General features: G+C 65.7%; 48 protein-coding genes (1 of these 48 only partly in view). 29 read left to right on the top strand and 19 right to left on the bottom strand.

Annotated features, from left to right (window positions below):
- The 12 genes from G6034_RS05705 to G6034_RS05650 form a co-directional block, all read left to right on the top strand.
- Positions 1–120 carry the 3' end of a Gfo/Idh/MocA family protein gene (locus tag G6034_RS05705; RefSeq protein ID WP_176634135.1) on the top strand. Its footprint begins 984 nt before the window's first position, so only the last 120 of its 1,104 coding nucleotides appear in the window; its start codon lies beyond the left edge, outside the window; its stop codon occupies positions 118–120.
- Entirely contained in the window at positions 117–1,127 is a 1,011-nt protein-coding gene (locus tag G6034_RS05700; protein WP_176634134.1) for an NAD-dependent epimerase/dehydratase family protein, read from the top strand. The genes G6034_RS05705 and G6034_RS05700 overlap by 4 nt, the downstream gene beginning before the upstream one ends.
- Entirely contained in the window at positions 1,124–2,293 is a 1,170-nt protein-coding gene (locus G6034_RS05695) for a DegT/DnrJ/EryC1/StrS family aminotransferase (RefSeq protein WP_176634133.1), read from the top strand. Before G6034_RS05700 ends, G6034_RS05695 begins: the two co-directional genes overlap by 4 nt.
- Positions 2,290–2,967: a NeuD/PglB/VioB family sugar acetyltransferase gene (locus G6034_RS05690; RefSeq protein WP_176634132.1), complete on the top strand. Its 678-nt coding sequence runs from the start codon at positions 2,290–2,292 to the stop codon at positions 2,965–2,967. Before G6034_RS05695 ends, G6034_RS05690 begins: the two co-directional genes overlap by 4 nt.
- 1 nt (position 2,968) lies before the next feature.
- Positions 2,969–4,081 carry a DegT/DnrJ/EryC1/StrS family aminotransferase gene (locus G6034_RS05685; protein WP_176634131.1) on the top strand — a complete coding sequence of 371 codons (1,113 nt, stop codon included), beginning with the start codon at positions 2,969–2,971 and terminating at the stop codon, positions 4,079–4,081.
- A 63-nt stretch (positions 4,082–4,144) separates the two neighbouring features.
- Positions 4,145–5,551, top strand: a complete 1,407-nt coding sequence (locus G6034_RS05680; protein WP_176634130.1) for an oligosaccharide flippase family protein — start codon at positions 4,145–4,147, stop codon at positions 5,549–5,551.
- Entirely contained in the window at positions 5,548–6,804 is a 1,257-nt protein-coding gene (locus G6034_RS05675; RefSeq protein WP_176634129.1) for a glycosyltransferase, read from the top strand. The genes G6034_RS05680 and G6034_RS05675 overlap by 4 nt, the downstream gene beginning before the upstream one ends.
- Positions 6,801–7,931, top strand: a complete 1,131-nt coding sequence (locus G6034_RS05670; protein ID WP_176634128.1) for a glycosyltransferase — start codon at positions 6,801–6,803, stop codon at positions 7,929–7,931. The genes G6034_RS05675 and G6034_RS05670 overlap by 4 nt, the downstream gene beginning before the upstream one ends.
- 47 nt (positions 7,932–7,978) lie before the next feature.
- Positions 7,979–9,241 (top strand): hypothetical protein, encoded by a 1,263-nt coding sequence (locus tag G6034_RS05665; RefSeq protein ID WP_176634127.1) that lies wholly within the window; start codon positions 7,979–7,981, stop codon positions 9,239–9,241.
- A gap of 23 nt (positions 9,242–9,264) precedes the next feature.
- A complete protein-coding gene (locus G6034_RS05660; protein ID WP_246295324.1) occupies positions 9,265–10,104 on the top strand; it encodes a glycosyltransferase in 840 nt (279 codons plus the stop codon).
- A gap of 35 nt (positions 10,105–10,139) precedes the next feature.
- Positions 10,140–10,889, top strand: coding sequence for a YveK family protein (locus G6034_RS05655; protein WP_176634125.1), 750 nt, complete (start codon positions 10,140–10,142; stop codon positions 10,887–10,889).
- A 152-nt stretch (positions 10,890–11,041) separates the two neighbouring features.
- The gene (locus G6034_RS05650) at positions 11,042–12,949 is read left to right on the top strand and encodes an O-antigen ligase family protein (protein ID WP_218063617.1); all 1,908 of its coding nucleotides are present in this window, start codon (positions 11,042–11,044) and stop codon (positions 12,947–12,949) included.
- Between the two features lie 80 nt (positions 12,950–13,029).
- Here G6034_RS05650 and G6034_RS05645 read toward each other — a convergent pair whose 3' ends face one another.
- The 5 genes from G6034_RS05645 to rfbB form a co-directional block, all read right to left on the bottom strand.
- Positions 13,030–14,967 carry a DUF4082 domain-containing protein gene (locus G6034_RS05645; protein WP_176634123.1) on the bottom strand — a complete coding sequence of 646 codons (1,938 nt, stop codon included), beginning with the start codon at positions 14,965–14,967 and terminating at the stop codon, positions 13,030–13,032.
- Positions 14,968–15,174: 207 nt separating this feature from the next.
- Positions 15,175–17,784, bottom strand: a complete 2,610-nt coding sequence (locus tag G6034_RS05640; protein WP_176634122.1) for a WecB/TagA/CpsF family glycosyltransferase — start codon at positions 17,782–17,784, stop codon at positions 15,175–15,177.
- A gap of 103 nt (positions 17,785–17,887) precedes the next feature.
- Positions 17,888–19,093, bottom strand: coding sequence for an L-2-hydroxyglutarate oxidase (gene lhgO, locus G6034_RS05635; RefSeq protein WP_176634121.1), 1,206 nt, complete (start codon positions 19,091–19,093; stop codon positions 17,888–17,890).
- Positions 19,090–20,499, bottom strand: coding sequence for a sugar nucleotide-binding protein (locus G6034_RS05630; protein WP_176634214.1), 1,410 nt, complete (start codon positions 20,497–20,499; stop codon positions 19,090–19,092). The genes lhgO and G6034_RS05630 overlap by 4 nt, the downstream gene beginning before the upstream one ends.
- 86 nt (positions 20,500–20,585) lie before the next feature.
- Entirely contained in the window at positions 20,586–21,641 is a 1,056-nt protein-coding gene (gene rfbB, locus G6034_RS05625; protein ID WP_176634120.1) for a dTDP-glucose 4,6-dehydratase, read from the bottom strand.
- A 69-nt stretch (positions 21,642–21,710) separates the two neighbouring features.
- Between rfbB and rfbA the strand changes: the two genes are divergently transcribed.
- The 3 genes from rfbA (at position 21,711) to sufU (ending at position 24,555) form a co-directional block, all read left to right on the top strand.
- A complete protein-coding gene (gene rfbA, locus G6034_RS05620) occupies positions 21,711–22,571 on the top strand; it encodes a glucose-1-phosphate thymidylyltransferase RfbA (RefSeq protein ID WP_176634119.1) in 861 nt (286 codons plus the stop codon).
- 192 nt (positions 22,572–22,763) lie between these two features.
- Positions 22,764–24,077: a SufS family cysteine desulfurase gene (locus G6034_RS05615; protein WP_246295323.1), complete on the top strand. Its 1,314-nt coding sequence runs from the start codon at positions 22,764–22,766 to the stop codon at positions 24,075–24,077.
- A gap of 4 nt (positions 24,078–24,081) precedes the next feature.
- The gene (gene sufU / locus G6034_RS05610) at positions 24,082–24,555 is read left to right on the top strand and encodes a Fe-S cluster assembly sulfur transfer protein SufU (RefSeq protein WP_176634118.1); all 474 of its coding nucleotides are present in this window, start codon (positions 24,082–24,084) and stop codon (positions 24,553–24,555) included.
- Positions 24,556–24,631: 76 nt separating this feature from the next.
- Here sufU and G6034_RS05605 read toward each other — a convergent pair whose 3' ends face one another.
- The gene (locus G6034_RS05605; protein ID WP_176634117.1) at positions 24,632–25,000 is read right to left on the bottom strand and encodes an Hpt domain-containing protein; all 369 of its coding nucleotides are present in this window, start codon (positions 24,998–25,000) and stop codon (positions 24,632–24,634) included.
- Between the two features lie 275 nt (positions 25,001–25,275).
- Between G6034_RS05605 and G6034_RS05600 the strand changes: the two genes are divergently transcribed.
- The 5 genes from G6034_RS05600 (at position 25,276) to G6034_RS05580 (ending at position 28,852) form a co-directional block, all read left to right on the top strand.
- A complete protein-coding gene (locus tag G6034_RS05600; RefSeq protein WP_218063615.1) occupies positions 25,276–25,824 on the top strand; it encodes an alternate-type signal peptide domain-containing protein in 549 nt (182 codons plus the stop codon).
- 102 nt (positions 25,825–25,926) lie between these two features.
- Positions 25,927–26,520, top strand: coding sequence for a hypothetical protein (locus tag G6034_RS05595; protein WP_176634115.1), 594 nt, complete (start codon positions 25,927–25,929; stop codon positions 26,518–26,520).
- A gap of 12 nt (positions 26,521–26,532) precedes the next feature.
- Positions 26,533–27,132 (top strand): signal peptidase I, encoded by a 600-nt coding sequence (locus G6034_RS05590; RefSeq protein WP_246295322.1) that lies wholly within the window; start codon positions 26,533–26,535, stop codon positions 27,130–27,132.
- Positions 27,129–27,953, top strand: coding sequence for a hypothetical protein (locus G6034_RS05585; protein WP_176634114.1), 825 nt, complete (start codon positions 27,129–27,131; stop codon positions 27,951–27,953). The genes G6034_RS05590 and G6034_RS05585 overlap by 4 nt, the downstream gene beginning before the upstream one ends.
- On the top strand, positions 27,950–28,852 hold the full coding sequence (locus G6034_RS05580; protein WP_176634113.1) for a hypothetical protein: 903 nt from the start codon (positions 27,950–27,952) through the stop codon (positions 28,850–28,852). Before G6034_RS05585 ends, G6034_RS05580 begins: the two co-directional genes overlap by 4 nt.
- On the opposite strand, the gene G6034_RS05575 is transcribed toward G6034_RS05580, so the two are convergent.
- Entirely contained in the window at positions 28,825–30,543 is a 1,719-nt protein-coding gene (locus tag G6034_RS05575; RefSeq protein ID WP_176634112.1) for a sensor histidine kinase, read from the bottom strand. The genes G6034_RS05580 and G6034_RS05575 overlap by 28 nt on opposite strands.
- Before the next feature lie 200 nt (positions 30,544–30,743).
- Between G6034_RS05575 and G6034_RS05570 the strand changes: the two genes are divergently transcribed.
- Positions 30,744–31,601 carry a response regulator transcription factor gene (locus tag G6034_RS05570; protein ID WP_176634111.1) on the top strand — a complete coding sequence of 286 codons (858 nt, stop codon included), beginning with the start codon at positions 30,744–30,746 and terminating at the stop codon, positions 31,599–31,601.
- 85 nt (positions 31,602–31,686) lie between these two features.
- Here G6034_RS05570 and G6034_RS05565 read toward each other — a convergent pair whose 3' ends face one another.
- Entirely contained in the window at positions 31,687–32,094 is a 408-nt protein-coding gene (locus tag G6034_RS05565) for a VanZ family protein (protein ID WP_246295330.1), read from the bottom strand.
- A gap of 456 nt (positions 32,095–32,550) precedes the next feature.
- Here G6034_RS05565 and G6034_RS05560 point away from each other — a divergent pair, with 456 nt between their 5' ends.
- Complete coding sequence (locus G6034_RS05560) at positions 32,551–37,245, top strand: DUF4082 domain-containing protein (RefSeq protein ID WP_176634109.1); 4,695 nt, start codon at positions 32,551–32,553, stop codon at positions 37,243–37,245.
- Between the two features lie 884 nt (positions 37,246–38,129).
- Here G6034_RS05560 and G6034_RS05550 read toward each other — a convergent pair.
- The 5 genes from G6034_RS05550 to G6034_RS05530 form a co-directional block, all read right to left on the bottom strand.
- Positions 38,130–38,819, bottom strand: a complete 690-nt coding sequence (locus tag G6034_RS05550; RefSeq protein ID WP_246295321.1) for a TolB-like translocation protein — start codon at positions 38,817–38,819, stop codon at positions 38,130–38,132.
- A gap of 320 nt (positions 38,820–39,139) precedes the next feature.
- A complete protein-coding gene (locus G6034_RS05545; protein WP_176634106.1) occupies positions 39,140–40,435 on the bottom strand; it encodes an MFS transporter in 1,296 nt (431 codons plus the stop codon).
- Between the two features lie 6 nt (positions 40,436–40,441).
- Positions 40,442–40,831, bottom strand: coding sequence for a hypothetical protein (locus G6034_RS05540; protein WP_176634105.1), 390 nt, complete (start codon positions 40,829–40,831; stop codon positions 40,442–40,444).
- A gap of 521 nt (positions 40,832–41,352) precedes the next feature.
- Positions 41,353–42,663, bottom strand: a complete 1,311-nt coding sequence (nhaA, locus tag G6034_RS05535) for a Na+/H+ antiporter NhaA (protein WP_176634104.1) — start codon at positions 42,661–42,663, stop codon at positions 41,353–41,355.
- 223 nt (positions 42,664–42,886) lie between these two features.
- Complete coding sequence (locus G6034_RS05530; protein ID WP_176634103.1) at positions 42,887–43,387, bottom strand: DUF2505 domain-containing protein; 501 nt, start codon at positions 43,385–43,387, stop codon at positions 42,887–42,889.
- A 172-nt stretch (positions 43,388–43,559) separates the two neighbouring features.
- Between G6034_RS05530 and mfd the strand changes: the two genes are divergently transcribed.
- Complete coding sequence (mfd, locus tag G6034_RS05525) at positions 43,560–47,219, top strand: transcription-repair coupling factor (RefSeq protein ID WP_176634102.1); 3,660 nt, start codon at positions 43,560–43,562, stop codon at positions 47,217–47,219.
- 104 nt (positions 47,220–47,323) lie between these two features.
- Positions 47,324–47,872 (top strand): acyl-CoA thioesterase, encoded by a 549-nt coding sequence (locus G6034_RS05520; RefSeq protein WP_176634101.1) that lies wholly within the window; start codon positions 47,324–47,326, stop codon positions 47,870–47,872.
- A gap of 111 nt (positions 47,873–47,983) precedes the next feature.
- Here G6034_RS05520 and G6034_RS05515 read toward each other — a convergent pair whose 3' ends face one another.
- The 3 genes from G6034_RS05515 to G6034_RS05505 form a co-directional block, all read right to left on the bottom strand.
- Positions 47,984–48,211 (bottom strand): hypothetical protein, encoded by a 228-nt coding sequence (locus G6034_RS05515; protein ID WP_176634100.1) that lies wholly within the window; start codon positions 48,209–48,211, stop codon positions 47,984–47,986.
- 84 nt (positions 48,212–48,295) lie between these two features.
- On the bottom strand, positions 48,296–49,003 hold the full coding sequence (gene deoC / locus G6034_RS05510) for a deoxyribose-phosphate aldolase (protein WP_176634099.1): 708 nt from the start codon (positions 49,001–49,003) through the stop codon (positions 48,296–48,298).
- Between the two features lie 41 nt (positions 49,004–49,044).
- Positions 49,045–50,157 carry a YeiH family protein gene (locus G6034_RS05505; protein ID WP_176634098.1) on the bottom strand — a complete coding sequence of 371 codons (1,113 nt, stop codon included), beginning with the start codon at positions 50,155–50,157 and terminating at the stop codon, positions 49,045–49,047.
- A gap of 76 nt (positions 50,158–50,233) precedes the next feature.
- Between G6034_RS05505 and G6034_RS05500 the strand changes: the two genes are divergently transcribed.
- Positions 50,234–51,160 (top strand): LysR family transcriptional regulator, encoded by a 927-nt coding sequence (locus G6034_RS05500; protein ID WP_218063610.1) that lies wholly within the window; start codon positions 50,234–50,236, stop codon positions 51,158–51,160.
- Here the strand turns inward: G6034_RS05500 and G6034_RS05495 are convergent.
- From G6034_RS05495 to nirB, 3 genes are read right to left on the bottom strand one after another with little or no spacing between them, the layout of a single operon-like run.
- The gene (locus G6034_RS05495) at positions 51,142–52,326 is read right to left on the bottom strand and encodes a uroporphyrinogen-III synthase (protein ID WP_176634096.1); all 1,185 of its coding nucleotides are present in this window, start codon (positions 52,324–52,326) and stop codon (positions 51,142–51,144) included. The genes G6034_RS05500 and G6034_RS05495 overlap by 19 nt on opposite strands.
- Positions 52,327–52,334: 8 nt before the next feature.
- Positions 52,335–53,135, bottom strand: coding sequence for a uroporphyrinogen-III C-methyltransferase (cobA, locus tag G6034_RS05490; RefSeq protein ID WP_176634095.1), 801 nt, complete (start codon positions 53,133–53,135; stop codon positions 52,335–52,337).
- On the bottom strand, positions 53,132–55,867 hold the full coding sequence (gene nirB, locus G6034_RS05485; protein ID WP_176634094.1) for a nitrite reductase large subunit NirB: 2,736 nt from the start codon (positions 55,865–55,867) through the stop codon (positions 53,132–53,134). The genes cobA and nirB overlap by 4 nt, the downstream gene beginning before the upstream one ends.
- A gap of 266 nt (positions 55,868–56,133) precedes the next feature.
- Between nirB and nirD the strand changes: the two genes are divergently transcribed.
- The 4 genes from nirD to G6034_RS20420 all read left to right on the top strand — a co-directional run bounded on the left by nirD (position 56,134) and on the right by G6034_RS20420 (position 57,460).
- Positions 56,134–56,508 carry a nitrite reductase small subunit NirD gene (gene nirD / locus G6034_RS05480; RefSeq protein WP_246295320.1) on the top strand — a complete coding sequence of 125 codons (375 nt, stop codon included), beginning with the start codon at positions 56,134–56,136 and terminating at the stop codon, positions 56,506–56,508.
- A gap of 57 nt (positions 56,509–56,565) precedes the next feature.
- Entirely contained in the window at positions 56,566–56,781 is a 216-nt protein-coding gene (locus tag G6034_RS05475; RefSeq protein ID WP_176634093.1) for a hypervirulence associated TUDOR domain-containing protein, read from the top strand.
- Between the two features lie 189 nt (positions 56,782–56,970).
- Positions 56,971–57,300, top strand: coding sequence for a helix-turn-helix domain-containing protein (locus tag G6034_RS20425; protein ID WP_176634092.1), 330 nt, complete (start codon positions 56,971–56,973; stop codon positions 57,298–57,300).
- The gene (locus G6034_RS20420; protein ID WP_425485466.1) at positions 57,182–57,460 is read left to right on the top strand and encodes a HipA domain-containing protein; all 279 of its coding nucleotides are present in this window, start codon (positions 57,182–57,184) and stop codon (positions 57,458–57,460) included. The genes G6034_RS20425 and G6034_RS20420 overlap by 119 nt, the downstream gene beginning before the upstream one ends.
- Positions 57,461–57,671: the final 211 nt, after the last annotated feature.

Raw genomic sequence — 57,671 nt, 5'->3', positions numbered from 1 at the left:
AGCGGGGCAGCCGGCCTGCGCGTGCTCAACGTCCTGGAGGCGGCCAGCCGCAGCCTGGCAGACAACGGCGAACAAAGTTTTGTTGCACACGGCAACGTTCAACTGGAGGGAATACGATGAGCGAGCTGCAGGGGGCCTCCGTGCTGGTGACGGGCGGGGCGGGAACCATCGGTTCCACCATTGTTGACCAGCTGCTGGACGCCGGGGTTGCGCACGTGGATGTCCTGGACAACCTGGTGCGGGGGCGCAGGGCCAACCTGGAGGGCGCGCTGGCCTCCGGCAGGGTCGACCTGGTGGAGGCGGACCTGCGCGACCGCGACGCCGTCCACGACCTGACGCGGGGCAAGGACATCGTCTTCCACCAGGCGGCGATCCGCATCACCCAGTGCGCGGAGGAGCCCCGCCTGGCCCTGGAAGTGCTGGTGGACGGGACCTTCACCGTCCTTGAGGCCGCAGCCGAACACGGGGTGGGGAAGGTGATCGCCGCCTCCAGTGCCTCCGTCTACGGGATGGCGGAGGAATTCCCCACCACGGAGCGCCACCACCACCACAACAACGACACCTTCTACGGTGCGGCCAAGTCCTTCAACGAAGGCATGGCGAGAAGCTTTAGGGCCATGAGCGGCCTGGACTACGTCCTGCTCCGCTACTTCAACGTGTACGGCCCCCGGATGGACGTGCACGGCCTGTACACGGAGGTTCTGGTCCGCTGGATGGAGCGCATTGCGGACGGCCTGCCGCCGCTGATTTACGGGGACGGGCTGCAAACCATGGACTTTGTGTACACGGAGGACATCGCACGCGCGAACATCCTGGCTGCCGGAAGCGACGTCAACGAGGGTGTCTACAATATCGCCAGCGGCACGGAGACCAGCCTCCTCGGCTTGGCGGAGGCGCTCCTGCGGGCCATGGATTCTCCCTTGGGCGTCCAGCACGGACCGGAACGCGCTGTGAATGGCGTCGTGCGGCGGCTGGCCGATGTCACGGCGGCACGGCGGGACCTGGGCTTTGCCGCCACGACAGGTCTGGAAGGTGGGTTGCGGGCGCTGGTGGATTGGTGGCGGCCGTTGCGCGAGGAAATTGCTGCCGGACGGAACGGCGAGGCCGTGGCCTCGGGTGCGCGATGAACATCGAAGCGGAGGCAGCATCGCGCATCAGCGTCATGAAACCCTGGCTGGGCACGGAAGAGGCCGAGGCCGTCGCCGAAGTCATCGCTTCCGGCTGGGTGGCACAGGGTCCGAGGGTTGCACGCTTTGAAGACGCCTTTGCCATGGCCCAACACGCGAGCCACGCGGTGGCCACATCCAATTGCACCACGGCACTCCATCTCGCGTTGGTGGTGGCAGGCATCCGGGCCGGGGACGACGTCGTCGTCCCCTCCTTCTCCTTCATCGCCACGGCCAACGCGCCCACTTATGTGGGTGCCCGGCCCATCTTCGCCGACGTTGAGCTGGAAACAGGCAACGTCAGTGCAGCAACCATTGCGGCGGCCCTGACTGAGAACACACGCGCCGTCATTGTGGTGGACCAGGGCGGCATGCCCGTGGACCTGGACCCCATCCGCTCCCTGTGCGACTCGCGGGGGATCGTGGTGATCGAGGATGCCGCATGTGGAGCCGGCTCCACCTACAAGGGGCGGCCGGTCGGCGCTGGCGCGGAGGTGGCGGCATGGTCGTTCCACCCGCGCAAGATCCTGACCACGGGCGAGGGCGGCATGCTCACCACATGCCACGCCAACTGGGCCGAACGGGCGTCGAAACTGCGCGAACACGCCATGAGCGCGTCCGCCGCAGACCGGCACTCCTCGCTGCTGGCCCCCCAGGAGGAATACCTGGAAATCGGCTACAACTTCCGCATGACGGACATGCAGGCGGCCGTGGGCCTGGTGCAACTGGGCCGGCTGGCCGAGGCGGTGCGGCGGCGGCGCGCCATCGTGGCACGCTACGCGGCGGGCCTCGGGGACATTCCCGGGCTGAGGCTTTCGCATGATCCCGACCATGGCACCAGCAACTTCCAGTCGTTCTGGCTGGAGGTGCTCCCGGAATTTGGCGCGAGCCGCGAGGACGTCCTGGCGCACCTGGCCGATGTGGGCATCTCCGCCCGGCGGGGCATCATGGCCTCCCACCGCCAGCCTGCCTACACCGGGCTGGATACCGGCGGCGCCGACCTGTCGGTGACCGAGAGGCTCACCGACAACACGCTCATACTTCCCGTTTTCCACCAGTTGCACGAGGACGATCTGGGCCGTGTCATCCGTGCTGTCCGTTCCGCGGAAGGGGGCAGGGTTCCGTGACCGACTTGATCCTTGTGGCGGCCAGCGGCCTGGCCCGCGAAGTCCTCGCCTCCGTCTACGCCGGTGAGAGCTACACCGTGATCGGGTTTCTCGACGACGATCCGGCGCTGGTGGGCGCCACCGTGGACGGCCTGCGCGTGCTGGGCAGGATTGACGACGCCGGGGCGTTCCCCAAGGCGAAGTTCGTGGTGTGCGCCGGCAAGGGCGTTGCCCGTCAGGCAATAGTGAACCGGCTGGCCGAATTGGGCGTTGGCGCTGAGCGCTACGCCCGGGTCATCGACCGGACCGTGGTGGTCTCGGACAACTCGACGGTGGGCCTTGGGAGCATCCTGCTGGCCCAGGTGGTGCTGACCGCCGGCGTCGAGATCGGTGCGCACGTGGTCGCCATGCCGAAGGCGACGTTCACCCACGACAACCAGGTGGCGGATTTTGCGACGGTGACGGCGGGGGTCTCCCTGGGCGGCGGCGTCCGCGTGGGCCGTGGCGCCTACATCGGCATGAATGCCAGTGTCCGGGAACGCTGCACCGTTGGTGCCGGGGCCACCATAGGCATGGGGGCCGCCGTCGTCCAGGACGTGCCCGACGGCGAAACCTGGGTGGGCATTCCGGCCCGCCCCATGATTCCGCCGGGACCGGCAAAGCGCGTGACGATCGACAGGAAAGAGGGGGACTGACATGGAATGGATTCCGCTGGTTGACCTGCAGGCCCAGCAGGCAGAGATTTATGACGACATCAGCGTGGAGATCAAGGACGTCCTGACGTCCGCCTCCTTTATTGGCGGTCCGGCCGTGCGGCACTTTGAGGTTGCGTACGCCGGCTTCACGGGGACGCGACACTGCGTCGGCGTGGGCAACGGCACCGACGCCCTGGAACTCGCCCTGCGCGCCGGCGGCGTGCGGCCCGGGGGAGAGGTGATCCTGCCGGCCAACACGTTCGTGGCCACGGCGGAGGCCGTCGCACGGATTGGCGCCGTCCCCGTGCTGGTGGATGTCGATCCGGTGCATCTGCTGATCGACCCGGACAGGGTGGCCGAGGCCGTGACAGCCAGGACCCAGGCCATCCTGCCGGTCCACCTGTTTGGCCAGCTGGCGCCGATGGCGCAGATCCTGGAAATTGGCTCCTCCTGCGGGGCCGTGGTCATTGAGGACGCAGCCCAGTCGCAGGGCGCACACCGAAACGGCAAGGTGTCCGGGTCGTTCGGCCTCGCCGCGGCAACCAGCTTCTATCCCGGGAAGAACCTGGGCGCTGCAGGGGATGCCGGGGCCGTCACGACCGACGATCCCGACATTGCCGAGCAGGTGCGCATGCTGGGCGGGCACGGCAGCAGCTCCAAGTACGTGCACGACGTGGTGGGCATGAATTCGCGGCTGGACGCCATCCAGGCGGTGGTGCTCAGCGCCAAGCTCAAGCGGCTGCCCCGCTGGAACGGATTGCGCCGCGAGGCGGCGGCCCGCTACGGGAACCTGCTGGCCGGGGTGCCGGGAATCACGCTTCCCATGCCCATGCCGGAGGGAGAAAGCGTGTGGCACCTGTACGTGGTCCAGGTCGACGGCCGGGACAGGGTGCTGGAGGCCATGCATAAGTCCGGAATCGGCGCCGGCATCCACTATCCGACGCCGGTCCACCTGACCAAGGCGTTCTCCTACCTGGGACGCGGCATGGGAGACTTCCCCGTGGCGGAGACCGCCGCCGGGCGCATCCTCACGCTGCCCATCTTCCCGCACGTCACCGCGGAGCAGCAGGAGCGGGTTGTTGCTTCACTGCGGCATGCTGTGGCAGGAGCCTGAAACTTCGTGGCTACGCCTCTTCGTTCCAAGACCCCCGCAGCACCCACGGCGTCGCGGGCATTCATGCTGAGCTTGCTCAACACAGTTGTCTCGCGTTTTGGGACCATTGGAATTGGAATACTGTTGGCGAGAATGCTGGGGCCGGCCCAATTCGGCACCTATGCCATCGCCTTTGTTGCATTGATTGCGATCTTGAGTTTCAACGAACTTGGCGTCAGCCTGGCCATCGTCAGGTGGCCAGCGGATCCGAAGGAAATTGCAGGAACTGTCACCACCATTTCGGTCGTGAGCAGCTTGGCGATTTTTGCCGGAGCCTATGCGATGGCACCACTATTTTGCGCCGCAATGGGTGACCCTGGGGCGACAAGTGTAGTCCGTGTAATCGCCTCCTGTGTTGTTATCAACGGCGCCGTGGCAACACCTGCTGCCTTGATGCAGCGGGACTTTCTTCAGGGGCGGCGCATGTTCATCGACCAGGTGAATGTTTGGCTCGGTGCGATTGTGTCTGTCGTATTGGTCGCCGCCGGAATGGGGGCGATGAGCCTGGCCATGGGACGAGTCTTCGCCAGCCTGGTCGCGGCTGCACTGTTCGTCAAATACTCGCCGTTGCCGGTCAGGTTTGGATTCAACACGCAGAAGCTGAGGCCCCTGCTTGGCTTCGGACTTCCTTTGGCGGGCTCCAGCATCATCGTCTTTGCCGTGGGCTACGCCGACCAGATGGTGGCAGGAAAAATGCTGGGGGCAGTGGTCTTGGGGTTGTATGTTCTTGCCTTTAACCTTGCAGGATGGCCCACGAGCATCTTTTCGCAGCCGCTTCGCGGCGTGGCGCCACCGGTTTTCGCCAAACTCCAGCATGATCCTCCCGCCATGCGGGCGGCAATGCTGTCGATTGTCGCTGTAGTTGCGGCGGCTGTCCTTCCCATCGTTGCCGTGATAGCCGGAGCTGCCGTACCCCTGGTGACATTTGTATACGGCATGGCCTGGGCACCAGCCGCTGTGGCATTGACATGGCTGGCTGCTTTTGCTGCTTTCCGGATCTTCTTTGAACTCGTCTACGACTATCTAGTGGTGCTGGGCATTTCCGGAGCAATCTTCAAAGTCCAGATCATGTGGCTGGTGGTCCTTGTCCCCGCGCTGATTGCTGGCGCTTCGTGGGGTGGGCTGGCCGGTCTGGCCGCTGCGCCCGTGGCCGTCGCGGCCCTTGTTGTTCTCCCCATTTACTTGCGCATGCTCATCAAGCGGGGATTCACCATTGGCGACTTCGCGTCCAGGGTTTGGCTTCCCCTCCTTATCTCGGTGCCTGTGGCATGGCTCAGCTTCATTTTTGCGCAGGGCATGGATTCAGCGCTGTTGGCCGTTGGGGCTGCAACAGCCCTCGGAAGTCTGGCGTTGGCCGCACTGGTCTACACCCGGCGGGGCGATGTCCTTGCCATCCGCAGCTGGGGACGGACCAAGGAGACAGTGAAATGAAGATCGTGACATATCCGCATGACATGGGAATCGGCGGCAGCCAGCTCAATGCAGTGGAATTGGCGGCAGCATTGCAGCGGCGCGGCCATGAGGTGTTGGTATTCGGTCAGCAGGGCCCCCTCGTGGAGAAGGTTTCCGAACTTGGCTTGGAATTCCTTGAATCGCCGGCTGTCCATCGACGGCCGACTCCAGGCGTTGTGAACGCATTGCGCCGATTGGTGAAAACACGGGGCATCGATGTTGTGCACGGCTACGAGTGGCCTCCGTCCCTGGAGGCCGTACTTGCCTGCAGGCCACCGTCCCGTGCGGTTGCGGTCTCCACTGTGCTGTCCATGTCAGTGGCACCATTTATTCCCACCAACGTGCCGCTGCTGGTGGGCACGGAGCAAATATTGGCCAACGAGAAGGCCTTTGGCCGCACACGGGTTGGCTTGCTGGAACCACCAGTAGACACCATCCTCAACGGTCCTGGCCTTGACCTCGGCTTGGCCGCGTTCCGTCAACGCTGGGGGTTGGACCCCGCGGTGTTCACGGTGACAGTGGTGTCGCGGCTGGCCCACGAGATGAAGCTTGAAGGATTACTGGCTGCCATGGGTGCCATCCAACGCCTCAACACCGAATTCCCCGTCCAACTGGTCGTTGTGGGTGCCGGACCGGCAGCAGCGGAAGTCCGTAGGAACGCAGAACACATCAACCACTTGTTGGGCCACCGCCGCATTGTCTTGACCGGCGAATTGCCGGACCCCCGACCGGCCTATGCCACGGCGGATGTTTCATTGGGCATGGGCGGTTCCGCATTACGGGCCATGGCCTTTGAAAAACCATTGGTAGTTCAGGGGGAAAACGGCTATTGGCGGCTTTTGACACCGGAAACGGTATCGGAGTTTATGTGGCAGGGATGGTATGGCTCCGGGCCTGGCAAGGGCGATGCTGTGGAGCGGCTCGCTGGATATCTTCGCACCTTGCACGGAAGCGTCTCACTGCGGCAAAATTTGGGACAGTTTGCCCGCGAAACCGTCTGCAATAGATTCTCATTGGCCGGAGCTGCCGCGAGTTTGGAAGAATTTTATTGTGCGGCCATGATACCGGGCGATGGTGCCGGTGTTCGATTTGGTCGCTCCGTTGAATCACTTCGGCGCTTTGCAGCCTACAAGCTTGCTCGGGTGGTTCCGCGCGCGGGCGGCGGGCCGGCGCGGGATGACTTCAACGCAAGGCCTGTTGCTGCCGCTCTTGTGTCCGGACGTAAGCCATGAACGCGGCGACTGTCATGGTCATGATTGCCGGAAGCCGGTGGACCAACACGCGCGGCACGGATCATCGACTTGCCGAAGCTCTGGCCCAACAAGTTCACGTTTTGTGGGTTGACCCGCCTGTGCCATATGGCATGTCCAAGAATGCGCCGCAGAAACGCATGCCTTGCGGTCACAGCCTCGACTCAGTTGGTCCCGGTCTCATGCGGTTGCAATTTACTGCTCCGCCTGGATTTACCCGCCGAGTCGTGCGAACGGTGGTTCCGCACTTGCGGGCCAAGGCAATTGCCGCTGCAATTCGCTCCCTCGGGGTCAGTACAACTGCGACTTTGGTGCTTTCCCCGCGCGATGAGTTTCCATCCCTCGGCGGCGGCATTCGGGCGCTGCATGTCACTGACGACTGGCCGGCGGGTGCAGGCATGATGGGCTTGTCCCTTCGAGTGGTGCAAGGCACCCTCGTACGGAATATTTCCCGGGCCGACGTCGTCTCGGCCGTCTCACCCCCGCTGGCCTCCGCTGTGACGGGCTTGGGTGCGCGAAATGTCTCGGTACTGCCCAATGGGTGTGCTGCGATTCCCGTTGGTGAAGGAGCCGGCCGCGAGCCTCGGAAAGTAGCCGGCATCATTGGGCAGCTCAATGAGCGGCTCGATTTTGACTTGCTTGATGAGCTGGTGGACAGTGGCATTGCCATCGAGGTCGTCGGCCCGATGACCGCCCGTGCCCACGAAGCGCGGGCAAGATTGAATCGATTCCTTGCTGCAAAAAATGTCACGTGGTTGGGAGAACTCGCTGAACGGGACTTGTGGCCCCGGATGCGGGAAATGTCGGTGGGGTTGACCCCCTATGCCGACAATGTGTTCAACCATGCCAGTTTTCCGGTGAAGACACTTGACTACCTTGCGGTAGGGCTGCCGGTGGTTTCGACCGATCTGCCGGCGACCCGATGGCTGGATACTTCGCTGATCATGACGGCCCAGAGCAACACGGATTTCGTGGCCAAGGTGCGCACAGCCTTGGAGGGCGGCCACAAGGCGGAGGACCACACCGCTCGACAAATTTTTGCCGCCGGGCATTCCTGGGACGCACGGGCAACCCAATTGTTGTCCCTCATCGAGGAGGCGCAACGATGAGCATTGGCGCCGGACCTCGGGCATCGTTGAGGATGCGGCCATGGCGTATGGCAGCCATGGTCGTCGCAATTTTGGCGGTATATGTTCTGGCCGGCGGCACCAGGGAAGATTCTCGACTGGATCCAGGGGCAGGCGGTGCTGATTTGATCCTGCCTAGGATCCCTTGGGAAGGCGGCCCGTCCTATTGGGGAAACTTTGCCAAAGCAGAAAAGGCAGGATGGACCAATCTGTCCTTTTTCCCGATAGTGGCCTGGTATGACAGCGTATCCAACGCCAGCGAAACAGACTTCGACAAATCACTGGGCATCAATACTTATGTTGGAATGCCCGCTACAGTCGATTCGGCGTTGCTCGATGCAGCCGGCATGTACTGGATTGGGGGGCCGCTCAATGCTACATTTACCCCGTCCACGCCGAATTGGGTCGGGTATTTTCTCGACGACGAAGTCGACGGGCGCTTTCCCCCGGCTGAAGGCCGCAGCCATCTGCAGGCGTTGGCTGCCAAGGTTCCCCCCGGATTCTTTTCCTATGCGAACTTCACCTCCATGGTCGTTGAGGGTGACTTGCCCGCAAAGGACTCCGAACAGTATGTCAACGACTATGCCAATGTTGTATCGGTGGACAAATACTGGTACACAATTCCCCAATGCTCGCAGCTGCCGTACCGAAATGTATTAATTTCACCCATCGCCGCGGACCACTGCCGCACAGCATCCAGCTATGGCAAAACAATTACGGCGCTGCGCCAACGGGATGCCTCCGATGGCAAGCTGGCGCCGCTTTGGGCCTTCGTGGAGAACATGACGGGAGCGGACAGGCCCGATACTTTCGGTGCCTACATAACGCCGGAACAGCTGCAGGGAGCCGTATTCAGCTCGATCATCCACGAGGCCCGGGGGATAGTATATTTCAACCAAAGCCTGTCAGGCCCCTGTAAGTCCGGAAATGTGTTTCGAGACGCCCAAGTGGTTCCAGGTTTTTGCGGCGACGCCCAAGTCCAGGCAGTCAAGCGCGTCAACACAATGATTCGGTCGTTGGCGCCAGTAATCAACACCCAATCGTACGAATGGAACTTTGGTGAGGGATTGGACACAATGCTCAAGGTGTACAACGGCAGTACCTATGTTTTCGCAATGCTCGACGGTGCGTCGAATCCTGGCGACCGTTCCTTTAAACTGCCGCCGGGTGTCGGCGGGAAGACGGTTGAGGTCCTGGACGAGGGCCGCGTACTGCCCGTGCAAAGTGATGGACACTTCACAGACCGGTTTGACCATGAATTTAGCTACCACATTTACAAGGTGAAGATATGACGCCAAGTCTTACGCACGTTCTCTTGACCCGTTTCAACCTCCCTACTCCCGGTGTGGAGAGCATGGTGCGGGCGAAGGACGGGTGGCTGCGGGAAAGACAGGAGCTGTTTGAACGCTTTTGCCTGCCAAGTGTCCAAGCGCAGTCCAAAAGCGAATTCAACTGGATTGTGTATTTTGACACGCAGAGTCCGCCATGGCTCAAGGCCCGTGTCGCCGAGTTGGCCATGAGCGGAACCTTTGCCGCCATCTACCGGGATTCGGTCCCACGGACGGACCTTCTGTCCGACATTCGGGAGGTGGCAGGGGACGACACCGATGTCCTGTTGACCACCAATTTGGACAATGACGATGCCGTTGCGCATGACTTCGTCGAGCGCCTTCAGGCCCAAGTGGGCGAGGGCGGCCGCTGCGCGATATACCTCTCGAATGGGCTGATTCGTTCGGGCATGAACCTGTACCGGCGTCATGACCCGCACAATGCATTTGCCTCAGTCAGTGAGAACTGGTCCGGCGCCGTGACCTGCTGGTCCGATTGGCACGACCGGCTGGGCGGATCGATGGACGTTCGCCCAGTCGGGGGAGAACCCGGCTGGCTGCAGGTTGTTCACAATGGCAACGTCAGCAACCGGATCAAGGGCACTTTGGTGGGTCCGGAAAAGTACCTTCGGTTGTTTCCCTGCGGGCTGGACGGTGTTGCGACCCCCACGACCGCCAGTTTGATCGTGGATCGTGGATTTTGGGCACCTTTAAGGGCCGCTCGTGAAATGCCGCGGGCAATTGCAAAGAAAATGATTCTGCTGATAGGAGGAAAGAAAGGTCTCGATCGGATCAAGGTCCTTGTGGCCGGACGGTCACGTGTGTAGAAAGAACACATCGACAAAGAGGAAGGGGCTCAAGAATGCTAGTTCGCGACGTGTTAACGAGTTGTCTGCGGCGATGGTATTTTGTCGTTGTTGGTCTGCTTTTGACTGGTATGGGCACGTATTTCGTTTTCGGCATGGTCTCACCAACCTATGAAGCAGATGCAAGCATGACATTGATACCACCAAAGGTGGCAGTTACGGTGGGTGACAATCCGTATCTCTACCTTGGTGGCCTGGAACAGGCGCTCGGAGTGCTCCAGGTCAAGGTGGCATCACCGGAAGTTTCAGGGCCGCTACTGGAGAAGTATCCGCATTCGCAGCTAACGGTGGCGCCAGATGCCACTACTACAGGTCCCATTATGACCATGACGGTCACCGCGGGATCGCCGGAGGCTGCCATGTCGCTGCTCAACGCCGGCGAGTCACTTGTACCCGCTACGCTCAAGCAATTACAGGTAGCCCAAAATGTTCCTCCTGCTTCCATGATCAGCGTGCTCCAACTGTCTGCAGTCACTGAACCAACAAAGGTTGCCAAGAAGCAGTTGCAAATGACGGTCATGGCCGGCGTTGGTGGTCTCGCTGCAACGTTGTTGTTGACGGGACTGCTCGACAGGCTGATGTCGCGCAAACGTGCGCAACGAACCGCCAAGGGGGTGGACGGCGAATTTACCGCCCTGCTCAGTCATCATTCCAGGACCGACAATGCTGTCACGGTCGCGCCTGACGTGACGCCTGAGCTGCAGACAAGAAAGCTGCGCATTCCCGCAGGTGACGTTCGTCCGTGAGCAACCGGTCATCGCCATCAGTGGTGTCCATTGAGCCGATGCCTGAAGCCGCCAGGTCGGCTTCCAGGCTCCGGGGACCTGACGCTGCCTCGGTGCTGACAACTTATCTTGTCCTGCTTCTGGTGATACCCTCTGACCGAGGGATTGGTCCGTTGGGCGCGGCGGGATCGCCATCAACCCTCTTTGGTCTTGGAATGCTGTTGTGGTGGGTGTGGCACCACCTGCGCACACCCCGAACTCCGGGGCTGCACCGCAGCCAGCCGGTCCGCATTGCTTTGTATGTCTTCGTGTTGAGCGTTTTAGCCAGCTATGTAGTGTCGACGTTGTCAGTGTTGCCGTTTGTCGATTCAAACGCTTCAAATATGCAACTTCTCAGTGTGGCCTCATATGCAGGAGTGGTACTGGTTGGCGTCGATGGGCTGCGCGATCGCGAACGCTTCCTGGCGGTCCTTCGACGAATCGCTTTTCTGGGAGGCTGCTATGCAGTGCTCGGATTTGCCCAGTTCATGACGGGGCACAATTTTGTCGACATGGTCCCCATTCCTGGCCTCTCTTCCGGAGGGGCCGAAGGAATTGACACCCGGGGCGGCTTTGTCCGTCCGGAGGCAACAGCCCGCCATACCCTGGAATATGCCGCAGTCTTGTCGATGATTCTCCCCTTGGCATTGACCCTTGGAATCAGCGACCGAGCGCTCATGCGCTTGAAGCGCTGGTTCCCCGCGGTGGCGATTCTCATGGCAGCCCTGGTTTCCGTGACTCGCTCGGCCTTGTTGGGCGTCGTGGCATCACTGGTCCTCCTCGTCCCGACATGGAAGCGGTCGTTTCGAATTCGTGCGATGTGGGTTGGAGGGCTAGGCCTGGTGGCCATGTATTTTCTGGTACCGGGACTCGCCGGTACTCTTTTGGGCATGTTTTCCGGCGGGGATCCGTCCGTGGCATCACGCACCGACAGCTACGCAGTCGTGGGCAGCTATTTGTCCATTTCACCCTGGTTCGGCAGGGGCGCAGGTACACTCGGGCCTTCCTACCGCATCTTTGACAATCAATACATAGGGCTGTTGATCGAGACCGGCATTATTGGGCTTGCCGCCTTTCTGGGGGTCGTGCTCACAGCCATCGTGACAACGCTATTTCGGCGCCGTCACGGGACGGATCCCGTGCTTGATGCACTTGGTCCGGCACTGGCAGGAGCCGTCCTGGCTGGCGCCTTGCTCTGTGCGTTTTTCGACGCATTTCACTTCCCGCAGGCCGTCGGGATGTTGTTTCTTGCGATCGGACTTTGCGGCGCGCACTGGAACCTGCAGTCGCCAGAGGAAATGGTCCAAGGGCCCGGGCGCACCACGGGCGGGGACGGCCGCGGCGTTCGGCGTGCGGGAGCAATAATGCGACGCAGGTGGTATGTAGCAACAGTCGTCTTATTGCTGGCCATTCCCGCGACAGTCTTGGCATGGTCCGTCCCGGGTGTCTACTACGCAGAATTTGACTTGCATTTTGTCGCTCCCGCCGGTGCGACAAAGCACAACCCGCTCCGAACGGAGCCTTCTTCCGTGGTCAAATATGCGGCATTGGTGGAGCGCATGTACGTGTCCGAACATCCGAATGCGCCCATACTGCCCACTCGCGCGCCCCTTTACGGTACCGGATTGCGTGATGCGCAAGCAGTTTATTTACCCAATGCGGGCGGCCAATGGCAAACCAATTTTAACCGTCCGACCGTCACCGTGGAAATTGTCAAACAAAATCGAGACGACGTGATGGCCGCCGCGGAGGAAATTACCAAAGGTATCTCCGCCATCGCCATCGAGAATCAGAAGGAACTAGGTGTCTGGTCCAAATCCCAGATAACAGTTCAGCCCGATGCGGTCGGAGTTGCCTACCTGTCGGCACGGGGCAAATACGCCGTAGTCGGAGCCGGCCTGCTGGCGCTGGGACTATCGGTGGGGGCGGCCTTCCTCTTTGATACGATTGCTGCCCATGCCAGGGCCCGACTGCATCGCATCCATAAGGGGCGGCGTTCCAGCCGGCAGGTTCGTGTTCCAGGGAGCAAGGCCTCGGGCTAGACGTCAAATGCGGATGGCCGTGGGGCGGTGATTTGGCCACCAACCAATCACCCCCCCACGGCCGCCCGCTGAGATTCTAATTACCCAATCTTATAAATGTGGTAACTGGATTCACTCGGGAAGGAATCCGTGAATTTGCCCTTGGCATCAACCGATATTGTCCGGTTCTCGTCTACTACCTGGACGGACGATGCCTTGATGTCCGCCGGAAGCTGGAAGGTGCGGCCTCCAGGAGAAGAATTCCCGTCCACCATGGCGAATATGTATGCAGCGCCATTATAGGTCTTGAGCATGGTGTCAAGCCCCGTCCCAAACGAATACTTGTAGGACTGGGTGTTCAATACCGGCGCCAACGCCCGGATCTGCGCGTTCACCTGGGTGGCAGCGGCAACCTGGGCATTTCCGCAGAAGCTCGGTGTGACCTGCGACTGGCGAATGATATTGCTCGACTGGCAGGGTCCGGAGAGACTCTGGTTGAAGTACACCAGCCCGCGTGCCTCATTAATGATGGAATCCATGACGGAACCCTTGAGTTGCGCAGGCGTGACGTTGGCCGTGAAAGGACCCCCGCCGGGGCCGCCGTTCATCAACTCGACGAATTGCCACGGGGACTGCAATTTGCCATCAGCAGCATCTTGCTTGCGCAATGACGCCATCGTTTTGCCGTAGCTTGAAGCAGTTCGGCAGTTGGCCTGTGTCACCGGCGTGATGTAGTTCTGTCGGAAGGGGGTCCAGCTGCAGAACGGGACTGTGTACCAGTACATGTCCAAAGAGACGGCATCCGTGTAGTTGTTTACATATGCCTGGGCATCAGCCTGGTTCATGTCGCCACTCATGACCATCTGGGTGAAGTTGGCGTAGTTGAAGCGGCCGTTGCCTTTGCTTGCGTCCACAAGCGCCTGCAGGTGCTTGCGGCCTTCAGCGGGGGTGAACCGACCGTCGACCTCGTCGTCAAGAAAGTTTCCAACCCAGTTTGTGCTGGAATCGGTGAAGCTGCTGTTCAGCTTGCCGCCAATCCAGAATTGATTGTTGTCCTTGAACAGGCTGTAGGGTGTGGACGCATCCATGCCAATATAGGTGTTGATGCCCACCTTCTTGTCATATTGGGCTTCGGCGTTCGTGCTCATGCCGTCGTACCAAGCAACAATCGGGAAGAAGCTCGGATCGGACCAACCGGCTGCATTGGCTTTGGGGAACTGCTTCCAGTATGCCGAACCGCCTTCCCATGGAATTCTGGGAAGGTTGAGGGTCCCGGGCACACTCGATGCACCTGCGGGTGCCGTCGTGGGCGTCCCGGTGGGCGCTGTCGTCGGTGCTGTCGTCGGCGCTGTCGTCGGTGCCGTCGAGGGCGTCCCGGTCGGCGCTGTCGTTGGCGCTGTCGTTGGTGCCGTCGTGGGCGCGGTCGTCGGTTTGGGTGCGGTGACAGGGGTGGGCGTCGCCGTCCCCGAGCCGGGAGTGAACACTACGTCGACGTAGTAGTTGGAATTCTTGTAGGTGTTCGTCGGGAACCTGCCGCCATTGCCGTACGCGTAAACGCCGCCGGCCGACGGAATGGTAAGGGGGCCGTGGGTCTTGGCTTTCGAGAGTCCCTGTTCGTCCGCCGAGTATGCGCCGTGCGGGGCCACATAGGAGGCCACATAATTTTGGCCCTTCTTGATGGCCACAGGTGAAGACAGGGAAACGGTCAGCCATCCGCTCTTGGATTCCTTTGACGGCTCCATGACCGCCGAGGACAGTTTCTTGCCGGCACCGCTCCAGAGCGTGACCGGGTGGGGGCCGGTATTTTGCGGTCCCTTGTAGAAGCGAATTGCAGATACTTTTCCGTCGACTGAGCTCGAGAAGCGTGCTCCCAATTCAACGGAGACCCTGTCGGGGTCAGTGACGGTTCTGGGAGTCACAGACGAAAGGATGGTGACCGACGAAGCCTTCGCCGACGCCGGCGCAGGTGCCGATATCGTGGCAGCCACCGCAAAGGCGGGAAGAAGCAACGCCAGGGTGGAGACACCGGCAATCGCCACCAGTGGCCGTCGAAGGGCGGACATTCGTCGGACTGCCGGCTTTGCCGGACCATGTAACGGACGGTAATTTTGCATAGGGGCATTCCTGGGTGTGTGATGAGCTGAGACCTACAAAACCTTCCCCGAGATGAAATCGTAACATGATTGCGTTTTCATAACGGCGCTGGGTGGTGTCGAGACACCACTTTCCAGCCGACTGGCAGGCTCCTACACGCGACTGCTGTTGTCGCGTTCCCAGCCTTTGAGGGCGTGTGATGCTTGCATGCTCCGCAGCTTTCCAATGACGGCAAAGCTGCCGTAAACCAATGCATCAACGCCGCTCCGAGGTCCACGGACGCTGGCCAGCAACGGACGCAAAGTAGATTCTGCCTTGAGATTCCCGGACAGTTCACGGTTTCCGCGGTAGATGCGGTTCAGGGTCAGTAGCAGGGAACCCGCCGTTGTGGGCGTGCGCACCACGGCCGGCGTGGTCGGAATTACGGACTTCTCGGCCGCTGAGAAGAGGGAGTCGACAAACGCGTCATCGCCGGTAACGGCGGGGAATTGGTCAAAGCGCCCATGCCCCGCTTCGGTGAGGGCGTAGGCGCCCGCGCCCCATAGGTGATTGTGCAGCTGCGGGATCCGGTTGCGAGCGCGATAGTATGCCCGGACCCAAAAGTCAGCGTCGGTGGTTTCGTACCGGTACTCCGGGCGGGCCGCGAGAGGGCCGGTGACTCCCATCGCATCGAAAAGTTCGCCTACGGCCTCCGCCGTCACTTCTATGTCGGCATCCAAATACAAGCGCGGCCAACGGGTGGCAGCAGCATCTGCTGCATTCAGTGCGGCCACTTTGGAAGGTGCGCTGAGGTCCAGGACCTTGACGCCGGGGAAGGACCTGGCGATTTCCGCGGTTGCATCCGTGCAGCCGTTGCATGCCACGATTACTTCCAGGACGCCGGATGCGGCCAGGGTTGCCAGTGGTGCCAGGGTCCTGGCAATGACAGAGGCTTCATCGTGGGCGGGGATGATGACGCTCCCTGACGGAAAACCGTCTGCAGTTGCTGTAGGCCTTGACGCGGCGGGAACGCACTGCGGCAACAGGCTCCAATCTTCCAATCCCATTAGGGCCGCAGCCGCACGTCGTTGCCCCGGTTGCCAAATGCGGGCCACCGCGCCAGCGGCCCTAATGGCACGGACCGCGATTGCATAGGGTTTTGAGTGGTGCCGGGCCGCGTAGCGCACCTTGTTGACTTCCAAAAGCGCAGTGAGCTTGGCGGAGGACCCCGATCCGCCCCGGGAGTGCCGCATGATTGCCTGGGGTTCGAACCAAATTGAGCCACCGAGTTGTCGGAGACGCCGACAGTAGTCCGTTTCTTCCGAGTACAGAAAATACTTCTCGTCCCAGGGGCCCACCGATGCAGCTGTGTCTGCCCGGACGAGGATGGCGGCTCCCGTCGCCCAGTCGACCCGATGAGGATGCTGGTAGCTTTCGGCGTCAGCGTCGGTCTCCGACAACCAGCTCGGGCGGGACGGCACGTGTGAACCGAAGGCCGCATCACCTAGATGTCGGCCCAATGTCGGCTCGCGCCGCAGTGAATGATAGGTGCTTCCGTCGTCGTCTTGCAGCCGGGGGACGACGGCGCAGGCCTTGGACTCGTAAAGCCGGGCCAGCATGGTCTTGATTGCCCCGCGCTCGACGGCCAAGTCGGGGTTAAGGATCAGCAGGGTGTCCGTGCTTCCCGCCTTGGTGGCGGCAACGTTGATGCCTCCGGCATACCCGAGGTTCCCTCCGGTCGAGAGGCTGGTGATGTCTTTGTGCGCCTCCAGCGCCATCAAGGTGCCGTTGGACGGGGAGTTGTCGACCACGACGACGCGAATCGTCTGATCGTACGTTTCGGCTCTGAGAGTGGACACCAGCCGGGTGATGTCGCGGTCGTTGTTGTAGGTGACGACCAGGACGGTAACGGCAACGTGTTTGTCCGGGCCGCTAAATACCCCCGGGGTCAGCGGAGTTTTCAAGTCCGGCACCGTCGAGGGCAAATCGGTTTCGAGGGCGGCCGGTCGTACGGCCGGCCGGTCGCGGCGCACGGCAAGATAGGCGACTGGGCCATCCACCAGATAGCGACGGCCCATTCGGACGGGTTCCTTGGACAGGCGCCAAGCCCATTCCAGGCCGTGCTTGCTGACCCACTGTGGTGCCCTCGCCACACGCCCGGCAAGAAAGTCGACGGCCGCTCCGAATCCCAGCAGTGCACCGGCGCCGGTCAGATGTCCATAGCGGGCCATCCACAGTTCCTGACGCGGCTTGCCCAGGCCCACCAACAAAAGTTGGGTATTCGCTGCCCTGATGTCTTCGGCCAGAGCGATGGACCTGTCCGGATCAGAGATGGCACTTCGCTCGGGGGCCCACCAGCCGGAGACCGCCAGATCGGGTCGCGCCCGGGCCAGTGTCGCCTTGAGCTGCTCGTGGGTTTCTGTAGTGCCGCCGAGAAAGCCAACCCGCACACCGTGGCGCTCAGCATCGTCCAAAAGGGGATTGATGATGTCACTGCCGGCCAGCCTCGGCCAGATCCGCCCGGTTTTGCGAGCCGTCTGTGCGACGAGGGGCGCGCCATCAAGCAGGTAGAGAAAATCCTTGCCGTCAAGCGTCCCGTGCCAGCGCTGGCCTGGACCAAAATGATGGACATGGTCCAGATTGACCGACACGACGCCCAGGGGCGTGCCGGAGGCCGCGCGGGCCCGCGACGATATTGTCGCAACGGCCTCGTTCAATTCAAGCAGGTCCACGTCTATCCCACTCAGCGATATCCTGCCATGGCTCCCCGGGTTCATGCTCATACGGTACCTTCACGGTGGGCGAAATGGGCGGCGCAACCTATTCTGGGGATGCGCCGAAGTAACAATCGAGCATTTAGCCTCATGATGGGCAACGAGGCAACGATCATCCCGCCAGCCTCCCCGCCACCTGCTGCACCACATGTTCGGCAATCGCCATGGACGACGTCGCCCCCGGGGACGGGGCGTTGCGCACGTGCAGGATCCGCCGGGTGCCGGTGATGACAAAGTCGTCCACCAGGCCGCCGTCGGCGTTCATCGCCTGGGCGCGGATGCCCCGGTGGCCGGGAACGACGTCGGCCACGGCCAGCTCCGGCACATAGGCCCTCGCCGCACCAACAAAGGCGCGCCTGCTCAGCACGGTGCGCACCTCGCGGACCGCGGCAGGCACGTTCCCGGCGGCGAAGCGCCAGAATCCGGGGAAGCCTGCCACCTCGGCCAGGTCGGAAGGGGAGAACTGCAGGCCGCGGTAGGCCTCACGCCCGCCGGCCAGGAAGGCATTGGGACCCACCATGACAGCCCCGTCCACTCGCCTGGTCAGGTGCACGCCCAGAAACGGGTAGCGGGGATCGGGGACCGGGTAGATGAGTCCGTTGACCAGCCCGCTCCGTTCGGGCCGCAGCAGGAAGTACTCGCCGAAGAACGGCACAATCCGCGGCTCGCGGGCGTCCCCTGAGTTCTTTGCCAACCGGTCCGACTGCAGCCCGGCGCAGTTGATGACAAGGTCAAAGTCCTCCAGCCCGGCGTCCAGTTCAACGCGCACCCCCGTGCCGGTCTCCGCCAATGCCTGGACCCGGCTGCCGAGCCGGACAACCCCGCCGGCCTCGGTGAACTCGCTGGCCAGCGCCGCAGTGACGGCCCGGTAGTCGGTGATGGCGGTCGTGGGGGAGTGGAGGGCGGCGACCCCCACGGCGTGCGGCTCTATGTCGGCCAGCTCGCTGCCGTCAACCATCCGGACGCCCGGGACCCCGTTGGCGACGGCGCGCTTGAAGATGGCGCGCAGCCGCTCCAGTTCCGCCGCGTCCCGTGCCACCACCACCTTCCCGCATTCCTCAAACGGGACGTCGCGCCGCGCCGCAAGATCCCGCAGCAGGCCCACGCCCCGTCGGCAAAGCGTGGCCTTCAGGCCGCCGGGCTCGTAGTAGAGGCCGGCATGGACCACCCCGCTGTTGTGCCCCGTCTGGTGGAAGGACAGCTCCGCCTCCTTCTCAAACAAGGTCACTTCCGACGCCGTTCCGCCCAGCAGCAGCTCCCTCGCCACGGCGGTGCCGATGATCCCCCCGCCGACGACGGCGGCCTTGGCCCCCGTCACGGTTCCCGCCGTGCGTTGAGGTGCTGGGCGAGGCGTTGCTGGGCGGGGGGCGGGGTGTAGCCGGTGTCTTGGAGTTTGCTGAGGTTGAGGGTGCTGTGGGTGGGGCGTGGCGCGGCATTGGGTTTGTCGGCGAAGTATCGGGCGGCGGGGATGCCGGTGACCATGGTGCGGGGGTGGCCGAGGAGTTCATAGGTGTCGGCGGCGATGTCGGCCCAGGTTTGGACGGGGCCGGTGTTGGAGACGTTGTAGGTGCCGTGGGGCGCGCCGGTGGTCAGGAGGTGGTGGATGGCGGCGGCGAGGTCCTCGGTGAAGGTCAGCCGGCCGTGCTGGTCGTTGACGACCTGGGGCTCGATGCCGCGGGCGGCGAGGGCGGCCATGGTGTTGACGAAGTTGCTGCCCTCGCCGATGACCCAGCTGGTGCGCAGGAGGTAGTGGCGCGGCGTGGTCGCCGCGGCGGTGTCCCCGGCGGCCTTGGACTGGCCATAGACGCCCAGGGGGGAGAGGGGTTCGTCCTCGCCGTGGACCTTTACGGTGCCGTCGAAGACGTAGTCGCTGGAGAGCTGGACCAGGGTGGTGCGGTGTTCGGTGCAGGCCCGAGCCAGCATGGTGACGGCGGTGGCGTTCACGGCCCAGGCAGCGGCGCGCCCGGCGGGGGTTTCGGCGGCGTCCACGGAGGTGTACGCGGCGGCGTTGATGACGGTGTCATAGCGGGAGAAATCAATCCCGGCGAAGGGATCCGGGGCGGCGAGGTCCAGTTCGGTGCGGGTGAGGAAGTCCACGCCCGCCTCCCCGCGGTAGAGCCCCTGCAGGGCGCGGCCGAGCTGGCCGTTGGCGCCCAGGACCAGGGTGCGTTTCCCGTGCACGGGGTCCACCCCGGACAGGCGGGGGTGGGCGCGGTCCTTCGCGGAGACCTCGGCGCCCTCCAGCGGGATGGGCCAGGGGATGTTCACGGTCTCGTCGGCCAGGTTCAGGAAGGTGTACTTGGCCTTGGGGGACCAGTGGTCGTTGACGAGGTAGCTGTAGGCCGTGTTGTCCTGCAGGGTTTGGAAGGCGTTGCCGACCCCGGCCGGGACGAAGACGGCGGTGGAGGGGTCGATCACGGCGGTGAACACGGCCCCGAAGGAGTCCCCGGCGCGCAGGTCCACCCAGGCGCCGAACACGGACCCGGTGGCGACGGAGATGAACTTGTCCCACGGCTCGGCATGGATGCCCCGGGTGGTGCCGGCCGTTTCGTTGAAGGAGATGTTGTTTTGCACCGGCCCGAAATCCGGCAGCCCGGCGGCCGCCATCTTCTCCCGCTGCCAGTTCTCCTTGAACCAGCCCCGGCTGTCCCCGTGCACGGGCAGGTCAAACAGCAGGACGCCGGGAATCGGGGTGGGCCGGGCGGCCAGGGCCTTGCCGAACACCGGCCCCGCGGCGGGGGCGCCGCCCCCGGGCGCGGGACTGCCGGCCCCGGGCCCGTCCGTGGCCGGTCCGGGGCCGGCATGCCGGCTCACGGGCGGCCCTCCCGGCCCGAGGGGGCCGGCCCCGCGGAGGCGGGGACCCGGACCTGTTCGCCGCGGCGGGCGTAGCCGGCCTCGGTGGCGGCCTTTTGCGGCCGCCACCAGGCCTCGTGCTCCCGGTACCAGGCGATGGTCGCGGCCAGGCCGGCGTCGAAGTCGGCGTAGGCCGGCGCCCAGCCCAGCTCGGTGCGCAGCCGGGTGGGGTCGATCGCGTAGCGCAGGTCGTGGCCGGGCCGGTCCGTGACGTGGTCGTACGCGCCGGGGTCCTGGCCCATGGCGGTAAGGATCCGTTGGATCACATCCTGGTTGTTGTGCTCCCCGTCGGCCCCGATGAGGTACGTTTCCCCGGCCGCGCCGCGCTGAAGGATCGCCAGCACCGCCGAGGAGTGGTCCTCGGCGTGGATCCAGTCCCGCACGTTCACCCCCGCCCCGTAAAGCCGGGGCCGGATCCCGTCAATGACGTTGGTGATCTGGCGCGGGATGAACTTCTCCACGTGCTGGTACGGGCCGTAGTTGTTCGAGCAGTTGCTGATGGTCGCGTTGATCCCGAAGGAACGCACCCAGGCCCGCACCAGCAGGTCCGAGCCGGCCTTCGTGGCCGAATACGGGCTCGAGGGGTTGTACGCGGTGGCCTCCGTGAACCGCTCCGGCTCATCCAGGGCCAGGTCCCCGTAGACCTCGTCGGTGGAAATGTGGTGGAAGCGGGTGCCGTGCCGGCGCACCGCCTCCAACAGCGTGAACGTCCCCACCAGGTTGGTCTGCACAAACGGTGACGGGTCCGCCAGGGAATTGTCATTGTGGGACTCCGCCGCGTAATGGACCACGGCGTCCACCCCCGCCACCAGTGAATCAACCAGGGCCGCATCACAAATGTCACCCACCACCAGCGAGAACCGGCCCGCGTCCAGCCCGGCCAGCGACCCCCGGTTCCCCGCATACGTCAACTTGTCCAGCACGGTCACTGCACAGTCCGTGTGCTCCATGACATAGTGGACAAAGTTGGACCCAATAAACCCGGCCCCGCCGGTGACAAGGATTCTCTGCATGACCCCAGCGTAGCGCCGGTCCGCCTGCGGTACAGCGGGGCTCGACACGGAACGGGCAGGACGGCAGCTATGCGTGGAATTATTCTCGCCGGGGGCACGGGCTCGCGGCTTCATCCGATCACCCTGGGCATCAGCAAGCAGCTGGTGCCCGTCTATGACAAGCCGATGATCTACTACCCGCTCTCCACCCTGATCCTGGCGGGCATCCGCGACATCCTGGTCATCACCACCCCGCACGACGCCGGGCAGTTCCAGCGCCTCCTGGGCGACGGGTCCCAGTTCGGGGTCAACCTCACCTACAGGCAGCAGCCCTCCCCGGACGGACTGGCACAGGCCTTCATCCTCGGCGAGGAGCACATCGGCCATCAGACAGTGGCCCTGGTGCTGGGCGACAACATCTTCTACGGCCCCGGCCTGGGCACCCAGCTGCAAAAGCACGAATACCTCAGCGGCGGCTCCATCTTCGGCTACTGGGTCAAGGACCCCGCCGCCTACGGCGTGGTCGACTTCGACGCCGCCGGCAAGGTGGTCTCGCTGGAGGAAAAACCGGCCAAGCCCCGCAGCAACTACGCCGTGCCCGGCCTGTACTTTTACGACAACGACGTCATCGCCATCGCCAAGGAGCTCAGGCCCTCGCCCCGCGGGGAACTGGAAATCACCGACGTGAACCGCGCCTACCTCGAACGCGGGGACCTTCACGTCGAACTGCTGCCCCGCGGCACCGCCTGGCTGGACACCGGAACCTTCAGCGACCTCAACGACGCCTCCACCTTTGTGCGGACCGTGGAAAGCCGGCAGGGCCTGAAGATCGGGGCGCCGGAGGAAGTGGCCTGGCGCCAGGGCTTCCTCAGCGACGACGAACTCCGCCAACGCGCCGAAAAACTCGTCAAAAGCGGCTACGGCGCCTACCTGCTGCAGCTCCTGGGCTGACGCGTGGTCTGACCCGCGGCTCGCCCGCGGGTCAGCCAGCGGGCACCCGGACCGGCGGACGCCCAATCGGTGCGATAATTAAGTGCGTCGGATATGACTTATTTGGTGCCGCCCCTGTGGCCCAGCCTTTTTTGTTTCAATCCGGCTGCCCGGCCGGTCCCGGCCAGGCACTGCGCTTAAGGAGCATGCGTTTTGGTTTCGACTTCCGCTGACCACTTCCACGACGGACCGCTGACGGACGTGGAAGTGCGCCGCATCCGCAACGACTTCCCCATCCTTGACCAACAGGTCAACGGCAACACGCTCGTGTACCTGGACTCCGGCGCCACCTCGCAAAAGCCCGTCAGCGTCATGGAGGCCGAGCAGGAGTTCTACGAGCAGCGCAACTCCGCCGTGCACCGCGGCGCCCACACCCTCGCCGTCGCGGCCACCGATGTCTTCGAGGACGCCCGCTCCACCGTGGCCGCCTTTGTCGGGGCGGCGGACAACGAGCTGGTCTGGACGGCAAACGCCACGGCGGGACTGAACCTGATCGCCTACTCCTTTGGCAACGCGAGCACGGGCGACGTCACGCCGGAAGCCCGGCAGTTCGCCGTGGGGCCCGGCGACGAGGTGCTGGTGACCGAGATGGAACATCACGCCAACCTGGTCCCGTGGCAGGAACTGTGCCGGCGCACGGGGGCCACGCTGAAGTTCATCCCCATCATGGACGACGGCCTGCTCGACATGGAGGCCGCCGCCGCGCTGTTCACCTCCCGCACCAAGGTGTTCTCCTTCACCCACGTCTCCAACGTCACCGGCGTCATCAACCCCGTGGTGGAGCTGGCTCGGATGGCGCACGACGTCGGCGCCCTGGTGGTGCTCGACGCCTGCCAGTCCGCTCCCCACCTGGGCCTGAACGTGAAGGCCCTGGACGTGGACTTTGCCGTGTTCTCCGGCCACAAGATGCTCGCCCCCACAGGCATCGGCGCCGTCTACGGCCGCGCCGAGCTGCTCGACGCCATGCCGCCGTTCCTGACCGGGGGCTCCATGATCACCACCGTCACCATGGAGCACGCCGCTTACCTGCCTTCGCCGCAGCGTTTTGAGGCCGGCACCCAGCCCATCTCGCAGGCAGCCGCCTTTGCCGCCGCCGTCAACTACCTCAGCGAGACCGGCATGGACCGCATCCACGCCTGGGAGGCGGCCCTTGGCCAGCGCATGGTGGCTGGGCTGGAGGCCATCCCCGGCATCCGCGTGCTGGGACCCGCCGCCGGCACGGCCCGGGCCGGCCTGGCCGCCTTTGAGGTGGACGGCGTGCACGCGCACGACGTCGGACAGTTCCTTGACGCTGCCGGGGTCGCCGTCCGCGTGGGCCACCACTGTGCGCAGCCGCTGCACCGCCGGCTGGGCCTCAGCGCTTCCACCCGCGCGAGCGCCTACCTGTACAACACCACCGCCGAGGTGGATGCGTTCCTTGCCGCCGTGGCCGGGGTGCGCCCCTACTTTGGAATCACGGGAGACTGACACCATGAGTGCATTGGATTCGCTGTACCAGCAGATCATTCTTGAACAGGCGAAGGCCCGCCGGGGAGCGGACCTGCCGAACCACCAGCTGGCGGGGGAGGACCTGCCGGCCGGCACGGGGCAGTGCCACCAGCTCAACCCCGTGTGCGGTGACGAGATCACGCTGCGGGTGGAAACCTCCGGCGGCGGTGCCGACAGGGCGGTCTCCGGGATCCACTGGGCGGGGGACGGCTGCTCCATCTCCATGGCCTCGGCCTCCATCCTCAGCGAGCTGGTGGTGGGCCTGGGCGCCGGCGAGGTGCAGGGGATGATCGACAATTTCCGCGAGGTGATGCGCTCCCGCGGAAAAATGCAGGCGGACGAGGAAATCCTGGGGGACGCCGCCGCCCTCTCGGGAGTCTCCAAGTTCCCGGCCAGGGTCAAGTGCGCCATGCTCGCATGGGTCGCCGCGGAGGATGCGCTGAGGCAGACGGCGTAGCGGGAAACCGTCACGGCGTCCACGTCCGGGGTTGCCGGCTTGGCCCTGCCCCACCATGTGGACGTGCCCGTGCGGCTTACGCGCGCATGACGTAATCCTCCACGAGGCGGTGGACGGTTTCCCTCCCGCACCGCCCCATGGACGGCAGCGCCATGGAGGCCTGCTGCAGGCAGCCGGTGCGCAGCATGCCGATCAGCTCCTCGGCGCACTGCTCCAGGCGCTTGGCCCCGACCATGTGGCTGGCGGCGCACAGGCTCAGGGCCGCGTCCATGGCGCCGTCCAGGTCTTCCGTGCGAATGGCCGTGGACAGCCTTTGGAACCGGCCCGTCCACATGTCCACGAAGTTGCTGACGAAACCCTTGCATGCCTCGGTCTCTCCCCCGAGGGAGTCCTCAAGGTCATGCAGCTGGCCAAGGCTCATCAACGGGGGGCATCGCCGTGTCATGTGCGTTCCCCTTCCCGTCGCGTGCAGTTGCCAGAGTCCCACTGTAGTTCCCCCGGCTGGCCGGCTGAGGGGATCCGGGCCTCATTTCCCATACGCTGCGGGAAGCTTGGGGCTGAATCCAAGGTCTTCAGACTTGAGGAAGTCTTGCGCCATTCTTCCGCGTATCTTCCCGGTTTTGACTGTGGTTCCTTGAGCCGCGTGCGGGATTGTTGATCCCATCGTCAGGACCACCTGCCGCGGAATGAAGTTGAACAAGTTGAACAAGGGGTCTCACAATGAACAAGATGGGCAAAGGCGCAATCGCAACCGGTGTGGGCGTCCTCCTGTTGGTGGGCGGTGGCGGAACGCTCGCCACCTGGAACCAGGCACAAAACGCAAGCATGGGCTCCGTGGTCTCGGGTGACCTGAACCTGGTGGCCAGCAACGGCAAGTGGACCAACGCCGCCGGCACCGCCATCGCCGACATCTCCGCCTACCGCGTGGTCCCCGGCGACGTCCTGACCTACACGCAGGACGTCAACGTCACCCTGACCGGCGACCTGATGACCGCCAAACTGACCGTCACAGGCGTCGGCGCCGACGGGACCGGATCCGCGGCGTTCGGCGGCGCCGCCACAGCCAGCGCCACCACGCTGACCAAGGGCACCCAGGTCCTGCCGGACGCCATCCTGAAGCCCAGCGATTCCGGCGTGGTCAAGGCCTCCACCACGTTCACGTTCAAGTCCTCGGCCACGGGCCGCACCGCCACCAACGCCTCCTACAGCCTTGGCAACATCGGCTACGCGCTGGTGCAGCAGGCGCCCGCCTCCGCGAACAACTCGTAGCGGCGGCAGCCGGTTCCCCGCAGGGGGGCGGCTGGACCAGTTCGAAGACCCCGGTGGTGTGCCGGCCATGGCAGGCACACCGCCACCCCTTCCGGAGATGTCATGCGAAGTTCCCCCATGTTGAAGGCGGCCGGCCTGGTCCTGGCCGCGGTGCTCCTGGGACTCCTGGCCGTCCAGGGCAGCTACGCACTCTGGAACACGGCCGTCAGCGCCAACGCCGGAACCATCCAGGCCGCTGACTTCAGGGTCAGCCTGACCGACACCTCGGTGAACAACACCACCGACATGACGCTCCCCGACGGCACCGCCGCCGCGATAGCCCTGACCACGACGCCGGCCGGCACCGTCCTCCCCGGACAGGCCACCTACGCCGGGGTCCGCTTGGGAAACGTCACCAACGCCGGCGGCGACTTCACCATCCAGGCCGCCCTCGGCTCCACGCCCGGCAAGACCGACGCCGGCAGCGGACTGGCCGGCTACCTGACCGTCAAGGCCGTGGCCGCGGCCGCGCTGGACCAATGCTCCAGTGCCGCGCTCTACGCGTCCGCGCCTCCCGCCGACCTGCCCGCCATGACCATCGCCAAGGGCGCCACCGGGGTGTTCTGCTTCCAGGTCGCCCTCAACGCAGCCACTCCCGCCGCCCTGGCGGGAAGCACCGCCGCAATCACGCTTCCCATCGTCGTCACCCAGCAGTAGAAAGGGACCGCCATGACCGCCCTCCAGACACCCGCCGATCCCGGCGGGGCCGCCAGTCTTACCGCGCCGGAGCGCTGGTTGCGCCTGGCAGCGCGCGGGGCGGCCTTCCTGATGTTCATTGCCGCCGCGCTGGCCGCCCTGGTCCTGGTGGTGGCGCCGCTTGCGACCGGTTCCCAGACGTACACCGTCCTGACCAATTCCATGGCTCCCAAATACGCCCCCGGAACGTTTCTGGTGGTCAAGCCAACCTCCTTCGCCAGCCTGCGGGTGGGAGACATCATCACCTACCAAATCGAGTCCGGGAAGCCTGCCGTGATCAGCCACCGCATCGTGTCCGTGGGGACCACGGAGTCCGGGGAGCGGGTCTTCACGACCAAGGGCGACAACAACTCGCTGGCCGACGCCGCACCGGTCCACGCCCAGCAAGTCAGGGGCAAGCTGCTCTACGCCGTCCCCTATGTCGGACTCGTGGCCAACAAGCTGGGCCAAACCAACCGCGGGGCCCTCATGCCCCTTGCGGCCGTTGGGCTCGTCGGCTTTGGGGCGTTCAGCATGGCGCAGGGAGTCCGGGGAAGGAAGCGCGTCACGAAGGAATCCGGGCAGGCCTCATGACACCGCCCGGGCCGGCCGGGCGCCCGGGAGGCCCCCGGCACCGGGTCGCGGTCCTGCCGGCCGGAGCGGTGCTGGCGGCGGCGCTGGCCGTGCTGGTGGCGGCCCCCGCCTCCGCCACGGACGGTCCGGAGATGCTGTTGAGCAGCGACGGCGTGCATTTCACCAGGGGGCAGGCGCCGGTCATCTTTCGCAGCCTCTCAGGCATGGTGCCCGGCGAGTCGCGGCCTGGAAGCGTCTGGGTCCGCAACGGCGGCACGGAACCGGCGGAAATCGCCCTCGCCGTGAAGTCCGTGGGTGGGATTGACGTCCTTACCGAGTCCCTGGACCTGGTGGCCGGTTCTCGAGGCAACGGTTCAGCCACCGTGCCGCTGCCGTCCCCCGGCAGCTGCCGGAGCGTGTTCCAGGGCTGGGGCCTGGCGCCCGGCGAGACCAAGCGCCTGGACCTGGCCCTCGGCATGGACGCGTCCGCAAGCAACGCCACGAGGCGTGACAGCGCAAGCGTGCAGCTGGTATTCCTCATGCGCGGAACCGGCGGCCCGGCCACTGCCGCGGCCTGCCCCGCGCCGGGCGCTCCGGCGGACCGGAACACGGTGCGGCAGGCCGTGCCGGCCGGCATCATTGCCGAGGATCCCGCCCCAGGGTCCGCGGCCCATCAGGCGGCGGCCGGGACATCCGGCGTCGAACCTCAGGACGGCCCATCAGCCGAACGGGCCACGCACAGTAACGTGGAGGGCAACGACCAGCGGCCGGCGCAGCTGCTGATGTTCGTCGCGGGCCTGCTCCTTTTCGCCGCGCTGCGCACCAGGAGACGCAACTCATGAAAGACCAGACACCCCCGGTTGCTGGCCGGACCGGGGCGGGGCGGCTGCGCCCGCTGCCGGGCTTCAGGGCCGCCGTGGTGGTGTTCCTGGCGACCGTGCTGGTGGGCGCGGGGACCCTTGCCGCCGTGGCCAACTGGCAGCAGAGCGCCACGGCAACCATCGCCATCACCGCCGGCGCCCCGGCGGCGCCGCCGCCTGCCGGCACCGTGGTGACCGCCAACCCCGTGTTGGCCGTCCGGCCAACCGTGCTGGATCCTGAACAGGTCACCTGCCAGCCGGTTCCGGCCCAACCAACGGACAAGGCCGCTGACATCAAATTCACGTGGCCCGCGGCGGGCAGGGCCACCTCCTATGTGGTCACCCTGTCCTATGACGACAAGGGCTACAGCTATCCGGGAGCCGCCACCGTCACCGCCCCCGCCGCGACGTTCACGCTGCAGCGGACGGCGGCCGCCTACGGCCACTATGTCCTCAGGGTCCTTCCCATGAACGGGGCCGATGCCGGGGACCCGATCTATCGGACCTACCAATACTCCGCGGAGCCGGCAGACAACTGCTACTACGCCCGTCCCGACGGCAGGTCTCCGCTGGCCATTCCCGTTGTCAGCGCCCAAGCACTCGTGAAGGGTGCCACCACGGCCGCCCTTCCCCTCAGCTGGACCGGGTCCGCCGGCACCAGCTATGTGGTCACGCTGGTGTCCGCCACGTCGGGCTACGGCATGGAGGCCACCGTGAGCGGCGGCGGAATCACCGTGACGTTTCCCCGGGCCGCAAGCGGACAAGGCGCGCCGTTCCATTCCAACTACAGCCTCCGGATCCAGCCCGTAAACGGCACCACCGTGGGCGACCCCGTCTACAAGACCGTCCAGTACTACGACTGGGGATCCGGCCTGTACTGACGGGTGCCCTGCGCCGCGTCGGCGCTGAACACGCCAGTGTCGGGTACCCCGTGGGGGAGCACGATGCGCATGGTGGTGCCCACGTCGCGCTCGCTGCGAACGGAAATGGTCCCGCCATGCTTCGCCACTATGGACCTGGTGATCAGCAGTCCCAGGCCGAGGCCGGGGATGGAGCGATTCAGGGCCGGATCGGCACGGAAGAACTTCTTGAACGCGTCCGCCTGCTCGGCGCTGTTCATGCCCAGTCCGGTGTCCTGCACTTCGCACACGAGGTCACCGCCTTCGGGCCAGGCGCGCACCGTGACGGTTCCGCCGTCGGGCGAATACTTGATGGCGTTCGACACCAGGTTGTCCAGCACCTGTCCGAACCGGACGGCGTCAACCATGGCGGGCAGGCTCAAAGGCATCTCGTTGACCAGCTCCACGCCGGTGATGTCCGCGGCCGGACGCGCCGACGACAGGCTGTCGGCCACCACGCCGGCCACATCCGTCAGTGACTTCTCCACGGTGATGGAATCGGTGGTGAGCAGGTCATGGACCAGCCGGCTCAGCCGTTCGGCATTTCGTTCAGCCACTTCCAGGTACTTCACGACGCGCCCGGGAAGGAGCTCGGGTTCCTCCAGCGCCAGGCCCAGATATCCCTGGATGGATGTCAGCGGGGTGCGGAATTCGTGGGAAACGTTGGCAACAAAGTCGTCCTTGGCTGCCAATGCGGCAATCATTTCCGTATCGTCGTGGAAGGCGATGACGGCGCCGTCGTACCTGCCGTACCCATTCCTGATGGTCCGGGCCGTGGTGGAGAAGGCCCGGGCCTTCTCCCCGGAGCCGATCCACACCCGGTAATTGGTAAAGGAATGGCCCTTGACGGCGCGGTGGACGGGACGTGCCTCCGGGTCCAGGGGGGTTGCCTTGTCCGGGGCAAAGATCAGGAGGTCCTTTTCCTCCGGATCGGTCAGGTGCTCCGGCACGGCCAGGCGGTGCACGCCCTGTTGGGTGGCGTTCATCAGTTGGTCGTGGCCAGTGCCATCAACCACCACCAGCCCCACCGGCACCGTGTCGAGGATGGTGACGAGCAGCTGTTCGCGCTGGCGGCTGGCCTCCAATGAGGCGCGCAGCTGGGCGTCCTTCGCCAGCACGCGCTGGCGCTGGCTGTCCATGCTCGATGTCAGCGCCACCACGGTGAGGGCGAATCCCATCATCATGAAGGGGAACAGCAGCGGCTTGCCCAGCTGTTCACCGGTCACCGGGACAGGGGCAAGCAGGATGGGCAGCCATACGATCAGCAGGGTGCCGAGAGTGCTGGTCACAACTGCCGTCTTGCGTGCCAGCCCTGAGGCCGCCAACCAAAATACCGGAAACAGCATCAGCAATCCTGCCGACGTTGCGTATTGCAGGCTGCCCTGGCGGGTAAACCCGATGGCGACAAAATCCAGGTACGGAATGGCCAGGACGCTGGGGGAGGGCAGCCTGTCCCAAGGAACCAGGACGCAGAGGACAAGAACGGCAGCGTGCAACCACAGGCCGGCGGTGAAGACCGGGTCGGCGAAGATCTTCGGATAGATGGCCGCCCCATGCACCACCAGCAAAATGACGGTCAGGGTCAGCGGCGCCTGCGTGAGCAAGACCTTGACGCGCAAGGTGCGCTCGTAAAAATACCGGCGAATCAGCCGGTCTGCATTGGATTCAGTCAAGGAACGTCCGTCCGGGAAATGTGCTGCACCCACGCACTAAAGTGATTCGCTGGCGCTTGCGGGGAGTTGCGGCCTGGTCACGATCCCACAGGGATCCAGCCATAGACATCGATGATGTCATACTGTTCAAATGCGTGCATTCCTGCGTGGTTGAACAAGGCCCTGTCGCAGGGCGGTCTCTTGAAGGTAGTGGGGTTGTAATGGACAGTCTGCGGACCGCTGTGGTCATAGAGGACGACAGGGACATTCGTGAACTTATCAAGGTGGTGCTGAACCAGTCGGGCTTTGACGTCCACGCCGCGGACACCGGCGCGGCCGGCGTGGAGGCCGTGCGGGAGCACAATCCAGCCGTGGTCACCCTGGACCTGGGACTGCCCGACATCGACGGCTTTGAAGTGGCCCGGCGCATCCGCCTGTTCAGCGACAGCTACATCATCATGCTCACCGCCAGGGACGATGAACTGGACACCCTGCTGGGACTTGAGACCGGCGCCGACGACTACCTGACCAAACCGTTCCGCCCCCGCGAGCTCCGGGCCCGCGTTGGCGCCCTGATGCGCCGTCCACGGCGCGGAAGCGGGGCGGCGCCGGGTTCGGCTTCCGGGAACGCCCAGGCTTCCAGCCCCGCGGGCGGCGGTTTGCCCGCCACCGCGGAGAAGCCGGCTTTCGGCAGCCCCTCCGTGTACACGGTGGCCGGGCCCGTGCCTCCGGACCCGGGACAGGACGCAGGCGGGCAGGCAACCTTGGTCCACGAGGGGCTCTCACTCAACGGAGCCACCCGCACGGTGGAGTTCGAAGGGGCGGAACTGGACTTGACCCGCACCGAATTCGACCTGCTGCTGGCCATGATGGAAAGCGGAAAGCTGGTGCGCTCCAAGGGCGATCTGGTGCGCCGGCTGCGCGGCGAGGAGTATGGGGTGGGCAGCTACATCAGCGACGCCGATGAGCGCACGATCGAAGTGCACATGGCCAACTTGCGCCGGAAGCTGGGCGACGATCCGCGCTCGCCGCGCTGGATCAAGACAGTCCGCGGCGTCGGGTACAGACTGGCGGTTTAGGCGTTCTCCAAACTCCGCTGCCACCGGAAGATGGTTCGCCCAAGGATGAGGCGTGCCCCCTGCGGTCGGGGCGGGCGACCGGGCCTTAGGGCCGGGCCGGAGCGCGCCTGGGACGGCTGGCGGCGGCGGACCGAAAAATGACGAGAAGCACGGCGCCGACGAGGGCCCCGCTGGTGTTGGCCGCAATGTCGCTCCAGGCCGGGAGGCGCGCTGGGAGGAACAGTGCCTGCGCCAGCTCGATGAGGCCGGAAAGCACGGCTGCCGCCATGACGGCAACCCACCAAAACCCGCGGCGCAGACGCGCGGCGATGATGACGCCAAAGGGGACAAACATCAGGATGTTCGCGGCAAACTCAACCTTGCGGTAGCCGATGAACCATTGCGGCAGTCCGTGGCCGTGCAGCCACCCGATGAAATGCATGAGCGCACCGTCAATGGGCCTGTCCACGGGGGATGGCCAGAACACGATGGCGCCCAGGGCCGCAAAATACATTACAGCCACCGGCGTGGCCATCCTGTGCCGTAGATCGATCACACCGCCAGTGTAGCGGCAGGCCATGAATGGATTCCCCACCGAAATTCCATTCGTGGCGGACGGCATGGGCGTCGCGTACCAGAATTGCGGTGGCTCCACTGCCCGAATAGTTTGCTGGGAGTACTCGCTTTTTTGCCCGGGCTACGTGTTTTTGCACTCCACTCTTGTGTCTCCCATTTGGCCTGCCTAACGTCGTATTGGGACGCGCCCGTCAAGGGTGCTCCCATGCTGTTTAGCCAATTTTCTAGAGGATCACGTTCGCAAGGAAGTCAAGCCATGCAACATTTGCAAGAAGGACCTTGCGCAGCACCGCTTAAGTTGCCGAGGACGGGCAAGGCGAACGGATCTCGATGCGGAGCACCAGGGTTTCGCAGAATTGTGAAGTCTGGTCTGGCGCTTGCTGCTTCGTGTGCCATGGTGACTGCAACTTTGGTGTTGGGTACCGTGGGGAGTGCGGCCGCTGCCGACCCATGCGGTGTTGGCAGCAACCCCATCTCCTGTGAGAACAGTAAGCCCGGGACGGATCCGTCCATATGGGATATTTCCGGCGCAGGCGATACGGACATCCAGGGATTCTCCACGGATATCAGCGTCAATGTGGGCCAGACGATCGGCTTCAAGATTAAGACCACGGCGGCGGCCTACACGATTGACATCTACCGCACCGGCTACTATCAGGGTTTGGGAGCGCGAAAAATTGCTTCCGTCACGCCATCGGCCACGTTGCCGCAGTCGCAGCCACAGTGCCTGACTGACGCCACGACTCAACTCTACGACTGTGGTACATGGGCCCTTTCTGCCTCCTGGGCTGTGCCAACGACCGCTGTTTCAGGTGTCTATATTGCACTGCTGACGCGCCCCGACAACGGCGACAAGAGCCAGATCACATTCATCGTTCGCAATGACGCCAGCCATTCAAATGTCGTCTTTCAAACCTCTGATCCGACGTGGCAGGCATACAACACTTATGGCGGAGCCGATTTCTACCAGGGCGCGGCGATAGGCCGGGCATTTAAAATCAGCTACAACCGCCCCGTCGTCACGCGCGGAGACAATGATGGGCGAGATTTCTACTTCGCCAACGAATACCCGATGGTCAGATTCCTTGAGCAAAACGGGTACGACGTCTCCTACATTGCCGGTGTGGATTCAGACCGCCATGGATCCCTCTTGAAGAACCACAACGTGTTCCTGTCCGTCGGACATGACGAATACTGGTCGGCAGCCCAACGGGCAAACATCACGGCCGCAGGAAATGCCGGCGTGAACCTGCAATTCCTCTCCGGCAACGATGACTACTGGCACACCAGGTATGAGGCGTCCACGACTGACAACACCAGCTACCGGACCATTACCTCCTACAAGGAAACCTGGTCGAACGCAAAGATTGACCCAAGCGCGGAGTGGACCGGGACATGGCGCGATCCCCGGTTCGCGTCCCAGGCAAACGGCGCGGGGCTGCCCGAGAACGCGTTGAGCGGAACCATATACATGTCCAACTACACGGACCTTCCTGTCACGGTTTCGGCTGCCGAAGGCAAGACAAGGTTGTGGCGGAATACGGGCCTGTCGACCCTGGCCCCGGGCACCACCCAGGCCTTGGCTCCCCATACGATCGGCTACGAGTCAAACGAGGACCTGGACAACGGATTCCGACCGGCGGGCCTGATCCGCCTTTCCACGACCGTCGGACCCACAGACCAGTACCTTCAGGATTTTGGCAACGTAGTGCTTCCCGGAACAACCACGCACAACATAACCTTGTACAAGAACGCCGGCGGTGCGCTGATCTTTTCAGCAGGCAGTGTGCAGTGGACTTGGGGCCTGGACCAGACGCACGACGGAAACGGGGCTCCCGCCGACCCGCGCATGCGCCAGGCCGAAGTGAACCTGCTCGCGGACATGGGGGCCCAACCCGTGACGCTGGATCCGGCGCTGGCCCGTGCGACCGCCAGCACCGACACAACTCCGCCGGTTGTGACAGTGAGTACGCCTTCGTCTGGCGCGACCATCGCCAACGGCGCCAAAGTGACTGTCACCGGCACGGCGTCCGACGTTGGCGGCGTGGTGGCCGGCGTCGAAGTTTCAACGGACGCTGGCGCAAGCTGGCATCCGGCCAAGGGAACTTCAAGCTGGACCTACAGCTATATCCAGCACGGGGTCGGCGCCATGGCCGTGCTCGCCCGTGGAATTGACGACAGCGCCAACTATCCATCGACACCAACCTCCGTGCCGGTGCAGGTCGCTGGACCTTACAGCGTTTTGGGCGACGAAGTGCCGGCAAATGTGGACTCCGGTGATGGAAGCGCCACCGTGCTTGGCCTTCGGTTCACCCCCAACCAATCCGGGTACGTGTCAGGCGTCAGATTCTATAAGAGTGCTGCGAACACTGGGGTGCACACGGGAACAGTGTGGGACAGCTCGGGGAAGCAACTGGCGACTGTCACATTTTCCAACGAAAGTGCCAGCGGTTGGCAAAGCGCCAAATTCATTTCCCCCGTCAAAGTGACGGCCGGGCAAACGTACGTGGTCTCGTACACCGCCCCCAACGGCCACTATTCCTACGCCTCCTACTACTGGGCATACGCGGGCACCACGGCCGCCCCGATGTCAATCGCGGGAGGGTTTGGTGCGGCCCCGGCAGGGGTCTACAACACGAACGGCAGCTTCCCCACGGACAGCTACCAGGGGTCCAACTATTACGTGGATGCCATCTTCGAAACCACGGACACTTCACCGCTGTCGGCAACAGGGCAGGTGCCGGCCGGGGGTGCATCGAGCGTTGCTGTAGGTACGCCGGTGAGTGCTGTCCTGTCCAAGGACGTTGTATCCACCTCGGTAAACATATCCCTAAAGACGGCTGCAGGAGCTGCAGTCAGTGGTACGCAGGCCTACGATCCTACGACACGGACGGCAACCTTCACCCCCTCGGCAGCGTTGGACACGGGCACGAACTACACCGCCACCATCGCGGCGACTGATGCCAACGGGATATCACTCAGCCAGGGCGGAACCTGGAGTTTCAAAACTGTCCTGCCGGACACCGCAACCGGGGACTGCCCCTGCAGTCTCTATCAGGACAGCTCGGTGCCCACGGTGCTGTCCATTGCTGACGGAAAGTCCGTCTCTCTAGGTGTCAAGTTCAATCCAACGAGCAACGGCACGATTACCGGCATCAAGTTTTACAAGGGACCCGGCAACATCGGCCCGCACGCGGGAACGCTGTACAAATCCGACGGGACTCAACTGGCAACAGTGACGTTTAGCAATGAGACGACCAGCGGCTGGCAAAGTGCTGCCTTCTCCACCCCCGTAGCCGTCACTGCCGGCACGGAGTACGTGGCGGGCTACACCAATCCAACTGGCACATATCCGGCAACCCCGGGCGCTTACAGCAATGACGTCACCACGGGACCGCTACACGTTCCCGCCAACGGGGCCATGTACTCCTACACCGCGAATTTCCCGAACAATCCATCGTCCAGCAGCTATCTGGTCGATGTCATCTTCCAACCAGCACCCACCCCGCTGACGGCTTCAAGCCAGCAACCGCCGGACGGCGCCACCAGTGTCGCGTTAAACGCGCCCATCAAAGCGGTTCTTTCCAAGAACGTCAACGCAAGCAGCGTCAGCATGGTGGTCAAGACAGCAGCGGGAGCAACCGTTGCCGGATCGACGGGCTATGACGCGACGACCAGGACCGCCACGTTTACCCCTGCTGCGGCGCTGGCCACCGCCACGAGCTATTCCGTGACCCTGGCGGCGACCGCGACCACGGGCGAATCCCTGACCGCAGGGAATAGCTGGACGTTCAAAACCGTCCTCCCGGACACCACGGTCGGCAATTGCCCGTGCAGTCTTTACCAAGACAGTTCGACACCAACTGTGCTGTCAATTGCCGACGGCACCCCCCTTTCCCTGGGCGTACGCTTTAGCCCCGCCACGAATGGAACCATCAGCGGCGTGAAATTCTACAAGGGACCGGGCAACGTCGGCACACACACTGGTTCGCTGTACAAGACCGACGGAACCCAGTTGGCCACGGTGACATTCACGAACGAGTCGACAACGGGTTGGCAAACTGCAACGTTCTCAACGCCGGTGGCAGTGACTGCCGGGACCGAGTACATTGCCGGATACACCAACACCACCGGAACATATTCTGCAACCCCGGGAGCCTACGGCGGAGATACGGACATCGGACCCCTTCATGTGCCAGCTGGGGACGGCATGTATTCCTATACGTCCAACTTCCCGAGCAATTCTTCAGCGGCCAGCTATCTGGTGGACGTCATTTTCCAACCGTCCGCCGCGCCGTTGACCATTTCCTCGCAGTCGCCTGCACCAGGGTCTATTGACCAGCCCGTCCAGTCCACGGTCTCTGCAAGCTTTTCCAGCGCGTTGAAGGCGGGCTATTCGGTGACAGTCACGAGCGGCTCCACGCCGATAACGGGCACCACGGCCATCTCCAGTGACGGGAAAACCATTACATTTACTCCGGCCCAGAACCTGCCTGGTGCTACGACATTCAACGTCACTATTGGCGGCCTGGTCTCCACCCAAGGGGCTGCGCTCGCCGACGTAACATGGTCCTTCACCACCATCGACGGGTCGCAGACTCCCACCAGCTACTCCCTGTTCGGTTCGCTGGTGCCGCAAACGCCATCCAATACAGGGGATACGGCTCCCATTGAGTTGGGTGTCGCGTTTACGACCTCAACAGCCGGGACTGTGACAGCAATCCGGTTCTACAAGGGTCCTGGCAACACAGGTGTCCATACGGGCTCCATTTGGAGCAGTGCTGGTGTCCGCCTGGCCACCGTCCAGTTCAGCAACGAAACTGCCGGCGGGTGGCAAAGCGCCACCTTGGCCACCCCGCTGGCATTGGCGGCGGGAAGCACCTATACCGTTTCCTACTACGCACCCAACGGAGCCTACGCCTCCACCTCCGCATTTTTTGTCGGCGACTTCGTCAAGGGTCCGCTGACCGTGGCGGGAGCTTCAAATGGTCGCTACCTGTACGCAAGCGGCGGCGGAATGCCAGTGAACAGCTGGAACTCAAGCAACTACTTCGTAGACCTGGTGTTCACGGTCGCCGCCGGAAGCTGACCACCCCGGACGCCCTGGCCGCGCGGTCAGCCACGCCCATAAATAAATACGCCTAATTGTCATGGTGAGTCGGATATCGGTGCGGGCCATTCCTGCTGAAGTTATCGAGTTATTGCGCGCGAGGTTTGCCACGATCCTGACCCATCCCCATGAACGGGCCACAGGCCTGCTGCTTGGGGCAGGGCCCGCTCGCTTGGCCATGGCGGGATTGTCGCGGTGGCCGGGGCCTCGGGTGCCGGGCGTTCGCGGGTCCAGCACGGCGTGAATGAACTGGACGCCGCGACCGCCACGCTCCCGGGCGTCCGCAAGCCCGGGGTGGACCGGAAGGCCCTGACCGGGAAGGACCCGGGTCTGGTCCTGGCCTTGCTGGCGCTGGCCTTGCTGGCGCTGGTGGATTCGACCCGGCGCGGGGACCGGGAACCCCGCTGTGATGGACGACGCGCTCCACGGCGAAACTGGCCGCGGAGCTTACCGGACAGGGACGCCGGGAGGGGGCGGAAAGTGTGGCGAAACTGTCCAAGCCGACGGCTTCGGCCTGCAGACCAACACGAGGACCCTTGAAGGCAACCGGCAACCCGACCGAAACGCCCAGTTGGGGCGCCAACGCCGGATGGGTTGCGGCGGGCACCGGCCACGACCCCGCCGCGCCCGCCGTGAACCGCATTCGCTTCTGGTGGACCACCACAGGAGGCGCAGCCCACCCGGGCGCGGCAGGTTGCTGATCGCCACGGACGGAGACGGTTCCAACGGCTCCGCGCCCGGCTGTTCAAGGCCGGATTGCCAGCCTTGGCCGCCGACACCGGGCTTCAGATCACCCTCTGCCACCTGCCCCGGGCACCAGCAAACGGAACACCTTCAAAAAACCCGACACACCGACCAAACAATCAGTGGACCACGGATGGGGACCATGCGTGCTCAATGAACATCTGGGGTGCAGCGCCCGCAGCGGCCTTGATGGACCATACATCGTCATCGCCCACGGCAGATGCACGGGGCAGGCCATAGAGCAAAGTGTCGTTGTCCAGCCATTCGACCTGATCGTCCACACTGCGGGATTCGGCAAGGACCGTTTCCTTGCCGGTGGACAAATCCAGGACGGCAATGTTCCAGTGGGGAACAGGGCCGGGAGTGATGTTCTTTTTGTACGCGATGCGGGTCCCGTCCGGCGACAGGGACGGGCATTCGGCCGTTTCATGAATGGACGTCAGCGTGCGCTTCTTCAGGTCCCCACGCACCAACCACGTGCGGTCACCGGAAGCTGCCGTGGCATAGAACGTCCTGTCATCCGGGGCAAACGTTACCCCCCACACGTTCCTGTCCACTGGGGCGATCTTCCTTCCGCCCACGATCAAGGTGAAGTCCTCGAGGTTTCCGTAACCTCCGCCGGAGATTTTGTTGATGACGGTGACCGTGGCGAAGCTGGCGGGCGCATAGGCATGGCCGGTGACAAACGCCGTTGACGCGACAAGGGTGCCATCGGGGGACACCCTTGTCCTGCTGGGGATGCCCGGCAGCGGCCATGACCGCAATGCCTTTCCATCCGAGGCGTAGACCTCCGCTTCAAAGGTAGTCACAATACCGGGATTGGTGGATAGGCAAGAAAGTGTTCCCCCAGCGGCATAGACGCGGTCGCAGACCGTGGATGTTACCGTTCTGGCGCCACGCGGGCTCGCCAGGGGGACAGTGGCCACGTGCCCATAACCGTCTCCGGCGGCGGTGTTCCTAAACGCGATGTGGGGGGCGGAAGGGTTGAGGTTTTTAGAGGACACGGCTACGGACACGGGGCTGTTCTGTCGTTGCTGATACTGGACAAACGACCAGACGCCGTAGCCTATGGCACCGGCCAGGACAACGACCGTGATGGCACTCAGCCACGCCCATCGGACTCTGGCACTCATGCACTGGCCGCCGAGGGCTCGATGCCACGGCACACCACGATGCCGCCCAGAATTGCGGCCGCCAGCGCACCTGCGGCAGCAAGTATGGCTGTCTCCCGGCCCCATAAGAACCAGAGTGACCCAAACCCGACCGAGGCCGCCAGCCGGGTTACGGCCACCACCGTTTGCGCCGCGGCGATCCCACTCGCGCGGCTAGCCCTGGTCGAAAACTGTCCCGCCAGGGCAGCAAGGACGCCATCCGTGGCGGCGTAAAAAATGCCCAACAAGAGCAGGCACACCATCGTCGCCGCAGCCCCTGTGGCGGGCAGGGCCGCGCACAAGTAGGCTGCCAACAGCGCGCCGTGGCCGGCGATGAACACCCGCATCCTGCCCCACCGGTCCGCCAGCCGGCCGAGGGGGATGGCCAGTGCCAAATAGGCCATATTGGTTCCCACATACAGCAGCGGAAACCACTTCGTGGCAAACTCTGCACGGCTCTGCAGGACCAAGTAAATAAAGCCGTCCCCAATGGTCATCACGCCGAAGAGTCCGGCGATGAGCAGAAGCCTGCGCATACTGGACGTGTTCAGCGCGCGCCAGCTGAATGGCATCCGCGCTCCCGCCGCACGGGCAGCTTTTTCCATGCCCGCCGACAATGGGCCGGCAGCCAGGGCTTCACGCCGCTTCCTCCCAGGCACCATAATGCCCAGCACGGCGAATCCGATGACCCCGCAGGCCAGGGAGACGACGAAGACCACGTGGAATCCTGTGGGAATGAGCAGCAGCACCAAGAATGCCAGCAGCGGGCCCACTGTTGCTCCAACCGTGTCGAGCATGCGGTGCACCCCAAACGACCTGGCCATGTGTTCGGGTTGGGCGGCCTGGCTGATCATCGCATCCCGGGGGGCCGTCCTGATGCCCTTTCCGATGCGGTCTACCGCAATTACTGCCGTGATCGCGCCAAACCCTGTTACAACCAGCAGCCATGCCCGCGTCACCATGGACAATCCATAGCCGAGCACGGCAACGAGCTTGTGTCGGTCTGAGCGGTCGGCCGTCCAACCTGCCCCAATACGGACGATCGCACTGATTCCCTGGTTGATTCCGTCAAGGAATCCGTATGCCACCATGGACAGGCCTAGTACCCCAGTGATGTAGACGGGGAGGACCGCACCCACCGACTCGGAGGAAATGTCAGTGAACAGACTCACGATGCCCAAGGAGATTATGACGGAGGATATTTTAAAGGGTGTTCCGGGTGGCGCCGCCTCGTCTGTATTGCCGCCGCTGCGATCCGAAAAGGAGAGATACATGGGCCGCTAGCTGTCTGCGTGGAGGACGCCAAATACAATGTATTTGGTGCCCCCACCCTTGGCAGCTGTGGCAGTGATCGTGATCTTGTCCGCACCGCGGGTGAACCACATGGCGGTGGACCCGGCATTTGCCGGTGCTTGCGCGGCGCTCAGGCCAAGGGCCGCGAGGTGGGTTTGGTAAAACTGCATGACGGCGAGGGGCTCCGTGGTGGTGGCGGCGACAAGGCTTACCTGCAGGGTCTTGCCTTGCGGGCTGACAGAGCTGCTGGAGACGTGGCTACCTGGTGCAAGCGGCAAGACGGCGGAGGGGAATCCAGCGACGATTTTCCCCGTGGCGCTGGCGGCCTTGGGCAGGGGGGAGGAAACCAGGGCTGCATGGGGCTTCGAAGGGGGCAATGAAATGTTGGCACGGGTTTGCGCGGGAGCTGCAACTTCAAGCGGCCTCTTTGGGTCCGGAGTTGATGCCGGCGCTTTGGGATTGGCTGTTGGTGCGGACGATGACTTGGCGGGACGTGACGCCGTGCTGCCGGCGGGCGGGCTGGACGCCGTGGTTTTGGCCGCGCTTGATGCCTTCTGGCTCGCTGCGGCTGGCGCGCTTGATGCCGGCGCCCGCGTGGTGGGGTCATTGGTGTTGGATGCCAATGTACTTGCCGGCATCAGGTTGACCACTAGTGCAGCAGCAACGATTAACACTGCCAGTCCCAATCCCAAAATGACCCAATTGCGGGGCTTCATCGTTGCCTCATGTCTCTCGTGCCCAATTGAAGCATCAGTCCAATCCACACGTCCCGCGGTCGGCCCTGACATATATTCCCAGCGTAGCCCTTTTGGCACAATTGCCACATCACTTATTGGTAACCATCGACGAGATTCCGTTCCGTTCCAGGTGCCGGCAGGAGGCCGAAGTTGCCAAGGGCTCAGCCACCGTTGCCGTCAGGGAAGACATCCGGGACGCCGTCGCCGTCGGCGTCTACGGCCTCAAGCTCAGCCAGGCGCCGGTAGTGCCGGTTCCGGCTGCGCAGGACAATGGAGGCCAACAGCGCAGCAATGACGGAGCCGGCCAGGATGGCCACCTTGGCGTGGCTGTCGTGCGGGCTGTCCTCGCCGTAGCTGAGCCCGCTGATCAGCAGGGAGACAGTGAAGCCCACCCCGGCCAACAGCGCAAGGCCGGCGACGTCGATCCAGGCCAGTCCGTCGTCGAGCCTGGCCCGGGTGGTCTTGGTGACCAGCCAGGTGGCGCCGAGGACGCCCGCGAACTTGCCGGCCACCAGCGCCACCACAATGCCCAGGGCCACGGAATCGGTGAAGGCGGACTTGAGCCCGGACGCCCCGCCCAGTGCCACCCCGGCGGAAAAGAACGCGAACAATGGCACCGCCACGCCGGCGGACAGCGGGCGGAAGCGGTGCTCGAAGTGCTCGGCGAGGCCCGGCCCGGCGCCCGGCCCCCCGCGCTTGGCCGAGCGGACCACCGGGACGGCGAAGCCGAGCAGGACGCCCGCCACCGTGGCATGGATGCCGGAGCTGTGCACCAGCGCCCACGTGGCAAGGGCCAGGGGGAGCAGCAGGTACCAGGAACGGATGCGCCTTTGCACCAGCCAGGTGAAGGCCAGCAGCGGCAGGGCGGCGAGGGCCAGGAACTGCAGGTGCAGCTCGCCGGGGTAGAACACGGCGATGATGGCGATGGCGATGAGGTCGTCCACCACGGCCAGGGTCAGCAGGAAGGTGCGCAGCGCGCTGGGCAGGTGCGTGCTGATGACGGCCAGGACCGCCAGGGCAAAGGCGATGTCCGTGGCCGTGGGGATGGCCCAGCCCTTCAGGACGGCCGGGCCCTGGGTGAGGTTCACAAGGGTGAAGAGCAGCGCCGGCAGGAGCACCCCGCCCACGGCGGCCGCGATGGGCACGACGGCGCGGGCCGGGCTGCGGAGGTCGCCCGCCACAAATTCGCGCTTGAGTTCCAGGCCCGCCACGAAGAAGAAGATCACCAGGAGGCCGTCGGACGCCCAGCCGCCCAGGGCCAGGTTCAGGTGCCAGGCCGCGGGGCCGGCCTTGAAGTCGCGGAGGGCAAAGTAGCCGTCGGCCAGCGGTGAATTGGCCCAGATGAGGGCGGCGACGGTGGCGGCGAGCAGCAGGGCGCCCCCCACGGTTTCGGACCGCAGGATGGTGTTGATGCGGGCCAGTTCGGCGAAGCTGCCGCGGGCCAGGATGCGGCGCGCTGACGGGAGGTTCATGGGCGGCTGCCCTTTCGGTGGGGGCAAAAGTTCCCAATCTTGCGGTTCGGAACTTTTTGGGTGCGGCAATGTCATTGCCGACCAGACTTCCCGGCGCACCTGCCATCAGTTTACCGCAGCGGCCAGTGGCGTCGGTCCCGTCCTCCACCCGGGACGGCGCGGGCACCGCGCAGATCAGCGTCCTGTGCCGCGGCCGCATCCACGGCGGCGCAGGACAGGACGGCTACGGGTGCTCGCTCAGCCATTCCTGGGCAAGCGTTGCCTGCAGGTTCAGGGCCTTGCCGATGACGGGTTCGGCGGCGGAGGCGATCTTGGCGCCCAGGAAGGGAATGGCCGACTTCACCTCGCCGCTGAGCTCCACGAGCGTGGACGCGCCGGAAGCGGTGAGCCTTTGCACGGCGGCGACATCCAGCGGGGCGCCGGCCACGGTCAGCTTGATGTTGTTGCTGCGGGAGCCGTCGGCGGCGGGTGCGCTCCAGTCCTCCACCTGGGTGACGGTGAGCGAGGCGCCCACCACCTTCCGGGCGATCTCCGGCATGCGCGTGGTGGGCAGCGTGCGCACCGTCTTGGTGGTGAAGGCACCGGACGTGGGGCCGCTGATCTCGAACGACTTCAGCTCGCCGCCCACTGTGAAGCTCACGTGTTTGACGAACTCCTCGTCGGCAAAGACGTCGGTGACGCGCTGTGCGGTGGCGGACAAGGTGGTCGAGGCGGTAAGCGCCATGGTTCCTCCGAAGGGATGGGAATGGGTGCGGGCACAACCTTACCTTGGCCCGCCGGGACGGGGGTAAGCTGGAGAAGTTCCCGGCCTTCACTTATGAATTCCGGGCTTTCGTGTTGCTCCCGACAGTGACGCCCGCCCGTCCACGCACCGTTTCCAGGAGAAAATGACGCCCATGAGTCTCAATGGCCTGCGCACCGCACTCGCCGGGGATCCGCTCTTTGCCCGGGTGCGCGCCTCCGCGGCGGCCGACCATGCCGAGCGCAGCCCCGACCTCCAGTTCAGCGCGCCCTCCGGCATGCGCCCCGTCCTGCTGGCCGAGGTGGCCGACGGGCTGGCCGCGGCCAAGGCACTCGGCGGGGGACCCGGCGTCGTGCTTGCCGTGACGGCCACCGGACGCGAGGCCGAGGACACCGTGGCCGCGCTCCGCTCCTACCTGCCGGACGGCGCCGTGGCCGAGTTCCCCAGCTGGGAGACCCTCCCGCACGAGCGCCTGTCGCCCCGCTCGGACACGGTGGGCCGCCGCCTGGCCGTCCTGCGCCGCCTGGCCCACCCCGAGTACGACGCCGGAGCGCACCTTCGCGTCGTCGTCGCACCCATCCGCGCCGTGGTCCAGCCCATCGTGTCCGGCCTGGGCGAACTGGTGCCCGTGCGGGTCAAGGTGGGCGACGAGGTGCCGTTCACCGAACTCATCAAGAAGCTGTCGGCGGCCGCCTACGCGCGCGTGGACATGGTCACCCACCGCGGCGAATTTGCCGTCCGCGGCGGCATCCTGGACGTGTTCCCGCCCACCGAGAGCCACCCCCTCCGCATCGAATTCTTCGGCGACGACGTCGAGGCGATGCGCTGGTTCTCCGTGGCGGACCAGCGCTCGCTGACGTCGGTGAAGGGGGACATCACCCATCCCACGGAGCTGTACGCCCCGCCGTGCCGGGAAATCCTCATCACGCCCACCGTCATGGGCCGCGCCGCGAAGCTCAAGGACAGCATGCCCGCCGCGGCGGCCATGCTGGAAAAGATTGCCGGCGGCATCGCCGTGGAGGGCATGGAGTCGCTGGCGCCCGCGCTGGTGGACGGCATGGTGCCCCTGACGTCGCTGTTCCCGGCCGGCTCCGTTGCCGTGGTGCTGGAGCCGGAAAAGGTCCGGGCCCGCGCCCACGACCTTGAATCCACCAACGAGGAATTCCTCGAGGCCGCCTGGTCCACCGCGTCCGACGGCGGCACCGCGCCGCTTGACCTGTCTTCGCACGGCTCGGTCCCCGACGGGGTCGACCTGGCCGCGGCGTCGTTCAAGTCCCTCACCGAAACCCGCGAGGCCGCCCTGGCGCACGGCGTCAGCTGGTGGTCCATCAGCTCCCTGGCCCAGGACGACGAGCTCCTGCCGGACGTGGACGTGATCAACCTGCATGCCAGGGAGCCTCGCGGCTACCGCGGGGACGTGGCGGAAATGATGGAGTTCATCGGCTCCCGCGTCCGGGACCAGTGGCGGGTGGTGGTGGCCACCGAGGGGCCCGGCCCCGCCCAGCGCCTGGCCGAGCTGTTCCACGAAGCCAACATCCCGGCGTCGCGCGTGGACTCTCTGGACCGGGAGCCCGAGCCCGGCATCATCGAGGTGACCACGGCGGACACGGGCCGCGGCTTTGTGCTCGACTCGCTCAAGCTGGGGCTGCTCACGGAGGCCGACCTGCTGGGCCGGGCCTCCGCCGTCTCCACCCGGGACATGCGCAAGCTGCCCTCCAAGCGCAGGAACGCCGTGGACCCCCTCCAGCTGCGCGCCGGCGACTACGTGGTGCACGAACAGCACGGCGTGGGCAGGTTCGTGGAGCTGATCCAGCGCAAGGTTGCCGGGGTTTCGACAAGCTCAACCACCGGGGGAGTGGGGCTGCGCGAATACCTGGTCCTGGAATATGCGCCGTCCAAGCGGGGGGCTCCGGGGGACAAGCTGTTTGTGCCCACTGACCAGCTGGACCAGGTGACCGCCTACGTGGGCGGGGACGCCCCGGCGTTGTCCAAGATGGGCGGCTCGGACTGGGCGGCCACCAAATCCAAGGCGCGCAAGGCAGTCAAGGAGATCGCCGCCGACCTGATCCGCCTGTACTCGGCGCGCATGGCCAGCCGCGGGCACGCCTTCGGCCCCGACACGCCGTGGCAGGCGGAGCTGGAGGAGGCATTCCCGTATGTGGAGACGCCGGACCAGCTGGTGGCCATCAACGAGGTCAAGGCGGACATGGAGAAGGAAGTGCCCATGGACCGGCTCATCTCCGGGGACGTGGGCTACGGCAAGACCGAAATTGCAGTGCGCGCCGCGTTCAAGGCCGTGCAGGACGGCAAGCAGGTGGCGGTCCTGGTCCCCACCACGCTGCTGGCGCAGCAGCACTACGAGACTTTCAACGAACGCTTCTCCGGCTTCCCGGTCCGCGTGGAGCCGCTCTCGCGGTTCCAGACGGCCAAGGAGTCCAAGGAGATCATCGACGGCGTGCGCACCGGCTCCGTGGACGTGGTGATTGGCACGCACCGGCTGCTGTCCGCCGATTTCGGGTTCAAGGACCTGGGCCTGGTCATTGTGGACGAAGAACAGCGCTTCGGCGTGGAGCACAAGGAGGCACTGAAGAAGATGCGCACCAACGTGGACGTGCTGGCCATGAGCGCCACCCCGATCCCGCGCACGCTGGAGATGTCCATGACGGGCATCCGCGAAACCTCCACGCTGGCCACCCCTCCGGAGGAGCGGCACCCGGTCCTGACCTACGTTGGCGGGTACACGGACAAGCAGGTGGCGGCCGCCATCCGCCGCGAGCTCATGCGCGAGGGCCAGGTGTTTTATGTGCACAACCGGGTCAAGTCCATTGACCGCACGGCCGCGCACATCCAGCAGCTGGTCCCCGACGCCCGCGTGGCGGTGGCCCACGGGCAGATGAGCGAATCCCGGCTGGAGCAGATCATTGTGGACTTCTGGGAAAAGCGCTTCGACGTGCTGGTGTGCACCACCATCATCGAGACCGGCCTGGACATCTCCAACGCCAACACGCTCATTGTGGAGCAGGCCAACAACTACGGGCTCTCCCAGCTGCACCAGCTGCGCGGGCGCGTGGGCCGCGGCCGGGAACGCGCCTACGCGTACTTCCTGTACCCGGCGGACAAGCCGCTGGGCGAGGTGGCGCTGGAGCGGCTCAAGGCCGTGGCCGCCCACAACGAGCTCGGCGCCGGGATGGCCCTGGCCATGAAGGACCTGGAGATCCGCGGCGCCGGCAACCTCCTGGGCGGCGAGCAGTCCGGACACATCCAGGGCGTGGGCTTCGACCTGTACATCCGCCTGGTGGGCGAGGCCGTGGCCGAGTTCCGCGGCGACGGCGAACAGCGGGCCGCGGAGATGAAGATCGAGCTGCCCGTCAACGCCCACCTGCCGCACGACTACGTGCCGGGGGAGCGGCTGCGCCTGGAGGCCTACCGCAAGCTGGCCGCCGCCGTGTCCCTGGACGGGATCGATGAAGTGGTGGCCGAGCTGGTGGACCGGTATGGCGAACTGCCGCCGGCCGCCGGGAACCTGATTGCCGTGGCCCGGTTCAAGGTTCATGCCCGCGCCGCCGGGCTCTCCGACGTGGCGCTGCAGGGCAATTTCATCAAGTTCGCCCCGGCGGAGCTGCCCGAGTCGAAGGTCATGCGGCTGAACCGCATGTACCCCGGCGCCATGGTCAAGCCCGCGCTCAACGCCGTCCTGATTCCCAAGCCCAAGACGGCGCGGATCGGCGGCCGGGACCTGGCCGACGCCGAGGTCCTCACCTGGGCCGAGGGGGTCCTGGAGGCGATCTTCGAGCCCGTTCCGGCGCCGGCATAGGGCCCCGTCGAGGTCGGGGATAGGCACGTCCCGCCCCGTCTTCGGAGGGGGTTGTCTCGAACGGGCCAACGGGGGATTATGTTACTCACGGGTAACATGAGGGCATGCACCTGCTGATCCGAACCCTCCTGCACCTGCTGCGCTCCGGGCGCCGCAGCCCGCTGTCCATCTGGGACGCCTCCTCCTGGCACACCCGCGCGTGGCCCACGGACGTCGACATGGCCCTGCACGTCAACAACGGCATGTACTTCTCGCTCATGGACCTGGGCCGCTTTGACCTCATGAAGCGCAGCGGCATCTGGACGCGCATGCGGGAACTGAAGTGGAGCCCCGTGGTGGCCGCGGAGACCATCGCGTTCCGGAAGTCGGTGAAGCTGTGGCAGCGCTACACGGTCGAATCCAGGATCATCGGACTGGACGCGAAGGCCATCTACTTTGAACAATGCATGGTGGCTGAGGGTGAAATCCACGCGCGGGCCTACATCGCCACGCGCCTGCTGTCCCCCGACGGCCCGGTAAGCAACGAACGAATCATTGAGGAATTCGGGGAGCCGCCCGCCGCGTTGGAATTGCCCGGCTGGCTCCACGGCTGGCGTGAAAACAACGCCCTGCCCGGGTCCCGGCGTCCCGCCCCGCACCTCTGGGGAAGGTGACGATCCCGGCGTCGTGCCTCCAGCGGTTAAACAGCAAATCGCCCGCAACTGTGGCCGGAAACACCGTGAAAATCACGGGATTCCGTCCACCGTTGCGGGCTGTTGAAGCGGCTACTCTCCGGCGGAGTCCGAGCGGCCGATGAATGTCATGGGGATCATCAGGGCCAGGAAGATGCACAGGAACGCGATGCCGCCGGGGATGAACGCGTGCTCGGGGCTGTTCAGGCTCCAGAAGGACATGGCAAATATGCCGCCCAGGAACAGGCCAAAGAAAACGATGAACAGGATGATGGACTGCACCAGGTTGTTCTCGGAACGGAACTTGGCGTTGCTGGACACGGGTCCTCCTAACCCCAAAAACGGGGATCTGGGTGGCTGCACCGGTGTTCCCGGCGCTCTGATCTACCCCGATCTTAGTACGTTTTAGTAGCCTGACGTGCCCGCGGCGCCGGTGACAATCGCGATGCCGGAACTGGTGCCGATGCGTGTGGCGCCGGCGGCGATCATTTCCTGTGCCTTTTCCAGGGTGCGCACCCCGCCGGAAGCCTTCACGCCGATGTCCGGGCCCACGGTCTGGCGCATGAGGGCGACGTCGGCCGCCGTGGCGCCGCCGCCGTTGAAGCCGGTGGAGGTCTTGACGAAGTCGGCGCCCGCCTCGACGGCCGCCTGGCAGGCCAGGACCTTCTCGGCGTCGCTGAGCAGGGACGTTTCAATGATCACCTTGAGGATGGATTCCTCGCCGTGCACCACCTCGGCCACGGCGGAGATGTCGCTGACCAGGGAATCCCTGTCGAGGGCGCGGGCGGCGGCGATGTTGATGACCATGTCCACCTCGTCGGCCCCGTCCATCGTCGCGCCGCGGGCCTCAAAGACCTTGACGTCGGTGTTGTTGGCGCCGAGCGGGAAGCCGACAACGGCGCAGGTCAGCACGCCGGTGCCCAGGAGGGCCCGGTTGGCGGTCCTGACCCAGACGGGGTTCACGCAGACCGACTTGAAGTGGTGCTCGGCCGCTTCCTTGCACAGGCGCAGGATGTCCGCCTCGGAAGCCTCAGGCCTGAGCAGCGTGTGGTCGATGTACTTGGCGAGCCCGGAGGTGGCATCCTGGGGTGTGGATGTGGCGTGCGGCGTCATTGGTACGTGCCTTCCTGTGGTGTGGTCGTCCCACCATGCTGTCACATCCGGCCGCCGAAGATGAGCACTCCGGCCAGGGCCAGCCCGGCCACCCACACGGTGGAAACGGCTGCCAGCGCAAACGGCCTCAGCCCCACCGCCAGCAGGGACTTCACGTGCACGCCGGTGCCCAGGGCGAACATGGCCGCAGCCAGCAGGAAGCCCTCCCCGGTCGTGGACCAGCCGAGGGCCGCCGCCGGGAGCCAGCCGGAGGCGCGCAGCGCCAGCATGAGGATGAAGGAGAACACAAACAGGGGCATGATGGGGGGCTTCCGGGAGGTGTTGGAGCGCTCCATGGTGCGGCGCTGGCGCAGGCTGACCGCGGCCATGACGGGCGCCAGCATCAGCACCCGGGCGAGCTTGACGATCACCGCCACGCCCAGCGCCGCGCCGCCAATGGTGCCGCCAGCCGCCACCACCTGTGCCACCTCGTGGATGGACCCGCCGGCCCACAGCCCGGCCTGGTGGCTGCCCAGTCCCAGCAGGGCGGCGGCGGCCGGCAGGGCCGGGATCATCAGCGTCCCAAAGATGACCACCAGCGCGACGGCCGTCATGACCTCCCGGCGCTCCCGCGTTTCGATGACCCCGTCGACGGCGGCCACCGCGGCGGCGCCGCAGATGGAAAAGCCGCAGGCGATGAGCAGGCGCTGGGTGGGGCTGACGCCCATCAGCCTTCCGGCCAGCAGGGTGCCGGCAATGCCCAGCGCCACAATGCACACGACCACCAGGATCATGCCCGCGCCGAGCGAGAGCACGTCGCTGACCAGCAGCTGGTAACCCAGCAGGACCACCCCCGCGCGCAGCAGCGTCTTGGCGGCGTAGGCCAGCCCCGGGGCGAGCATCTCCGGCAGGCGGACCAGGTTCCGCAACAGCACGCCCAGCACGATCGCCACGAGGAGGGTGCTGGCCCCCGGCCACAGGGTGCTGATGCCCACGGCCGTGGCCGCGGCCACGGCGGAAAGCCCGACGCCGGGCGCCAGCAGCCTCCAGCGCGCCGGACCCCAGCCGGCCAGGAAGGTGCCGAGCCGCCGCCCTGCCCGCGCCCGGGGCGTTGGGGCCGGGGGCGTGCCGTGGGCGGTGGTTCGGTCGCGGGAGGAGAGTTCCTGGCTGGTCATGTCTCCATGGTTTCGCGGCCCGGGGCGCGCGGCTAGCCGCCAATTGCGGATGAGGCCATATCATATTGATATGAACATGCGTTGGCCGGACCTGGCCGCCCTGGAGCTGTTTGTGGCCGTCGCGGAGGAGGGCAGCCTCAGCGCGGGCGCCCGGCGCGTGGGCATGGCCCAGCCCAACGCCAGCCGCGCCATGGCCCGACTCGAGCAGCGCCTGGGCGTGGCCCTGCTGGACCGGCGCACCGGCGGGTCCCGGCCCACGGCCGCCGGGGCGGAACTGGTGCGCCAGGGGCAGGCGGTGCTCCAGGCCGCCCGCACACTTCAGGACCAGGCCGGCGCCCTCGGCACGGAACGGCGCACCCGGCTGCGCGTGGGCGCCAGCCTGACCGTGGCCGAATACCTCATGCCTGGCTGGCTGACGGCCTTCAAGCGCATCCACCCGGACCTCCAGGTGGAACTCGAGGTGGAGAACTCCCGGCACATCTTTGAACAGGTGGCCCAGGGGGGCGCCGACGTCGGCTTTGTGGAATCGCCAAACATCCCGGCCGGGCTGCGCCGGCTGGTGGTCGCAGCGGACCGCCTGGCGGTGGTGGTGGCGCCGGACCACCCCTGGGCGCGGCGGGCCCCGCCGGTGACCGGGGCGGGCGCCGGGCCCCTCACCGGCGCCGACCTGGCGTCGGCCGCCCTGGTGGTCCGGGAGCCGGGGTCCGGCACCCGGATGGCGCTGGAGCGCGCGCTCAGGGGCTACGAACAGCTCAAGCCGGCCCTGGAGCTGCGCAGCAACGCCGCGGTGCGGATCGCCGTCACGGCGGGAGCCGGGGCCGCGGTGCTCAGCGACTTTGCCGTGCGCACCGCCGTCGAACGCGGGGAACTTGTGGAAGTGCCCGTGGCAGGGCTTCGCCTGGAACGGCGCATCAGGGCCGTGTGGAAGGGTGGACGGGTCCTGGACGGAACCGCGGGCGAGCTGGTCACGCTGGCCGGGGCCGGCTACACCCGGATCCGGTAGCCGCGCTTGACCACCGTCTCCACCACGCCCGGGTCCGGAAGCGCGGCGCGCAGGCGGCTGATGGTCATGTGCAGGGAATGCCCGGCCCCGCCCAGACCCAGCCCGGCGGCCAGCTCGCCCTGCGAACGCACCGCCCCGCCGGCGCTGATGAGGGACTTCAGGAGCTGCAGCGGCGCGGGCGCCAGGGGCACCGGGACCTTGTCGATGAGCAGCGCCTGCCCGCGCACCTCCAGCAGCCCGGCGGAGCTTTCCACCCGGAGGGCGCCGGCCTCCTCGAGGTGTTCGCAGACCAGGCGGATCAGCGCCCCCATGCGGAAGCGTTCCGGCACCAGCGGCGTGATGCCCGCGGCCAGCAGCGGTGCCGCGGTGACGGGGCCGACGGCGGCACTTGCCACTGCGGCCGTCCCACCGGGGTGCGGGGCGTCGGGGTGCGCGGCGCCCCAGGCACCTCCAGGCACCGTGCCCCCGCGCAGCGCGGCAAGGAACGTGGCGCCCCTGCCCGAGGCGGCCGCCGCGCTCAGCACGGCGTCCGCGGCGGGCGCGCTGGTGAAGGTGAGCACATCCAGTTCCCGGGCGGCCACGGCGTCGATCAGCTGGGACAGGCGGTCCCCGTCCTCGGCATTGACCCAGCGGTACGGGGTCACCGTCAGCACCGCCGCCCCCGCGGCACGCAGCTGGGCCAGGGCCGCGGCGTCCGTGTACCCGTGCACCTGCACGGCCACGACCTTGCCGCGGATCCCGGCGGCAATGGCCAGCCCCGTCAGGGCGGCCGTGGTCTCGTCGGGGCTGATGCCGGCATCTTCCAGCCCGGCAGCCCGCACGGCCCCGCGCGCCTTGGGGCCGCGCACATAAATGTCCGCACGGCCCAGGGCCGCCAGCAGTTCCTCCCCGCGGCCGGCGGCGTCCGCGGCCTCGCACCAGCGGCGCATGCCGTAGGCCGTGGTCACCAGGACAACGTCCGGGGCCGCCGCAATGACCGCCGCGATCTCGGCGAGCAGGGCCTCGTCGCTTTCCACTGGTGCAATCTTCAGGGCCGGGGCATGCAGCACCTGGGCGCCGCGCCGCTCCAGCGCCTCAATGAGGTCCCCGGCGCGCCGGTGGGCGGTGACGCCAATCCGGAAGCCCTGCAACGGCCGCGCCCGCGCGGCCTCACGTAGATCGTTCATGGTCTCCTTCACGCCGGCTGCCGGGCCCTGGCTGCGGACGGGGCGGCCGCGGCGGGCAGAAGGTCCGAGGCCGCCGCGCCTGCCCCGCCCGCCACGGACACCACGTCCCCGATGACTATGACCGCGGGATTGCGGCATGCCGAGGCGGCGTTCACAATGCTACCGAGCGTGGCCGTCGTGGTGCGCTGCGTGTGACTGAAACCGCGTTCGACGACGGCCACCGGCGTAACATTCGCCAGTCCCGCCAGGCGCAGCCCCGCCACCAGGGAGGGCAGGGTGCCGATGCCCATGAGCACCACGATGGTCCCGCCCAGGCCGGCGAGGTGCCGGTATTCGTGCGGTTCCAGGGGCGCATGGCCGGAGACCACCGTGAACAGGTGGCTGACGTTGCGGTGCGTCACCGGGATCCCGGCGGCCCCGGGGACCGCAACGGCGCTGGAGACGCCCGGCACCACCGAGACCGGGATGCCCGCCGCCACGGCCGCAGCCACCTCCTCCCCGCCCCGGCCAAACACGAAGGGGTCCCCGCCCTTGAGCCGGACCACGTGCAGCCCGGCCCGCGCGCCGTCGACCATGCGCTCCTGGATCTCCGCCTGCGGGACCCGGTGGTGGCCGGGCGTCTTGCCGACGTCGACGAACGTGGCGTGGGGTGCCAGCTTCGCCAGGTCCCGGGTGGGGCCGAGCCGGTCAAAGTAGACCACGTCGGCCGTGGCCAGCACCCTGGCGGCGCGGAGGGTGAGGAGGTCCGCGGGGCCGGGGCCTCCGCCGACCAGGGTGATCCGGCCGGCGCGGCGGGGTCGTTTTGTCATGATGGTCCTGCCTTCTGTGTCATTTGGGGGAGGGCGTGGGGATTGTCCCGACTCTCGACGGGGGCCGCGCCGCGGACGGGGATGTGCGTGGCGATCAGCACCGGGCCGTTCGCCTTCTCCTCCACCGTGGCGGGGCGCACCTGGCCGCGCTCGGGCACAAACGCGATCTCGTCGTCGGCCGCCTCCGGCGCATTGATGAAGGAACGGAACCGCTTGAGCCGTTCGGGGTCCGCCAGGGTGGCCGCCCATTCGTCCTCGTAGTTCTCCACGTGCTGCGCCATGGCGGCCTCGAGGTCCGCCGCGATGCCGAGCGAATCGTTGACCACCACGTCCACCACGTGGGCCAGGCCGCCGGACCCTCCTGCGCCTGTCGACGGGTCGAGCTCCTCCTGCCAGCGGGCGGTGCGCTGCAGGCGGTCGGCCGTGCGGATGTAGTACATCAGGTAGCGGTCGATGTAGCTGATGAGCGTGGCGTCGTCCAGGTCCTTGGCGAGCAGCTGCGCATGGGCCGGGGTGGCGCCGCCGTTGCCGCCCACGTACAGGTTCCAGCCGTCCGCGGTCGCGATGACGCCCACGTCCTTGCCGCGCGCCTCGGCGCATTCCCGGGCGCAGCCGGAGACACCCAGCTTGAGCTTGTGCGGGCTGCGCAGGCCGCGGTAGCGCAGTTCCAGCGTGATGGCCATGGCCACCGAGTCCTGCACGCCAAAGCGGCACCAGGTGGAACCGACGCAGGACTTCACGGTGCGCAGCGACTTCCCGTAGGCCTGGCCGGACTCCATGCCGGCGTCGATGAGGATCTTCCAGATCGCCGGCAGCTGCTCCAGCCGGGCGCCGAACAGGTCGATCCGCTGCCCGCCGGTGATCTTGGTGTACAGGCCGTACTGCTGCGCCACGGCGGCGATCACGGCCAGCTTGTCCGGGGTGATCTCCCCTCCCGGGATGCGCGGGACCACCGAGTAGCTGCCATCCTTTTGCATGTTGGCCAGGGCGCGGTCGTTCGTGTCCTGAAGGGTGCCGCGGCCGGCGTCGAGCACGTATTCGCTGTGCTGGCTCGCCAGGATGGAGGCCACGGTGGGCTTGCAGATGTCGCAGCCCTGCCCGGCCCCGTCCACGCCGAACCGGTCCAGGATCTCCGCGAAGCTGCGCAGCTCCAGGGCCCTGACCGCCTCAAAAAGCTCCGCGCGGGACATCCCGAAGTGTTCGCACAACGCCTTTGACACGGCGATGCCGGACTTGCTGAGTTCGCCCTCCAGGAGCTTCTTCAGCAGGGGCACGCAGGAGCCGCACCGGGTGCCGGCCCGGGTGCAGGCCTTCAGGCCCGGCAGGTCCCTGACCGGTTCGGCGCCGTCGCAGCTGCCGCAGCCGTTGACGGCGTCGCGGATGGTGCCGGCGGAGACGTTGTTGCAGGAGCACAGGATGGCGTCGTCGGGAAGCTCGACGGCGGGCGCGTCCCCTGCGCCGGCTGCCGACAGGAACGCGCCCGGCCCGGCCGGCAGGTCCCGGCCCAGCAGGGGGCGCAGGCTCGTGTAGGGGGCGGCGTCGCCGACAAAGATCCCGCCCAGCAGGGTCCTGGCGTCCGCGCTCGTGACGATTTTTTGGTAGACGCCGCGGGCGGGATCGGCGTACACCACCTCCAGGCTGTCCTCCGTGCGGGCAAAGGCGTCGCCGAAGCTGGCCACGTCCACGCCGGAGAGCTTGAGCTTGGTGGCCGTGTCAAAGCCGGGGAAGGTGGCGGTGCCCCCGTGCAGCCTGTCAGCCACGATCTCCGCCATCGTGTTGGCCGGCGCCACCAGGCCCAGGCACATGCCGCCGAAGCTGGCCACCTCGCCGACGGCCCAGATGCCGGGGACGTCCGTGGCGCAGGCATCGTCGATCTCCACGCCGCCGCGCGGTCCGAGGACCAGGCCGTGGGCCGCTTCGCCGTCCGTGCCGCGGGCCAGTTCGTCGCGGGGCCGCACGCCGACGGCCACCACCACAAGGTCGGCCTGCACCAGGGCGCCGTCGGCCAGGAGCACCCCCGTGACGTGTCCGGCGTCGTTCGTTTCAATGGCGGAGGGGAACACCCCGGCGGTGGCGGCCATGCCCTTCGCGGCGACCAGCCGGCCCAGCGCCTGGCCGGCGCCCTCGTCCAGCTGCGTGTTCATGAGCCAGCCCGCGCCGTTGATGACGGTGGAGTCGGCGCCGAGCTGGATGAGCCCGGCGGCCGCTTCCAGCCCGAGGAGGCCGCCGCCGATGACGGCGGCCTTGACCTGGCGGCCAAGGGTGCCCGCCAGGCGCGCCACCTCGGCGTTCAGGGCCCGGACGTCGTCGAGCGTGCGGTAGACGTGGCTGGATTCGGCGCCGGGGATGGGCAGCCGGGCGGCGTTGGAGCCGGTGGCCAGGACCAGTTCGTCGTAGGGGTGGCTGGCCTCGGCGCCGTCCGGCCCCAGGGTGGTGACGGTCCGAGCAGCGGGGTCGAGCTTGACGGCGCGGCTGCCCGTGGCCAGGGTGACGGCGGGGTGGTCCCAGAGGCCGGCGTCGCCGAGGGACAAGTCGGTGCCCGGCTCGGTCAGGGCCCTGCTCAGTGCCACGCGGTCGTAAGGCGCGTGGACCTCCTCGGCGAGCACGGTGACGTTCCAGCCGTCGAGCCCGCGGGCATGCATCGCCTCGACAAAGCGGTGGGCCGCGGGCCCTCCGCCCACCACCAGGACCTGGCGGGGCATTGCTGCTTCATGGGTGGAGCCCTGATTCATGGCTGGCGCCTTTCACTTCGGTTGGCCCGGTGCTGGCGGTGCTGCGGCCAAGGGGTGCTTCCAGCCTAGGCAGCCGGCATTGCCCTGCCGTTTCGCTTATGTTTCGGCGGGTTAACTTTCACCTCACGGCCGGCCGCGGGGCTCCGGTGAGGGAAGGTTTACGTGTTTGTCATGTGCGGGACGGGCGCGGGAAACACGGCGTCCATAGTGTTTCTTCCTGTCGATTGGATCCGCGGCACATGTGCCCCCAGGAAAAGGAAACGCCCATGGAAACGCTGATGGAAACCCGCTTGGATCTTCAGCCGGCCCCGCGCGGAAGTGCCACGTGGCACCGCGTCTGCCCGCTCGCCGAACTGGACGACTCCTGGGGCGAGGCGGCCCTCATCGACGGCCGCCAGGTGGCCTTGTTCCGGGTGGGGGAGCACGGCGTCTTTGCCGTTTCCCACTCGGATCCGGCCACCCGCGCCAATGTGATGGCCCGCGGCATCGTCGGCTCGCGCGGCACCACCCACACCGTTGCGTCGCCCCTCCACAAGGAGGTGTACAGCCTGGCCACGGGCGAATGCCTGGGCAACCCGGAACTGCGCCTGGGCACGTACCCCGTGCGCGTCGTGGACGGCGCCGTCGAGGTGGCGCTGTAGGGCCGGCGGTCCGGCGGTCCCTTGATCTGCCCACCAGGAACGGGCACAATCGGTTCCATGGGACATCAATTTGCGGTGGGCGACCGCGTTCGGTGGAATTCCGAGGCCGGCCATGTCGAAGGGACCATCACCAAGGTCCACACAAAAGACACCGACTACAAGGGGCACACGCGCCGCTGCACGCCCGAGGACCCGCAGTACGAGATCAAGAGCAGCAAGACGGACCACATCGCCATGCACAAGGGCAGCGCGCTAACGAAGGTCCGGGACTGACGGACGCCTGCCGACAAGCCACTGCAAGGCAGCGCAGCGGAGCCGGGCGCCCTTGGCCCGGCCGGAAGATCATCGCACCAGTGGCCCCGTCGCTTGACGAATCTCGTATTGGGGATGCCGATATTACGTATTCCTGTTCGACTGCCGTCTATTGCCCGTACGTACTAGGGAGCCGAAGTGCAGGGCGTCATGAGAACAACGCAGGACCTGGGACTCATGGTCCATGGCGTCCGTACCCGGCATCAGCCTACACAGGCCGAACTTGCCGTGCGTCTTGGCGTCAGCCGGCGATATTCGTCGGAATTGGAAACTGGCAGGCCCAAGGTGCCTAACGCCAAACTGCTCCCAGTTCTCGACCAGCTGGGCGTGGGGCCCGTCGTCCGGGAGGTGGTGCACGACCATCGGCAGTGCCGCCTCCACCCACATCTTCCAGCCGGTGTCAGTCGAATGCGAGCAATCGGCAGTCCGGGCGGCCTTCACACCCTTCTTGGGAAAGTTGCTCGGGCTGACAACCTTTGAAAGCCGTGTTCAACGTTTTGGCGACCGGCTGGTGCTGATCATTGAGCGCTGCGACCGAAATATTCCTGGAGACAAGGTCGCACGCATCCACCAAGAGGACGCAGCGCAGGCACTTTCCCTGCCCTGGAACAGCGACGCCAAATTCGAGGCCGTCGATTGATGGGCGAACCTCCGTGCGGTGGCGGGCCTGCTGACCAGGACACGTCGGCCCAGGACACGTCGGCCGGGGGAGGACAACAGAAGAGGGCAATGCGGATCAACGGTGTGGCGTGCCAACCAGACATCCGCCTCAACGGATGATGACCGGGTCAGACCGTTCCATGACCATGCTGCGCCCTCCCAGGTTCCGGCCCGGCCTGTTCCGCGGTGCG

It is taken from the genome of Arthrobacter wenxiniae (assembly GCF_013376105.1).
Lineage (GTDB): Bacteria > Actinomycetota > Actinomycetes > Actinomycetales > Micrococcaceae > Specibacter > Specibacter wenxiniae.
This window is presented reverse-complemented; position numbering and strand designations above follow the sequence as displayed.

Coding starts and splice junctions, on each gene's coding strand:
- nirB (WP_176634094.1), bottom strand. CDS start 55,867: ATGAATCAGGGCTCCACCCATGAAGCAGCAATGCCCCGCCAGGTCCTG.
- nirD (WP_246295320.1), top strand. CDS start 56,134: ATGGAAACGCTGATGGAAACCCGCTTGGATCTTCAGCCGGCCCCGCGC.
- cobA (WP_176634095.1), bottom strand. CDS start 53,135: ATGACAAAACGACCCCGCCGCGCCGGCCGGATCACCCTGGTCGGCGGA.
- G6034_RS05500 (WP_218063610.1), top strand. CDS start 50,234: ATGCGTTGGCCGGACCTGGCCGCCCTGGAGCTGTTTGTGGCCGTCGCG.
- G6034_RS05665 (WP_176634127.1), top strand. CDS start 7,979: ATGGCAGCCATGGTCGTCGCAATTTTGGCGGTATATGTTCTGGCCGGC.
- G6034_RS05695 (WP_176634133.1), top strand. CDS start 1,124: ATGAACATCGAAGCGGAGGCAGCATCGCGCATCAGCGTCATGAAACCC.
- G6034_RS05700 (WP_176634134.1), top strand. CDS start 117: ATGAGCGAGCTGCAGGGGGCCTCCGTGCTGGTGACGGGCGGGGCGGGA.
- G6034_RS05670 (WP_176634128.1), top strand. CDS start 6,801: ATGAACGCGGCGACTGTCATGGTCATGATTGCCGGAAGCCGGTGGACC.
- G6034_RS05530 (WP_176634103.1), bottom strand. CDS start 43,387: ATGGCGCTTACCGCCTCGACCACCTTGTCCGCCACCGCACAGCGCGTC.
- G6034_RS05545 (WP_176634106.1), bottom strand. CDS start 40,435: ATGTATCTCTCCTTTTCGGATCGCAGCGGCGGCAATACAGACGAGGCG.
- G6034_RS05475 (WP_176634093.1), top strand. CDS start 56,566: ATGGGACATCAATTTGCGGTGGGCGACCGCGTTCGGTGGAATTCCGAG.
- G6034_RS05640 (WP_176634122.1), bottom strand. CDS start 17,784: ATGAGCATGAACCCGGGGAGCCATGGCAGGATATCGCTGAGTGGGATA.
- deoC (WP_176634099.1), bottom strand. CDS start 49,003: ATGACGCCGCACGCCACATCCACACCCCAGGATGCCACCTCCGGGCTC.
- sufU (WP_176634118.1), top strand. CDS start 24,082: ATGAGTGCATTGGATTCGCTGTACCAGCAGATCATTCTTGAACAGGCG.
- G6034_RS05585 (WP_176634114.1), top strand. CDS start 27,129: ATGACACCGCCCGGGCCGGCCGGGCGCCCGGGAGGCCCCCGGCACCGG.
- G6034_RS20425 (WP_176634092.1), top strand. CDS start 56,971: ATGAGAACAACGCAGGACCTGGGACTCATGGTCCATGGCGTCCGTACC.
- G6034_RS05675 (WP_176634129.1), top strand. CDS start 5,548: ATGAAGATCGTGACATATCCGCATGACATGGGAATCGGCGGCAGCCAG.
- G6034_RS05685 (WP_176634131.1), top strand. CDS start 2,969: ATGGAATGGATTCCGCTGGTTGACCTGCAGGCCCAGCAGGCAGAGATT.
- rfbB (WP_176634120.1), bottom strand. CDS start 21,641: ATGCAGAGAATCCTTGTCACCGGCGGGGCCGGGTTTATTGGGTCCAAC.
- G6034_RS05590 (WP_246295322.1), top strand. CDS start 26,533: ATGACCGCCCTCCAGACACCCGCCGATCCCGGCGGGGCCGCCAGTCTT.
- G6034_RS05560 (WP_176634109.1), top strand. CDS start 32,551: ATGGTGACTGCAACTTTGGTGTTGGGTACCGTGGGGAGTGCGGCCGCT.
- G6034_RS05600 (WP_218063615.1), top strand. CDS start 25,276: ATGAACAAGATGGGCAAAGGCGCAATCGCAACCGGTGTGGGCGTCCTC.
- mfd (WP_176634102.1), top strand. CDS start 43,560: ATGAGTCTCAATGGCCTGCGCACCGCACTCGCCGGGGATCCGCTCTTT.
- G6034_RS05680 (WP_176634130.1), top strand. CDS start 4,145: ATGCTGAGCTTGCTCAACACAGTTGTCTCGCGTTTTGGGACCATTGGA.
- G6034_RS05655 (WP_176634125.1), top strand. CDS start 10,140: ATGCTAGTTCGCGACGTGTTAACGAGTTGTCTGCGGCGATGGTATTTT.
- nhaA (WP_176634104.1), bottom strand. CDS start 42,663: ATGAACCTCCCGTCAGCGCGCCGCATCCTGGCCCGCGGCAGCTTCGCC.
- G6034_RS05580 (WP_176634113.1), top strand. CDS start 27,950: ATGAAAGACCAGACACCCCCGGTTGCTGGCCGGACCGGGGCGGGGCGG.
- G6034_RS05605 (WP_176634117.1), bottom strand. CDS start 25,000: ATGACACGGCGATGCCCCCCGTTGATGAGCCTTGGCCAGCTGCATGAC.
- G6034_RS05495 (WP_176634096.1), bottom strand. CDS start 52,326: ATGAACGATCTACGTGAGGCCGCGCGGGCGCGGCCGTTGCAGGGCTTC.
- G6034_RS05595 (WP_176634115.1), top strand. CDS start 25,927: ATGCGAAGTTCCCCCATGTTGAAGGCGGCCGGCCTGGTCCTGGCCGCG.
- G6034_RS05565 (WP_246295330.1), bottom strand. CDS start 32,094: ATGTATTTTGCGGCCCTGGGCGCCATCGTGTTCTGGCCATCCCCCGTG.
- rfbA (WP_176634119.1), top strand. CDS start 21,711: ATGCGTGGAATTATTCTCGCCGGGGGCACGGGCTCGCGGCTTCATCCG.
- G6034_RS05505 (WP_176634098.1), bottom strand. CDS start 50,157: ATGACCAGCCAGGAACTCTCCTCCCGCGACCGAACCACCGCCCACGGC.
- G6034_RS05520 (WP_176634101.1), top strand. CDS start 47,324: ATGCACCTGCTGATCCGAACCCTCCTGCACCTGCTGCGCTCCGGGCGC.
- G6034_RS05570 (WP_176634111.1), top strand. CDS start 30,744: ATGGACAGTCTGCGGACCGCTGTGGTCATAGAGGACGACAGGGACATT.